General features: G+C 41.4%; 65 protein-coding genes, 1 tRNA gene, 1 other RNA gene and 1 riboswitch (1 of these 68 only partly in view). Of the genes, 43 read left to right on the top strand and 24 right to left on the bottom strand.

Features of this window, described 5'->3' with window-relative positions:
* From recO to BUA75_RS00270, 11 genes are all read left to right on the top strand, one after another.
* Window positions 1-97, top strand: partial view of a DNA repair protein RecO gene (gene recO, locus BUA75_RS00325; RefSeq protein WP_072872584.1) — the final stretch only. 764 nt of this gene lie to the left of the window's left edge; 97 of the gene's 861 nt are visible here — the last part of the coding sequence; its start codon lies beyond the left edge, outside the window; its stop codon occupies window positions 95-97.
* 110 nt (window positions 98-207) lie between these two features.
* Window positions 208-900 (top strand): transcriptional regulator CcpN, encoded by a 693-nt coding sequence (gene ccpN, locus BUA75_RS00320; protein WP_278247820.1) that lies wholly within the window; start codon window positions 208-210, stop codon window positions 898-900.
* Entirely contained in the window at window positions 900-1,721 is an 822-nt protein-coding gene (locus tag BUA75_RS00315; RefSeq protein ID WP_072872582.1) for a pyruvate, water dikinase regulatory protein, read from the top strand. Before ccpN ends, BUA75_RS00315 begins: the two co-directional genes overlap by 1 nt.
* A 633-nt stretch (window positions 1,722-2,354) precedes the next feature.
* Entirely contained in the window at window positions 2,355-4,199 is a 1,845-nt protein-coding gene (gene dnaG / locus BUA75_RS00305; RefSeq protein ID WP_072872580.1) for a DNA primase, read from the top strand.
* Window positions 4,196-5,362 (top strand): RNA polymerase sigma factor RpoD, encoded by a 1,167-nt coding sequence (gene rpoD / locus BUA75_RS00300; protein ID WP_072872579.1) that lies wholly within the window; start codon window positions 4,196-4,198, stop codon window positions 5,360-5,362. The genes dnaG and rpoD overlap by 4 nt, the downstream gene beginning before the upstream one ends.
* Before the next feature lie 265 nt (window positions 5,363-5,627).
* Window positions 5,628-6,761 (top strand): acyl-CoA dehydrogenase family protein, encoded by a 1,134-nt coding sequence (locus BUA75_RS00295; protein WP_072872578.1) that lies wholly within the window; start codon window positions 5,628-5,630, stop codon window positions 6,759-6,761.
* 146 nt (window positions 6,762-6,907) lie between these two features.
* The gene (locus BUA75_RS00290; protein ID WP_072872577.1) at window positions 6,908-7,501 is read left to right on the top strand and encodes a YdcF family protein; all 594 of its coding nucleotides are present in this window, start codon (window positions 6,908-6,910) and stop codon (window positions 7,499-7,501) included.
* 52 nt (window positions 7,502-7,553) lie between these two features.
* Window positions 7,554-8,339, top strand: coding sequence for a tRNA (adenine(22)-N(1))-methyltransferase (locus BUA75_RS00285; RefSeq protein ID WP_165611910.1), 786 nt, complete (start codon window positions 7,554-7,556; stop codon window positions 8,337-8,339).
* A 3-nt stretch (window positions 8,340-8,342) separates the two neighbouring features.
* A complete protein-coding gene (locus tag BUA75_RS00280; protein WP_083573948.1) occupies window positions 8,343-9,146 on the top strand; it encodes a Nif3-like dinuclear metal center hexameric protein in 804 nt (267 codons plus the stop codon).
* A 75-nt stretch (window positions 9,147-9,221) separates the two neighbouring features.
* Window positions 9,222-9,649, top strand: an RNA gene (gene rnpB, locus BUA75_RS00275) — RNase P RNA component class A.
* A 113-nt stretch (window positions 9,650-9,762) separates the two neighbouring features.
* Entirely contained in the window at window positions 9,763-10,263 is a 501-nt protein-coding gene (locus tag BUA75_RS00270; RefSeq protein ID WP_072872575.1) for a GNAT family N-acetyltransferase, read from the top strand.
* A 96-nt stretch (window positions 10,264-10,359) separates the two neighbouring features.
* On the opposite strand, the gene BUA75_RS00265 is transcribed toward BUA75_RS00270, so the two are convergent.
* Window positions 10,360-11,196 carry a Dam family site-specific DNA-(adenine-N6)-methyltransferase gene (locus BUA75_RS00265; RefSeq protein ID WP_242650212.1) on the bottom strand — a complete coding sequence of 279 codons (837 nt, stop codon included), beginning with the start codon at window positions 11,194-11,196 and terminating at the stop codon, window positions 10,360-10,362.
* A 244-nt stretch (window positions 11,197-11,440) separates the two neighbouring features.
* On the opposite strand from BUA75_RS00265, the gene BUA75_RS00260 reads away from it, so the two are divergent.
* The 3 genes from BUA75_RS00260 to BUA75_RS00250 all read left to right on the top strand — a co-directional run bounded on the left by BUA75_RS00260 (window position 11,441) and on the right by BUA75_RS00250 (window position 14,070).
* Window positions 11,441-12,313, top strand: a complete 873-nt coding sequence (locus BUA75_RS00260) for a DUF2268 domain-containing putative Zn-dependent protease (protein ID WP_072872573.1) — start codon at window positions 11,441-11,443, stop codon at window positions 12,311-12,313.
* Complete coding sequence (locus tag BUA75_RS00255) at window positions 12,286-12,987, top strand: hypothetical protein (RefSeq protein ID WP_072872572.1); 702 nt, start codon at window positions 12,286-12,288, stop codon at window positions 12,985-12,987. Before BUA75_RS00260 ends, BUA75_RS00255 begins: the two co-directional genes overlap by 28 nt.
* A gap of 162 nt (window positions 12,988-13,149) precedes the next feature.
* Window positions 13,150-14,070, top strand: coding sequence for a glycoside hydrolase (locus BUA75_RS00250; RefSeq protein WP_072872571.1), 921 nt, complete (start codon window positions 13,150-13,152; stop codon window positions 14,068-14,070).
* 92 nt (window positions 14,071-14,162) lie between these two features.
* Here BUA75_RS00250 and BUA75_RS00245 read toward each other — a convergent pair whose 3' ends face one another.
* Window positions 14,163-14,519, bottom strand: a complete 357-nt coding sequence (locus tag BUA75_RS00245) for a DUF488 domain-containing protein (RefSeq protein ID WP_242650211.1) — start codon at window positions 14,517-14,519, stop codon at window positions 14,163-14,165.
* Window positions 14,520-14,718: 199 nt separating this feature from the next.
* Here BUA75_RS00245 and BUA75_RS00240 point away from each other — a divergent pair, with 199 nt between their 5' ends.
* Complete coding sequence (locus tag BUA75_RS00240) at window positions 14,719-15,327, top strand: FMN-binding negative transcriptional regulator (RefSeq protein WP_072872569.1); 609 nt, start codon at window positions 14,719-14,721, stop codon at window positions 15,325-15,327.
* 116 nt (window positions 15,328-15,443) lie between these two features.
* On the opposite strand, the gene BUA75_RS00235 is transcribed toward BUA75_RS00240, so the two are convergent.
* Window positions 15,444-15,632 (bottom strand): alpha/beta-type small acid-soluble spore protein, encoded by a 189-nt coding sequence (locus BUA75_RS00235; RefSeq protein ID WP_072872568.1) that lies wholly within the window; start codon window positions 15,630-15,632, stop codon window positions 15,444-15,446.
* Window positions 15,633-15,730: 98 nt separating this feature from the next.
* On the opposite strand from BUA75_RS00235, the gene BUA75_RS00230 reads away from it, so the two are divergent.
* Window positions 15,731-16,159, top strand: coding sequence for a DUF1284 domain-containing protein (locus tag BUA75_RS00230; protein ID WP_072872567.1), 429 nt, complete (start codon window positions 15,731-15,733; stop codon window positions 16,157-16,159).
* Window positions 16,160-16,194: 35 nt separating this feature from the next.
* On the opposite strand, the gene BUA75_RS00225 is transcribed toward BUA75_RS00230, so the two are convergent.
* Window positions 16,195-16,566: a globin domain-containing protein gene (locus BUA75_RS00225; RefSeq protein WP_072872566.1), complete on the bottom strand. Its 372-nt coding sequence runs from the start codon at window positions 16,564-16,566 to the stop codon at window positions 16,195-16,197.
* Window positions 16,567-16,806: 240 nt separating this feature from the next.
* Here BUA75_RS00225 and BUA75_RS00220 point away from each other — a divergent pair, with 240 nt between their 5' ends.
* The 5 genes from BUA75_RS00220 (at window position 16,807) to BUA75_RS00200 (ending at window position 20,629) form a co-directional block, all read left to right on the top strand.
* Window positions 16,807-17,322: an anti-sigma factor family protein gene (locus tag BUA75_RS00220; protein WP_072872565.1), complete on the top strand. Its 516-nt coding sequence runs from the start codon at window positions 16,807-16,809 to the stop codon at window positions 17,320-17,322.
* 27 nt (window positions 17,323-17,349) lie between these two features.
* Window positions 17,350-17,471, top strand: a riboswitch (cyclic di-AMP (ydaO/yuaA leader).
* 1 nt (window position 17,472) lies between these two features.
* Window positions 17,473-18,069, top strand: a complete 597-nt coding sequence (locus BUA75_RS00215) for a C40 family peptidase (RefSeq protein ID WP_072872564.1) — start codon at window positions 17,473-17,475, stop codon at window positions 18,067-18,069.
* A gap of 185 nt (window positions 18,070-18,254) precedes the next feature.
* Complete coding sequence (locus BUA75_RS00210) at window positions 18,255-18,803, top strand: FMN-binding protein (RefSeq protein WP_072872563.1); 549 nt, start codon at window positions 18,255-18,257, stop codon at window positions 18,801-18,803.
* Window positions 18,804-19,787 carry an FAD:protein FMN transferase gene (locus BUA75_RS00205; RefSeq protein ID WP_072872562.1) on the top strand — a complete coding sequence of 328 codons (984 nt, stop codon included), beginning with the start codon at window positions 18,804-18,806 and terminating at the stop codon, window positions 19,785-19,787.
* The gene (locus tag BUA75_RS00200; protein WP_072872561.1) at window positions 19,745-20,629 is read left to right on the top strand and encodes an RnfABCDGE type electron transport complex subunit D; all 885 of its coding nucleotides are present in this window, start codon (window positions 19,745-19,747) and stop codon (window positions 20,627-20,629) included. Before BUA75_RS00205 ends, BUA75_RS00200 begins: the two co-directional genes overlap by 43 nt.
* 2 nt (window positions 20,630-20,631) lie before the next feature.
* Here the strand turns inward: BUA75_RS00200 and BUA75_RS00195 are convergent, their stop codons facing one another.
* From BUA75_RS00195 to zwf, 4 genes are all read right to left on the bottom strand, one after another.
* Complete coding sequence (locus BUA75_RS00195; protein ID WP_072872560.1) at window positions 20,632-21,489, bottom strand: YihY/virulence factor BrkB family protein; 858 nt, start codon at window positions 21,487-21,489, stop codon at window positions 20,632-20,634.
* Window positions 21,490-21,643: 154 nt separating this feature from the next.
* On the bottom strand, window positions 21,644-22,489 hold the full coding sequence (locus BUA75_RS00190) for a hypothetical protein (protein ID WP_072872559.1): 846 nt from the start codon (window positions 22,487-22,489) through the stop codon (window positions 21,644-21,646).
* Between the two features lie 187 nt (window positions 22,490-22,676).
* Window positions 22,677-23,306 carry a cyclase family protein gene (locus BUA75_RS00185; RefSeq protein WP_072872558.1) on the bottom strand — a complete coding sequence of 210 codons (630 nt, stop codon included), beginning with the start codon at window positions 23,304-23,306 and terminating at the stop codon, window positions 22,677-22,679.
* On the bottom strand, window positions 23,293-24,858 hold the full coding sequence (gene zwf, locus BUA75_RS00180) for a glucose-6-phosphate dehydrogenase (RefSeq protein WP_072872557.1): 1,566 nt from the start codon (window positions 24,856-24,858) through the stop codon (window positions 23,293-23,295). Before zwf ends, BUA75_RS00185 begins: the two co-directional genes overlap by 14 nt.
* A gap of 307 nt (window positions 24,859-25,165) precedes the next feature.
* On the opposite strand from zwf, the gene BUA75_RS00175 reads away from it, so the two are divergent.
* Complete coding sequence (locus tag BUA75_RS00175) at window positions 25,166-26,143, top strand: DMT family transporter (protein ID WP_083573946.1); 978 nt, start codon at window positions 25,166-25,168, stop codon at window positions 26,141-26,143.
* Window positions 26,144-26,503: 360 nt separating this feature from the next.
* On the opposite strand, the gene BUA75_RS00170 is transcribed toward BUA75_RS00175, so the two are convergent.
* Complete coding sequence (locus BUA75_RS00170) at window positions 26,504-27,214, bottom strand: polysaccharide deacetylase family protein (RefSeq protein ID WP_083573945.1); 711 nt, start codon at window positions 27,212-27,214, stop codon at window positions 26,504-26,506.
* 230 nt (window positions 27,215-27,444) lie between these two features.
* On the opposite strand from BUA75_RS00170, the gene BUA75_RS00165 reads away from it, so the two are divergent.
* A complete protein-coding gene (locus BUA75_RS00165; protein ID WP_072872556.1) occupies window positions 27,445-27,879 on the top strand; it encodes an Hsp20/alpha crystallin family protein in 435 nt (144 codons plus the stop codon).
* Window positions 27,880-27,975: 96 nt separating this feature from the next.
* Window positions 27,976-28,491 (top strand): precorrin-2 dehydrogenase/sirohydrochlorin ferrochelatase family protein, encoded by a 516-nt coding sequence (locus BUA75_RS00160; RefSeq protein WP_072872555.1) that lies wholly within the window; start codon window positions 27,976-27,978, stop codon window positions 28,489-28,491.
* On the opposite strand, the gene BUA75_RS00155 is transcribed toward BUA75_RS00160, so the two are convergent.
* Window positions 28,488-29,240, bottom strand: coding sequence for a 7-carboxy-7-deazaguanine synthase QueE (locus BUA75_RS00155; protein ID WP_072872554.1), 753 nt, complete (start codon window positions 29,238-29,240; stop codon window positions 28,488-28,490). The two genes, BUA75_RS00160 and BUA75_RS00155, sit on opposite strands and share 4 nt — an antisense overlap.
* On the bottom strand, window positions 29,233-29,706 hold the full coding sequence (queD, locus tag BUA75_RS00150) for a 6-carboxytetrahydropterin synthase QueD (RefSeq protein WP_072872553.1): 474 nt from the start codon (window positions 29,704-29,706) through the stop codon (window positions 29,233-29,235). Before queD ends, BUA75_RS00155 begins: the two co-directional genes overlap by 8 nt.
* 148 nt (window positions 29,707-29,854) lie before the next feature.
* Here queD and BUA75_RS00145 point away from each other — a divergent pair, with 148 nt between their 5' ends.
* On the top strand, window positions 29,855-31,387 hold the full coding sequence (locus BUA75_RS00145) for an HD domain-containing phosphohydrolase (RefSeq protein WP_072872552.1): 1,533 nt from the start codon (window positions 29,855-29,857) through the stop codon (window positions 31,385-31,387).
* Here BUA75_RS00145 and BUA75_RS00140 read toward each other — a convergent pair.
* The gene (locus tag BUA75_RS00140) at window positions 31,381-31,716 is read right to left on the bottom strand and encodes a winged helix-turn-helix transcriptional regulator (RefSeq protein WP_072872551.1); all 336 of its coding nucleotides are present in this window, start codon (window positions 31,714-31,716) and stop codon (window positions 31,381-31,383) included. The genes BUA75_RS00145 and BUA75_RS00140 overlap by 7 nt on opposite strands.
* Window positions 31,717-31,892: 176 nt before the next feature.
* On the opposite strand from BUA75_RS00140, the gene BUA75_RS00135 reads away from it, so the two are divergent.
* Complete coding sequence (locus BUA75_RS00135) at window positions 31,893-32,537, top strand: cob(I)yrinic acid a,c-diamide adenosyltransferase (protein WP_072872550.1); 645 nt, start codon at window positions 31,893-31,895, stop codon at window positions 32,535-32,537.
* Window positions 32,538-32,619: 82 nt separating this feature from the next.
* Window positions 32,620-33,372 (top strand): enoyl-[acyl-carrier-protein] reductase FabL, encoded by a 753-nt coding sequence (gene fabL, locus BUA75_RS00130; RefSeq protein ID WP_423219860.1) that lies wholly within the window; start codon window positions 32,620-32,622, stop codon window positions 33,370-33,372.
* Between the two features lie 107 nt (window positions 33,373-33,479).
* On the opposite strand, the gene tlp is transcribed toward fabL, so the two are convergent.
* Window positions 33,480-33,716, bottom strand: a complete 237-nt coding sequence (tlp, locus tag BUA75_RS00125; RefSeq protein ID WP_072872549.1) for a small acid-soluble spore protein Tlp — start codon at window positions 33,714-33,716, stop codon at window positions 33,480-33,482.
* A 136-nt stretch (window positions 33,717-33,852) separates the two neighbouring features.
* Between tlp and BUA75_RS00120 the strand changes: the two genes are divergently transcribed.
* A complete protein-coding gene (locus tag BUA75_RS00120) occupies window positions 33,853-34,110 on the top strand; it encodes a hypothetical protein (protein WP_072872548.1) in 258 nt (85 codons plus the stop codon).
* A gap of 18 nt (window positions 34,111-34,128) precedes the next feature.
* On the opposite strand, the gene BUA75_RS15790 is transcribed toward BUA75_RS00120, so the two are convergent.
* Window positions 34,129-34,269 carry a hypothetical protein gene (locus BUA75_RS15790; protein WP_165611909.1) on the bottom strand — a complete coding sequence of 47 codons (141 nt, stop codon included), beginning with the start codon at window positions 34,267-34,269 and terminating at the stop codon, window positions 34,129-34,131.
* A gap of 241 nt (window positions 34,270-34,510) precedes the next feature.
* Window positions 34,511-35,413: a 1,4-dihydroxy-2-naphthoate polyprenyltransferase gene (locus BUA75_RS00115; RefSeq protein ID WP_083573944.1), complete on the bottom strand. Its 903-nt coding sequence runs from the start codon at window positions 35,411-35,413 to the stop codon at window positions 34,511-34,513.
* A gap of 257 nt (window positions 35,414-35,670) precedes the next feature.
* On the opposite strand from BUA75_RS00115, the gene menB reads away from it, so the two are divergent.
* The 10 genes from menB (at window position 35,671) to BUA75_RS00065 (ending at window position 47,130) form a co-directional block, all read left to right on the top strand.
* Window positions 35,671-36,492 (top strand): 1,4-dihydroxy-2-naphthoyl-CoA synthase, encoded by an 822-nt coding sequence (gene menB / locus BUA75_RS00110; protein ID WP_072872546.1) that lies wholly within the window; start codon window positions 35,671-35,673, stop codon window positions 36,490-36,492.
* Between the two features lie 107 nt (window positions 36,493-36,599).
* Complete coding sequence (gene menE / locus BUA75_RS00105; protein WP_165611908.1) at window positions 36,600-38,072, top strand: o-succinylbenzoate--CoA ligase; 1,473 nt, start codon at window positions 36,600-36,602, stop codon at window positions 38,070-38,072.
* The gene (locus tag BUA75_RS00100; RefSeq protein ID WP_072872544.1) at window positions 38,048-39,433 is read left to right on the top strand and encodes an isochorismate synthase; all 1,386 of its coding nucleotides are present in this window, start codon (window positions 38,048-38,050) and stop codon (window positions 39,431-39,433) included. Before menE ends, BUA75_RS00100 begins: the two co-directional genes overlap by 25 nt.
* A 27-nt stretch (window positions 39,434-39,460) precedes the next feature.
* Window positions 39,461-41,194 (top strand): 2-succinyl-5-enolpyruvyl-6-hydroxy-3-cyclohexene-1-carboxylic-acid synthase, encoded by a 1,734-nt coding sequence (gene menD, locus BUA75_RS00095; RefSeq protein WP_072872543.1) that lies wholly within the window; start codon window positions 39,461-39,463, stop codon window positions 41,192-41,194.
* The gene (menH, locus tag BUA75_RS00090; RefSeq protein WP_072872542.1) at window positions 41,188-42,057 is read left to right on the top strand and encodes a 2-succinyl-6-hydroxy-2,4-cyclohexadiene-1-carboxylate synthase; all 870 of its coding nucleotides are present in this window, start codon (window positions 41,188-41,190) and stop codon (window positions 42,055-42,057) included. Before menD ends, menH begins: the two co-directional genes overlap by 7 nt.
* Window positions 42,054-43,301, top strand: a complete 1,248-nt coding sequence (locus BUA75_RS00085; RefSeq protein ID WP_072872541.1) for a cation:proton antiporter — start codon at window positions 42,054-42,056, stop codon at window positions 43,299-43,301. Before menH ends, BUA75_RS00085 begins: the two co-directional genes overlap by 4 nt.
* A gap of 89 nt (window positions 43,302-43,390) precedes the next feature.
* Window positions 43,391-44,545: an MGDG synthase family glycosyltransferase gene (locus BUA75_RS00080; protein ID WP_072872540.1), complete on the top strand. Its 1,155-nt coding sequence runs from the start codon at window positions 43,391-43,393 to the stop codon at window positions 44,543-44,545.
* A gap of 33 nt (window positions 44,546-44,578) precedes the next feature.
* The gene (locus tag BUA75_RS00075; RefSeq protein WP_072872539.1) at window positions 44,579-45,310 is read left to right on the top strand and encodes a polysaccharide deacetylase family protein; all 732 of its coding nucleotides are present in this window, start codon (window positions 44,579-44,581) and stop codon (window positions 45,308-45,310) included.
* Between the two features lie 76 nt (window positions 45,311-45,386).
* Entirely contained in the window at window positions 45,387-45,995 is a 609-nt protein-coding gene (locus BUA75_RS00070) for a YkoP family protein (protein WP_072872538.1), read from the top strand.
* Between the two features lie 22 nt (window positions 45,996-46,017).
* A complete protein-coding gene (locus BUA75_RS00065) occupies window positions 46,018-47,130 on the top strand; it encodes an MGDG synthase family glycosyltransferase (RefSeq protein ID WP_207549671.1) in 1,113 nt (370 codons plus the stop codon).
* 43 nt (window positions 47,131-47,173) lie between these two features.
* Here the strand turns inward: BUA75_RS00065 and BUA75_RS00060 are convergent, their stop codons facing one another.
* The 6 genes from BUA75_RS00060 to phoU all read right to left on the bottom strand — a co-directional run bounded on the left by BUA75_RS00060 (window position 47,174) and on the right by phoU (window position 51,416).
* On the bottom strand, window positions 47,174-48,007 hold the full coding sequence (locus BUA75_RS00060) for a DUF2268 domain-containing putative Zn-dependent protease (RefSeq protein WP_072872536.1): 834 nt from the start codon (window positions 48,005-48,007) through the stop codon (window positions 47,174-47,176).
* Between the two features lie 75 nt (window positions 48,008-48,082).
* On the bottom strand, window positions 48,083-48,565 hold the full coding sequence (locus BUA75_RS00055) for a flavin reductase family protein (protein ID WP_072872535.1): 483 nt from the start codon (window positions 48,563-48,565) through the stop codon (window positions 48,083-48,085).
* Between the two features lie 121 nt (window positions 48,566-48,686).
* Window positions 48,687-49,346, bottom strand: a complete 660-nt coding sequence (locus BUA75_RS00050) for a CoA transferase subunit B (protein ID WP_072872534.1) — start codon at window positions 49,344-49,346, stop codon at window positions 48,687-48,689.
* Between the two features lie 69 nt (window positions 49,347-49,415).
* On the bottom strand, window positions 49,416-50,111 hold the full coding sequence (locus BUA75_RS00045; protein WP_072872533.1) for a CoA transferase subunit A: 696 nt from the start codon (window positions 50,109-50,111) through the stop codon (window positions 49,416-49,418).
* Window positions 50,112-50,436: 325 nt separating this feature from the next.
* Complete coding sequence (locus BUA75_RS15785) at window positions 50,437-50,592, bottom strand: hypothetical protein (RefSeq protein WP_165611907.1); 156 nt, start codon at window positions 50,590-50,592, stop codon at window positions 50,437-50,439.
* 167 nt (window positions 50,593-50,759) lie between these two features.
* Window positions 50,760-51,416 carry a phosphate signaling complex protein PhoU gene (gene phoU / locus BUA75_RS00040; RefSeq protein ID WP_072872532.1) on the bottom strand — a complete coding sequence of 219 codons (657 nt, stop codon included), beginning with the start codon at window positions 51,414-51,416 and terminating at the stop codon, window positions 50,760-50,762.
* A gap of 217 nt (window positions 51,417-51,633) precedes the next feature.
* On the opposite strand from phoU, the gene BUA75_RS00035 reads away from it, so the two are divergent.
* Together BUA75_RS00035 and BUA75_RS00030 are read left to right on the top strand one after the other, a co-directional pair.
* Window positions 51,634-51,861: a hypothetical protein gene (locus tag BUA75_RS00035; protein WP_072872531.1), complete on the top strand. Its 228-nt coding sequence runs from the start codon at window positions 51,634-51,636 to the stop codon at window positions 51,859-51,861.
* Entirely contained in the window at window positions 51,854-52,609 is a 756-nt protein-coding gene (locus BUA75_RS00030; protein WP_072872530.1) for an NUDIX hydrolase, read from the top strand. The genes BUA75_RS00035 and BUA75_RS00030 overlap by 8 nt, the downstream gene beginning before the upstream one ends.
* Before the next feature lie 47 nt (window positions 52,610-52,656).
* On the opposite strand, the gene BUA75_RS15440 is transcribed toward BUA75_RS00030, so the two are convergent.
* Window positions 52,657-53,391: a hypothetical protein gene (locus BUA75_RS15440; protein WP_083573941.1), complete on the bottom strand. Its 735-nt coding sequence runs from the start codon at window positions 53,389-53,391 to the stop codon at window positions 52,657-52,659.
* Between the two features lie 602 nt (window positions 53,392-53,993).
* On the opposite strand from BUA75_RS15440, the gene BUA75_RS00020 reads away from it, so the two are divergent.
* The 3 genes from BUA75_RS00020 (at window position 53,994) to BUA75_RS00015 (ending at window position 55,177) form a co-directional block, all read left to right on the top strand.
* Window positions 53,994-54,206 carry a hypothetical protein gene (locus BUA75_RS00020; protein ID WP_072872529.1) on the top strand — a complete coding sequence of 71 codons (213 nt, stop codon included), beginning with the start codon at window positions 53,994-53,996 and terminating at the stop codon, window positions 54,204-54,206.
* A gap of 129 nt (window positions 54,207-54,335) precedes the next feature.
* Window positions 54,336-54,605: a hypothetical protein gene (locus BUA75_RS15560; protein ID WP_129583462.1), complete on the top strand. Its 270-nt coding sequence runs from the start codon at window positions 54,336-54,338 to the stop codon at window positions 54,603-54,605.
* A 173-nt stretch (window positions 54,606-54,778) separates the two neighbouring features.
* Window positions 54,779-55,177, top strand: a complete 399-nt coding sequence (locus BUA75_RS00015; protein ID WP_072872528.1) for a retroviral-like aspartic protease family protein — start codon at window positions 54,779-54,781, stop codon at window positions 55,175-55,177.
* Window positions 55,178-55,571: 394 nt separating this feature from the next.
* Here BUA75_RS00015 and BUA75_RS15780 read toward each other — a convergent pair whose 3' ends face one another.
* Both BUA75_RS15780 and BUA75_RS00010 read right to left on the bottom strand, forming a co-directional pair.
* Complete coding sequence (locus tag BUA75_RS15780; protein ID WP_165611906.1) at window positions 55,572-55,724, bottom strand: hypothetical protein; 153 nt, start codon at window positions 55,722-55,724, stop codon at window positions 55,572-55,574.
* A gap of 170 nt (window positions 55,725-55,894) precedes the next feature.
* Window positions 55,895-55,971, bottom strand: a tRNA-Arg gene (locus BUA75_RS00010).
* Between the last annotated feature and the right edge of the window lie 414 nt (window positions 55,972-56,385).

The following is a 56,385-nucleotide window of genomic DNA, read 5'->3' as shown; positions in this document are numbered from 1 at the left end:
AATTCTACTGCCTCTAGCTGAGGGTGATTTAGATAGATTAACTTCTAGCTTTAATTCTTCTCCATTGAGGAAAGAGGACAAGCCTTCTGGTGACTGAATTTTTTGCTGACAGTTTGCTGATTCGTCTGTAAACTTGTGAATAATTCGTTATACTTGCATTGATCAAGTAGTGTGTCAATCAAAACGGCGAGAAAAGAACGGGTTGTGATGGACTTGGAATTGACAAAGAGACAGTCTGCCATTGTTCGTTTGGTGAAGGAACGTGGACCTATTACTGGTGACCAGATTGCCGAAGCACTCTCTGTGGCCAAGGCCACTTTACGGCCTGATTTGTCTGTCTTGACCATGGCAGGCTATCTACAGGCGCGGCCCAGAGTTGGATACACATACACTGGGATGCCTGAACACAGCGAATTGGTCACGGTGCTTCACTCATTGCAGGTCAAGGATTATAAGTCGATTCCGGTTGTCCTTAGTGATAAGAATACGGTCTACGATGCAATTGTTACCATGTTTATGGAGGACGTTGGAACCTTAATAGTTGTTCGCGATGGTCTTTTGCAAGGCGTGGTCTCTCGCAAGGATTTACTGAAGGTCGCCATTAATGGTGGAGAAATGCAGAAAATTCCAATCCATTTGGTGATGACTCGAGTACCTCATGTTGTTACCATTTCACAAGAAGCGACCCTTTATGAAGCAGCCCATTTGATGGTTCATCACGAGATTGACTCGCTTCCTGTTGTCAGGACTGTGGAAGCTAACCAGTTAGAGGTTGTGGGTAGAGTTTCAAAAACCACAATTACCAAAGCGTTTGTAGAACTTGGAGAACCGTCCTCCCGTCAGAACCGTCATTCTGGCGCTCTCGCGGTAAGTCGCGTAGATGAGGAGGAGGAGTCTTAATGTCTGACAAGAATCCGGTTGTCTATCTGGTCTCAGATTCGGTTGGAGAGACGGCAGAGACAGTTGTCCGTGCGGCTGCTAGCCAATTTGACGGTGCTCATATTCAATTGAGGCGATTTGCGCATATTGATAGTGTGGGCTCTGTAGAAGAAATTGTCCGACGAGCTGAATTAGAAGGAGCGATTATTGCTTTTACGCTCATTTTGCCCGAATTGCGTACAGCGTTGAGAGAACAGGCAGCCCAGTACCGTGTTGAAGTTGTAGACATTATGGGGCCTATGGTTGAGGCGCTGGAAAAAGTATATGGATTTGCACCACATCTAAAAGCGGGTTTGGTCCATCAATTGGATGCAGATTATTTTCGTCGTGTGGATGCTATTGAGTTTGCAGTTAAGTATGACGATGGGCGAGATCCGCGCGGTCTGGAAAAAGCTGACATCATTATTGTGGGTGTTTCAAGGACTTCTAAAACGCCGTTGAGCATGTATTTAGCACATAAACGAATGCGTGTTGCCAATGTGCCGCTCGTTCCGGAAATTGCACCACCGGAAGAATTGTTTCGATTGGAAAATCCACACCGTATTGTAGGCTTGACGATACGTCCAGAGGAATTGAATCGCATACGTCAAGCACGATTACAGGCACTTGGCCTGACACCGGATGCAAGTTATGCCAGTCCAGAGAGAATTGAGTTGGAATTGAAATATGCGGACGAAGTGATGAAGAGACTGGGTTGTCCCATTATAGATGTCAGTGATCGAGCTGTAGAAGAAACGGCGCTTTTGGTTTTGGATTTGGTTCATCGTCAGGGACAATTATGATGGATTGTCCTTGCTCTTTGTTGTAATTTTGCTGATTCCGAAGGAGAAGGAATCTGAGCGGATTGACCCCCTTATGTTGGACATGGCTCCCGTTTCGACTTACCTAAAGCTGTACCTGAAATTAAGTTGTTTTGGCTCCGAATTCATCGGAATTTACAAGTATATTGGATACTTGATGAAGAACAAAGTTAAAAGGAATCCATGAGATGAGCAAAGAAAGTATACTCGCGCAGGATGAATCGGACTTATCCAAGAAGCAAACCAAACTCTTTGGGCAGAATGCTAAAAAGCGATTGCTACGAATCTCAAGATAGAATTTAGATATAAATTCACAGGACTTTCAATACACTTGTATAAGGTTTTGTCAAGAGAATTTTGAAAAAAATTTTTAAGGTTGGGCATAGTTGTTAAATATCCTGCCCATGCTAAACGATGAGTACTAAAATTGCATGTTCAGCGGAAGTTTTCGAGCGGTCGAACTCGCCAAAAACTGACAAAGTTGATTTTTATGTCGAAGGAGGAAAATTATCGTCCTTTGTAGAATAGTCTTAAATGAGTACATCGTGGTATATTGCCGCGCAAAACTCGCGCAGCGTTCGGTAAAATGGCACGCCGCGGAGTGGGTGATGGTTGATGCAAAAGTTGCCGAACGAGTTTCTTGAAGAACTGCGGCAGCGAATAGACATAGTCGACATCATCTCAGAGCATGTAGAGCTGCGTAAGACAGGACATTCTTTTACTGGTCTGTGTCCATTTCATAATGAACGCACACCTTCTTTCTCTGTTTCACCCGATAGACAAATGTTTCATTGCTTCGGATGCGGTGCCGGGGGGACTGTTATTCGTTTTGTCATGGAACATGATGGTCTGTCGTTTATGGAAGCAGTTGAAGTGTTGGCAACTCGCGCTGGCATGAGTCTGCCTGCTGGTTTTGTTGTTGAACCAACTATTAACCAACAAAAAACCCAAATTAGAGAACGCCTTCTTCAGGCTAACGAATTAGCAGCTAAATACTATACCCATATTTTAATGAATTCAGATGCCGGAGTGCAAGCCCTTAAGTATTTGAATGAGCGAATGATTCAGAGAACAACGGCTGTAGAATTCCAGCTTGGGTATTCGCCAAATCAAGCCAATATGCTGATGCGCTTTCTCAGCAGGCGCGGATATTCCCCGGAAGAATTGGAGTTAGCAGGTTTGATTGTGCGGGTTGGAGGCGAATGGATCGATCGCTTTCGACATCGTCTCATGATTCCAATTTTTGATATTCGCGGTCAAGTTGTTGGTTTTGGCGGTCGTGCGCTTGAGCCTGGTGTAAAGCCCAAGTATCTCAATACACCGGAAACGCTGATTTTTCACAAAGGTCATTTGTTATTTCAACATGGGAAAGTTCGAAAACAAATCCGCAGCAAGCGTCATGCCTATTTATTTGAAGGCTATATGGATGTCATGGCGGCTTGGCAAGCGGGAATTGATACGGGAGTCGCCAGTCTGGGAACTTCTTTGACACCAGAGCAAGCTAGATTGCTCAAGCGAGATTGTCATTTGGTAACGGTTGTCTATGACGGTGATGCTGCTGGTATCAGTGCTGCCAAAAGAGCTGTTGAAGTTTTTGAGACGGAAGGTTTGGAAGTAAGGATTGTGCAATTGCCGGATGGACGCGACCCTGATGAATTCATTCGTGAATTTGGCACAAAGGCATTTCATCACCAATTGCAGGTTAATGCTTTAACGCCATTGCAGTTTCTTACCCATTCATTGCGTACAACTGCTGATTTGCTCTCTTCCGCTGGCAGGCAGCAATATATGCGCCATGTAATGCAACTTTTGGCAGTGCGTGCTTCTCCCATCGAAAAAGAAGCAGAGTTGCGAAATTTGTCACAGGAATTCAATTTTTCTTTGGATTCTCTAAAGGAAGAAATGCGCATTATCGAGAAAAAAACGCATAGACAACATCGTAGGATTGAGAATAAGGAGACACTGCAGGTTAAACCTCTGGAAAAAGGGTTTATAGAGGCGGGACAACGAATTTTACAGTGGATGATGTTGGATAACGATGCGTTTGCGGAAATAGAATCGCATGCTGTAGATGAGCTTGCCACTCCGGAACAGACAGCTTTGTTAGCTCTTCTCTATCATTGGCGATTGACTTCTGAGACATCGATTGAGACGTTTGTCGATGAATTGGAAGAAGAAGATTTGCGCAAGTTGGCCTCTGCACTATTGATAGACAATTCGGTGCCGTTCGATAAACGTATCTTGGAGGATTATTTGCGCACCATACGAAGCCATATACTGGAACGTTCTTATAAAGAAGCAATCGCTGAAGTTGTGCAGGCGCAACTTGCTGGAAATTCGGCGTTGGCTTTAGAGATAAAGAGTCGGGTCGATGCGCTCATGCGTGAGATGGAGGCTCTAAAGTCCACCCGCTTTTCGGTTGCTGTGAAAGGCGGGGACGAGGAGGCCAGGATGAGATGAAAGGAACGGAAGGAAAACTTCGTGATGAAGAATCTACCCAACTGTTGCAGTCCACAAAAGCAACATTGGTTGATGTCGGGAAAAAACGCGGTTGGTTGACATATGACGAAATTGGCAATCGTCTGGCGGAATTTGCTCTCTCTGCAGACGACATGGATGAGTTTTTTGATCAACTGGCTGAACATGGAATTGAAGTGGTGAATGAGCGTCAGACTGATGATGCTCGTGAATTGGGAGACGAATCAGACGACGATGAAGGTCCCAATCGTTCGGAATTAGAAGAAGAAGCGGACGAATCTTTTGATTTGAATGATTTGTCCATGCCACCGGGGATTAAAATTAGCGATCCGGTTCGTATGTACTTGAAAGAAATTGGGCGTGTTCCTTTGCTCTCTGCTGCTGAAGAAATTGAATTAGCTAAACGGATCGAGCAAGGAGACGAAGAAGCCAAGAGACGTCTTGCAGAAGCTAATTTGCGTTTGGTAGTTTCTATCGCCAAACGTTACGTAGGACGTGGCATGTTATTTTTGGATTTGATACAAGAAGGTAATTTGGGCTTGATTAAGGCTGTGGAGAAATTTGACTACAGCAAGGGCTATAAATTTAGTACGTACGCAACTTGGTGGATTCGCCAAGCCATCACGCGCGCTATTGCCGATCAAGCGAGAACGATTCGCATACCTGTGCATATGGTGGAAACAATTAACAAGTTGATTCGCATTTCTCGCCAACTGCTTCAAGAACTTGGTCGGGAGCCAACTGCTGAAGAAATAGCTGCAGAGATGGATATGACACCTGAAAAGGTGCGAGAAATCCAAAAAATTGCTCAAGAACCTGTTTCGCTTGAGACACCGATAGGTGAAGAGGACGATTCCCATCTGGGAGACTTTATTCCTGATGATGAAGCGCCTGCTCCTGCGGATGCAGCGGCATATGAGTTATTAAAAGAGCAATTGGAAGATGTGCTGGATACCTTAACAGAGCGTGAGGAGAATGTATTGCGCTTGCGTTTTGGTCTCGATGATGGGCGTACTCGCACTTTGGAAGAAGTTGGTAAGGTGTTTGGTGTCACGCGCGAGCGCATTCGGCAAATTGAAGCTAAAGCGTTGCGTAAATTGCGCCATCCTAGCCGCAGCAAACGTTTGAAAGATTTTCTTGAATAAACCATGAGCATGTCAGTGGCTGTAAGAAAATGTCTCCTCAGATACTCAAGATGTCTGAGGGACTTTTTTGTTTATCATTGTGATTGTCATAAAAAGCGGTTTGCCTATAGTCAGCAGGCAGTTTTAGGGTGAACTTGTCACGCAGTTATCAAGCTATCATCCTACAAAATGCAATCTTCAGTATTCTCCGACTTTATACCAACCTATTGCAAGCGCTTTCGTTTGATCGCTATAATTTCTAAGACAGAGTTTGGGAGGGATAGGAGTGGATTTTGACTTTACGCCAGAACAGAAAATGATTCGGGAAACCGTTCGTGATTTTGCGCAGAGAGAAATCAAACCGATTGCAGCGGAATTAGATCGTACCGAACGTTTTCCGATAGAAATTTTCGAAAAGATGGGTAAACTAGGCTTACTTGGCTTGCCCATCCCTGAAGAGTATGGAGGATCGGGTGCTGATTTTATCAGTTACTGCTTGGCGCTTGAAGAACTTGGTCAAGCTTGTGCGGGAACAGCATTGAGTTATGAGGCACATATCTCTCTTGCATCGATGCCGATTTTACATTTTGGAACTGAAGAACAAAAGAAAAAATATCTTGTTCCTTTAGCGAAAGGCGAAGCACTGGGTTCCTTTGGTCTGACAGAGAATGGTGCAGGTTCCGATGCGGGTGGTACTAAAACGACAGCTCGCTTGAAAGGCGACGAATGGGTCATCAACGGTACAAAAATATATAATACCAATGGTGGATATGCCAAATATGTAGTGCTTACAGCATTGACAGACAAAGAAAATCGAGGAATTAGTGCCTTTATCGTTCCTACAGATGCTCCAGGTTTTTCTGTAAGCAAAGCTTATGAAAAAATGGGAATGCGAGCTTCTAATACGGTTGAGTTGATCTTGGAAGATGTACGAATTCCTAAAGAAAATTTATTGGGGCCCTTGCATCGTGGTTTTCGCCAATTTTTAGCCACATTGGACAACGGACGAGTTGCAATTGCCGCATTGGCCATTGGTATAGCCCAAGCCGCTTTTGATACGGCTTTGGAGTATAGTAAAAGTCGCGAACAGTTTGGTAAACCTATATCGAAATTTCAATCGGTTTCCAATAAATTGGCGGATATGGCCATGCATCTTGATTTGGCTCGCAATGCAGTATACAAAGCAGCTTGGTTGCATGATCAAAATCGTCCATACACCAAAGAAGCCGCATTTGCCAAACTTTTTGCTTCTGAAACCTGTACCCAAACTTGTCTTGATGCCATTCAAGTTCTTGGTGGTAATGGATATATGCGCGAATACCCCGTCGAGCGGCATTTGCGTGACGCCAAACTCATTGAAATTGGTGAGGGAACGTCTGAAGTACAGCGTCTTGTCATTGCACGCCAACTTGGGTGCTAATCAATTCTCTTAAAAAGTAAGATAAAGAGTGGACATTCTTTTGGACCGATTCTTTTTATTGAATCGGTCTATTTCTCGATTGTAGAGAATAACGTCTTAGCGTGTACAAAGAGATCGAAAAAAGGGGCTAAAAAGAAGGTGTAAGAATGTGGAAAACCATTCTATTCTTGTTGCTTCTATTCCTATGTGCTCCTTTACTGATTTATCGACTCCTAGCGATTATGGCAGAACAGTTATCGGCACAGGGGCGTAATATTCGGCCTGTTCCAGCAGATGTGGCTATTGTTTTAGGGGCTTTTACAGATGGTTATCGGCCATCTCCACCCTTGATTCGTCGATTGCACGCGGCTATAGACTTATATCGAATGGGGTATATGCAAGCTATTATAGTGAGCGGTGGGCGTGGTCAGGATGAAAAAGTCACAGAGTCACATTCCATGAAACGATTTCTTGTAATGAACGGCGTAGCGCCGCATGTTATTTTCGAAGAACACAAATCTTCCGATACCTGGGAAAATCTTCGCAATTCTTTGTTACTGATGAACAGCTTGGGATTTGCAGACGCCATTATTGTAACAAGTGATTATCATCTGCCACGGGCCCTTGCGGTTGCTAAAAAACTTTCTATTCCTGCCAGCGGGTATGCAGCGAAATCAGGCAAACAGGAGAGACGTTACGCTGTGCGGGAAATTTTTGCTCGTATTCAGTACACTCTCCTTCGAAAATCCTCCTGGACTTAATGTGCATTGCGGTTTTGATTGTCTTTCTTTCCTGAGTTACAATGCGCGTATGATGAATGAAGAACATAAACCTACGATTTCAATTTCTTATCGTCTTTCATGGCTATTGTCACGTATCCCATCTGAAGCAAGCTTGGTGGATGTAGGTACCGATCACGCTTTATTGCCGATTGCAGCTGTACAAATGGGTAGAATTCATACAGCTATTGCCTCTGATGTTGCGGTAGGGCCGGTCGAACGCGCTAGTAAGCAGATTTCACAGGCAGGCCTTACAGATCTCATTGACGTCCGTTTAGGAGATGGTCTCTCGACTGTACAACCTGGAGAAGTGGACACAGTGGTGATTGCCGGTATGGGAGGCTCGACAATAACAGAAATTCTCATGCAATCGCCCTCAGTTGTTGAACACACTCGAATGTTGCTGTTGCAGCCAATGAATGCATATTCTAAGCTCAGACAGTGGCTCTATCAGCATCATTTTTTTCTACAAGATGAGTCAATACTTAAAGAAGATGGCAGGTTTTATCAATGTATACAGGCTATACGCAATGAGTATGCATTTGATGTTGCTTATCAGTTATTTCCAGATGAGTGGGATAAACGGATGGCCTATCAATACGGACCTTTGAATTTACAGCGGCCAACCATAGACGTAGAACAATATTTGCAGGTTGAAATACAGAAATACCAGAACATTCTCCAACAAATGCCACACCCTAACTATAACATTTCGTATCTTCCTCGTTTCGAAACGGACAAGCGTCGTCAAGAATTGCTGGGTGATATTGAGTGGATCAAAAATTGGCAGGCAAAATTATCGAGTGAAAGAGGGGGATGATGCTTGGAAGTTCAAGATGTAATCCATGCTATGGAAGAAATCGCGCATCCAAACTGGGCATTGCCTAAAGATGTTATTGGTTTACAAATCGGCTCTCCTAAAGCAAAAGTGCAAAAAATTTGGATTGCTTTAGAAGCTCAACCATCCATCATTGTTGCTGCGGTTGAGGCTAAAGTGGATATGTTAATTACACACCACGCTCTTTTTTATCATCCGTTGCGAAAAATTTTGACTCATACGACTACTGGTCAAGCACTGGCAATTGCACTGTCAGCAAATTTGTCTATTTATGCAGCCCATACCAATTGGGATGTAGCTCCTGGTGGAGTTAATGACATTTTGGCAGAACATCTTGAACTACAGGATGTAGAGATTCTTGTTCCAACTGGCGTTACGGCTGAGGACAGAACTATCGGTCTTGGACGGATTGGTCAACTTTTGCAACCCATGACACTTCAACAGTTCGCTCAACGAGTGAAAGACAGAATGGGGCAAAGCGGCATTCGATTTAGTGGTTTGCCCGATCGAAAAATCGCTCGTGTAGCAGTACTGGGTGGTAGTGGTCGAGATTTTATGGATGTAGCTCTGGAAAAATCGGCTGACGTATTAGTGACGGCTGATATCAATCATCATGCAGCTGTAGATGCTACAGATGCTGGACTGGCGGTTGTCGACTGTACGCACGCAGCTATGGAACAGCTATCGCTTCCTGTGCTTGCCCAACGTTTGCAGGAATTAGTAAACCATATTGGCGAAGTAAAAATTGAAGTTCCTGTAATTTCGGCCGATCCGTTTTATTGGATCTAAGTGTTTCCTCTGGAGGAATATTCGATGTATTGCGGTGATCTGTTTTAATCTTTATACTTAATCATCTAGGCTGTAGAAGTAAGCTGGGCAATCGCCGATGCAGTGCCGAAAGGCCGCATGGGAGGAAAGTCCGAGCTCCATAGGGCAGGGTGCCGGATAACGTCCGGCGGGAGCGATCCTAGGGATAGTGCCACAGAAATGTAGACCGCCGATGGCTCTCTTAAGGGTACAGGCAAGGTTGCAACGGTGCGGTAAGAGCGCACCAGCAGCTTGGAGACAAGCTGGCTAGGTAAACCCCACCTGGAGCAAGACCGCATAGGAGTGCAAATGTGGCTGCCCGTCACGCACTCGGGTAGGTTGCTTGAGCTGGCTGGCAACAGTCGGCCTAGATAGATGATTGCTGCTCCACACGTGCGAGGCATTTCTTTGATTGTTTTGCACTTGACGAGAGTGCCGTTTGTAGCACCGGAGTACAGAACTCGGCTTACAGGCTTGCTTCTTGCAGTCTTCCAAACCCACAGGGCGAATGTCTTGTGGGTTTTTGGTATCTCTAAATAGAGTTTCAAATGGTTGTATGTTAATTTTTGTTTGTATGATGGGATGGGAGGATTATTGAATGAATGATCATTTGAAAATAAAGATTTTTTCACCAAACGAAGAAGAGGATCTGCGCTGGCTCAATCAACTGTGGCAAGTAGAATGGGGAGGTGAAGCCATGGTGAGTAGAGGTCATGTATTTTACCTTCATGACCTCCACTCGGTGATGGCTAAAGATGAAAACGGATATGTTGGTGCTGCTACATACCGTTTTGATATGGAGAATAATTGTGAACTTATGAGCATTAATGCTCTTTCTCCAGCAAGCGGTGTTGGCACTCGATTACTTGCTGCTGTAGAACAAGAGGCTTCGCGCAGAGGGTGTCGGAGAGTATGGCTTATTACAAGCAATGATAACCTGGATGCACTGCGTTTTTATCAAAAGCGGGGGTATAGAATAACCGCTGTGTATCCTGGAGCCATTGACGAAGCAAGGTGCATCAAACCAACCATACCTTTAAAAGGCGATCACGATATTGAGATACACGATGAGATTGAATTGGAAAAGAGATTACTTTAAGGTCTGAGAGTTACATTTTCATTTTCGACTACCTCACTAACGTAAAGGCTGGAATTTTACGTTTAATTTAATAAATTAAACCAAAATCTTTCAATCCTATATGGATTTCTTTCCTGAAAATAAAGCAAGTAGTTCTGTTACCTTTTTGCGTTTTTTTCCATCACAACTAATAAATCTTTGTACGTCAAAAATTGAAATTTCAGCTAAGGAATAGGCCTTTAGTGTAAAATCACTAAAATGGTTAGAGATGAGTACAGGAATTCCTTTTTTAGAAAGTTCTTCTGCAACTTTCGCTAAACGCAATTGCTCTTCTGGACCGAATCCATTAGCATGGTAACTGGTAAAGTTGGCTGTTTGGGAAATTGGTACATACGGTGGATCACAATAAATGACATCTCCCAATTCTGCTTGGTTCATTACTGATTCAAAGTCTTCTGAAATAAAATGAGCTGTCTGTGCTTTTTGATAAAATATGACCATTTCTTTGTATGGAAAATATGGTTTTTTATATCTTCCAAACGGGACATTATAATGACCGAATGAGTTATATCTGCACAAACCGTTATAACCGTGTCGATTTAAATAAAGAAACAATGCTGCTTTACGGATGAGGTCAGTTGTTTGATTAAATTCTTCCCTTAATTGATAATAAGCTTGGGGTGTATTATTTTCGTCGATAAATAACTGTTTGCATTCGTCGATAAAAGACAATCCATATTCTTTAAGTGTCATAAACAAGTGGATAAGGTCGGAATTCATATCATTAAGTATATTTTCTTTATAATCTGTATTAAGAAATACGGCAGCTGAACCCGCAAAAGGTTCAATTAAGCGTCGACCATGCGGTAGAAGTTCTCGAATTTTATCCATGATGCGATGTTTATTTCCAGCCCACTTCAAAAAAGGTTTCATATACTCACTCCGCTCAGCCAAGCTGAATTACTATTTTCGAAAAAACCAGTGATTCATGGCTTGTTCAACAAGTTAACCCTAAGATGAAATTTTACCATTTTAGCAATAGCGATGATCATGTAAACAATTTAAACTAAATTTTAGACGATGAAAAAGCGTGTCACAATTTTCTTAGAGAACGTCAAAACCATTTTGTGTAATACTTAAAATGAGCTTAAAAAATCTTTTGGCAACGAATTATTGAGGTTGGAGAGAAGGGGTATGGGTGAATTGGAATTGGATTTACCGTGATTTTATGGATAGTATTTCTCGTTTATCTCATAATTCTCGGATTCTAAACAATGAGGCTATCTTTTTTCAAGATTATCTTCAAAAGAACTGGGATATACTCAATAAAATTCATTTTCAGCCAAAAAATTTTATGTCTTTATCTCAAATAAAACAAAAGGTTCAACAAATTGATTGGGAAAAATATCTATCCTTATATCATTCAATGACAGATATGATGTCTTTTGAGAAAAGCATTGTGGAAATTACGGAACGTTTGTGTCAGTTACTTGAATATCCCCTAAATGAACAGGATATTTATGTGATAGTCGGGCTAGATTGTACCACTATTTATTCCACTATATACAAAAATCGCTCTATTACTGTTCTTTGTTTAGAGTCTACAGGTGGAGATTTAAGAGAGATTGAGTTGCTGCTTGCTCATGAAGCTCACCATTGGAAACGACAAACAATGCTTCAACGTGATATTTTTAATACTAACGTTTGGGATCGCTGTATGACAGAGGGGCTATCCATATGTTTTTCAGAGAGCATTCAGCCTGATCGTCCGGCCTATGAATATTGTTTTGTGCCGCCAGAAACTTTCCTTTGGACTCAGGCGAATGATGAAAAATTGCATGATATGATGCAGAGTGAGGATCAGTTGGATGATTTAAAGATGCAAATACTTTTTACCCGCCATCCCTCATTCCTCCCATTTTCGGGAATGCCTCCACGCTCTGGCTATGTATTCGCTTATCTAACTGTGAAGTCATATCTTACAAATATAAATATGGATGCAATTCATGCAGCAGCATTGGAAGCGGAATTCTATAGGAGTTTTTGTTCTTTGCTGAAGAAAATCAATTAAATGAATACGCAAGACATATTCATTCGTATCTTTTACCGATTCCAATCTATTCTATATATGAAAAATATTCTAATAATTTAGTTGATTTTTTTCTCTGGCTGTTATACAATATTTTCGAAAGCGCTTTCGAAAATGTCATCAGACATAAGTTCCACATTATAAGATTGGAGGATGTTGTTGTGCCTAAGTTAAGACAAATGTTTTTAAGTGTAGGTGCAGCTATGACTTTATGTGTAGCTATCGCACCTTCAGTCATGGCTGATAAGAATAGTGATCATTCAAGTAACAGCTCGCCTAATACAGCTGCCAACTCGAGTAATTCTGTTCTGGTTACCGTAAATACAAAAGATCCTTTAGCGACAATATCACCCTCAGCTATTGGTGTGAATACAGCTGCTTGGGATCAAAATTTACTGGATAAATCCATCCCCAAAATGCTTAAAACGATAGGTGTCGAAGCTTTACGCTTTCCGGGTGGTTCTACGGCAGATAACTATAATTGGGAAACTGGCACAACCATTGATGCAAATGCTGGAGGAGCTGATCCAAACGTTAATTTTAACGCTTTCATGAATGTTGCCAAAAAAGCAGGCGCTTCTCCTATTATTACTGTTAACTATGGTTCCAATTTTTCTGGTACTGGTGGTGGTGAACCACAGGAAGCAGCAGCTTGAGTAAAGTATGCCAATATCCTACATCACGACCATGTTGAATATTGGGAAATAGGTAATGAAGTTTATGGAAATGGATTTTACGGAGCCCAATGGGAAATTGATTTACACCATTCAAAAAGTCCTCAAACTTATGCCCAGAATGTTATTCAATTTTCTAAAGCTATGAAAGCAGTAGATCCTAAAATTCAAATTGGAGTTGTTTTAACCTGTCCATTTAATTGGCCATGGGGAGTAAAAACACCAGCAGATTGGAACAAGACAGTTTTAAATACTTTAAAGCAGGATCCGGACGCAGTAAACTTTGTGATTGTTCATTGGTATGCTCAGAATCCTGGAAATGAATCAGATAGTGGACTGCTGTCTTCTACCAGCCAGAATCCTCTCATGATGTCCGAATTGCGTCAAGAGATTTCGAATGACCTGAGTCCAGCGGCAGCAAAGCGATTAAAAGTATTCGTAACTGAAACAAATTCTGTCTCATATAATCCAGGCAAACAGACAACAAGTTTAGTTAACGCACTCTTTCTGGATGATGATATGTTAAGTTGGCTACAGTCTGGAGCAGCTAATGTAGATTGGTGGGATTTGCATAACGGGGCGTTTGCAGGAAATACCTCTCCTTCGCTCTATGGAAATACTACGTACGGCGACTATGGGCTCTTGTCTAATGGTAGTTCAGTTACAACCAGTTCTGGAAATACTGTTACTGAGCCACCCGTAAATACGCCATTTCCAACTTATTATGGTTTTGAGTTAGCTGGAGACCTTGTAAAGCCGGGGGCCACTATTGTTGGCTCTACTGCTTCTGTATCCGATATTGCTGTACATGCAACGCAATTAAGAGACGGTAAATTGGCTGTCATGATTATCAACAAGAATCCAAATAAAGTTTACCAGGTCTCGTTGGATTTAAAAGGTTTTCGGCCCAATGGAACGGGTATAGAATATACGTATGGAGAAAAAAGTAGTGGTATTACCTATCAACATTTTCATCAATTTGGTAAAACTATTTCTGTTCAACCATATTCAGTGACAGATTTCATATTCAATGGTTCTTCTCTCGGGAAAAACCAGACAAACTAGTTGCTGACTGAATTTTGAATGGTTTATCTTTAACAAATATCTGAAAGTTAACTTTTGTCTATTAAGATCGAAACCGGTTACAGAAATCAAGATTATAAATAGTCAAGTAAAAAATCATAGAGTACTACTGCATGATTGATTAACTCATTCTTGGCTCCGTAAACGAGTGTTACGGGGCTTTCTGTCACCCATTTTTTAATTTTATTTAGGGCTTCTTGGTGACTTAGACTAGTTGTTAATTCTTGATTATAGAGAATACGAAATTCAGAAAACCGTTGTTCAGGATTTTCATGAAACCATTTCCGTAATTTATCTGTTGGTGCAATTTCCTTTAGCCAAATGTCAACGTAAGCCTCCTCTTTTCGAATTCCTCGCGGCCATAATCGATCGATTAATATACGTGTACCGTCAGAAGGATCAGTTGGTATATAAATACGTTTTAAGTACAAGTTTTCATGTTTCATACCAGGGATAATCCTTTCAATTCATAGTTCATTACTGAAAAGATGATTCATAAAAAGGTAACACAACATATACAAAATTTCTGTTGTGAAGTAACCCATGGTCTCAAAGGAACTTGCGTCAACATGTTACAATTTTTTGTGAGCGGATCGTCGAAATCGGTGACGAGCGAGGGAGTGAGTGGGAGTGTATATCCCAAAATCGTTTCAATGGCAAGATGAAGATGAAATTTCAGAGTTTATAACTCGTCATTCCTTTGCCTTACTTATAACTTCAGAGGACAATCATCCTCTTTGCACACATCTACCCATGTACTATGACAAAGATAAACAAATGCTGCTTGCGCATATGGCCAAAGCCAACTCTCAATGGAGAACAATGGATGGTAGCCCTTGTTTATGTATCTTTTCTGGCCCGCATGCATTCATTTCACCGGAATGGTATGATCTTCCTCAATCGGTACCAACTTGGAACTATGTGGCTGTACATATTCAAGGAACCTGTCGGTTGGTTAAAGACGAAATCGAGTTAGAAGAAATTCTTGAAAAACTGATATATGCATATGAACCACATTCAAAACTTCCTATGGATTCTAAGCAGCATTATTATCAACAAATGATGAAAGCTATTGTAGGTTTTAAAGTTGAGATTGATTTAGTTGAAGGTTGCAAAAAATTGAGTCAGAATAAACCTTTAGCTGTTCAACAACGTGTAATTGAACAATTACAGGCGAAAAATGATTGGAATGACGTCCAAGTTGCTCGCTGGATGCAGAAAAATATTGTTCAAAAATAAAATCAATCTTCTTCAAATGACAGTGGGAAGGAATATCCTTATTATACGCGAAAGCCTATCCGTGTGTATGGATAGGCTCGCTAAGAATTATTTTCTAAACCAAAGGTTTTCCTTGCTTACTTCATTTGGCCGGATAATTGACTTTCTGCATATGCGACCAAACGCTTGGTGATTTCCCCACCTACGGAGCCGTTTTGACGTGAAGTCGTTTCTGCTCCGAGATTAACACCAAACTCATTTGCAATCTCCCATTTCATCTGATCCAGGGCACGGCTTGGTACGAGTTTTTCGTTGTTGTTTGCCATTTTCAGTTCCCCTTTCAAAAATGATTTTGGACTGCAAAGTTATTATGTGAGAAGTTTAGTTTTCTATACACAGATTAAAAAATCGAAGGGTGACAGATTTGATTCAATTGCGCGGACATCATCTTTTATGTATGCTTGGCTTTCGAGGAATGGGTTATTCAAAAGAATTCGTGGAGCATATGAAGAATGTTTATAACCAATTGAGAATAGAGCCACAAACAGAAGTACTTATTGTCACGGGACCAGATGAATTGTGTCATTATTTTCCTGATAATCAATGTTATCATTGTGAAGATAAAAATGTTGCAGATCGCGATCAACAGATTCTAGTTAAATTAGGATTACACTCTGGTCAAAAACTGGCTTGGCAGTCAGTTGAAAGTAGAATTCGTCAGCATATGCATCCTTCGGATATAGCCGTACTTTGTAGTACATGCAGTTGGCGCTCCTATGGAGTTTGTGAAGAAGGAGTTCAAAGAATTAAGGAAGGTTATTCATTATTACCACTCCCGAAAAAGTCAGTTTGAAATCTGATTTTTTCATTTTTTAAGCATTCCAATCTTCAACGATTAATCATATGTTGAGCCGTTAATCGAAGTCGTTCTAACATAAATTCCTGAACAGAATGGTCTATCCCAATTTGATTGAGTGACTCTTCCATACAACGTATCCATTCGCTCGCATGAGCTTGAGTAATAGGATGTGCAAGATGTTTGGCTCTTAACATTGGATGACCATACATATTTGTATAAAGCGAAGGCCCTCCAAAAAATTGAGTCAAAAACATCAATTGCTTATCACGCACAGGTTTTATGTCTTCTGGAAATAGAGGACGTAGGAGTTCATTTTTTTGGACTTTTGTATAAAATATGTCAACCAGATTGGCTATTGTATTTTGACCGCCAATCGCTTCATAAATAGATTTAACTTCCATACTCCAATAAGCCTCCTGCTTTTTCATTCAACCGTATATAATTTTGCTGCAGTATGCAAATTATTGGTGAAACAAGACATAAAGCAATCCATTGATGTGCGAATTTTGATCCAGTCAGTATTCCTACAAAAATGAAAAGAGAGATTGAGAAAATACTGGTCAAGTTTAGGGGTTTTTTCGTATAATGGGTCTACATGATGAGAAAGATTGGTTAAAACTGGGGGAGACGGGAGGCAATCCATGCAATTGTGTGATTTAAGCTTGAGATATGTGGCTGGATTACTTACCGAACTTGAAAATAAACGTTTTGAGCGCCATTTACAGAATTGTGAAAAATGTCGGCAAGAAGTTGAAGAATATGTATCTTACCGTAATCTCATGATTCAAGAAAACAAGAATCAGCAAATTACAGAAACAGACACGCTACTTACTCATGCTAAAGTGTATGTATTTCCTCAACGGCACTTACAAAATCAATCTCGAATGGGTAAAATATTTGGTTTAAAAGCTCGTTCCTTTTTTATAAAAGTACCCCAATCTATTGCGGCTTTAATGGTAATTGCTGTTGCTTTCTTTTCATTTTGGGCACATCTGCCAGCCCATCAAGTGGTCGTCAAAGCTGAGGGAATTGTAACTCGAGAAGTACCTCATTCCGTATCGGTGAAATTTGATTCAGTTTTGAGTAAAGCTCATGAATTAGAAAATCGTTTGGAAAACTATAGACTTCTTTCTAACTATTTTGCAATGAAATTATGACAAAGTGTTTGTTAGCATAAAGTCCGAACCAAAAAACAGCCGAATCCCATTTAGGGTACGGGGGATACAATTTGGGGTGAATGCGCCAACGCGCATGGGCGACCTCCGTCCTAACCCGTCAACTAACCTCGGAGGCAAGGGGAGGACTTTATGAAAATAAAAGCAGCCTTATTGGCTTTAACATCCATTGCAGTATTTTTGCCTGCTACCAGTCAAATTGCAATGGCAAAAACTTATCATCGTACACCCATTTATTCGTTTTCCAGCAATAGCTACGTCAAATCTCAATTGGCGTATAACGGTCAACTACCTCCAGGAGTCACTTATCAGCCATCTGTTCAACCGTTAGCTGGAATCCACGCGACACCAGAAGAGAAGTTTCAAGCTATATTGACAGTAGCAGAAAGTAAGTTAGGCACTCCCTATCGATGGGGGCATAACGAAGATAGAGGTCAGTATGGTTTTGACTGCTCTAATTTTACAGCCTATGTTTATCATCATGCGCTCGGCTATGTTATGAGTGGAGCTTCGCAAGTACAATATCACGATGTAGGTTGGCAGGTACCTATTTCGGATATGCAACCTGGTGATTTGGTTATTTTTAACCATGGTGGTCATGTTGCGATTTATATTGGAAATGGTCAGATGATTGAAGAAGGCGGCGGTTTGGGTAAAGTAGGTATTGCACCTTTACATCCTGGAACGTATTGGTACAATCACATCACTACTGTCAAACGTATGTTTTAAAAGTGAAACTTTCTATAGGGCTTGTCCCTCTCGTCATCTAAAGATGACGAGAGGGACAAGCCCTTTTTTTATTCATGACTCCACAAGTTCTTCATAACCATCGGACAAATACTTCAACACCTAGAAGGCCACTTTTATTAATCTATGACGGAGAATAGGAATCGGGTGAAAGTGGTGTTTATCGATTGCTCAAAACTACTCAATCCAAATGGTTAACATTATCTACAGCCGCTGTAGGAGCTATCTATGCTGCAGGTTTTTTCTATACGGAACCGACAGTTCAGGCATTAAATCCACAGATCTTAGATCAAAAAAATGCAAGTGAGTCCAACAAGGTGTTCCATCAAATGGGAAAAGAACATCACGAGACTAGGTCATTCCACAAAGCATTATCATCAACAACAACTTCTGCAAATCATCAAACATCAAATTCAGACAAGTCTCAACATAAGAGCGATAGTAGTTCTCTTTATAAGGACGGTATTTACCAAGGAGTGGGCACGAACACTTATGGTAGCGTCGGTGTTTCTGTAACGATACAGAATGGAAAAATCACTCAAGTGCAGATCACTCAATGTACCACTCATTATCCACAATCCGTTATTGATCCGGTTTTACCAAACGAAGTTGAAGCTAAGCAGACGTGGCAAATTGATATTGTCTCTGGAGCCACAGCAAGTACTCAAGATTTTGCTATGGCTGTCTATCAGGCTTTGCAAGCTGCAAAGGCTTAAATGGAGGAATTTATCCTGAGCAAAGAACTTCAACTCTATCATCATCAAGTGCTTGCTTTAGGTACAAAAGTTGATTTTTGGGTTTCCATAGAGGGTAATTCATCTGAAGATGTTAGAAAAAATTTGCAACAAGCAATTTCAGTTTTCAACATCGTAGAGGAAACCTGCAGTCGTTTTCTTGAACACAGTGCGTTACGACGTCTTTCACAACAAATTGGTGAGGATGTTCAAGTACCTGTTCTATTATTCGAGGTTATCCAATTCAGTTTAGAATTGGCCAAGATGACTCATGGACGATTTGACCCGACCATAGGTGGATGGCTAGAGAAGGGTGGTTTTGTCACAAATTATTTGACAGGAAACAAATTGGATTTATGCGAAAACATAGATTTTAATGCTTCCTATCGTGATGTAAAGCTTGATGTGGAGAAAAAAACCGTTCGCTTAATGAAACCGCTCCTCTTGGATGTGGGAGCTACCGCAAAAGGGCTAGCACTTGATTTGGTAGTTCATTGTTTTTCTGAATATCCAGGATTTTGTATCAATGCTGGTGGAGATGTGATCGCCAGAGGTATACAACCTAATGGTGAGCCGTGGAAGATTTCTATTCGCAATCCGTTTTCTCCAGAAAAGAAAATAGGATATTTACTTTTTTCCGATGCTATGTCTGTATGCACTTCTGGAGGCTATGAACGTCTTAGTCCCGTTATTAAGGGAGAACATCACATCATCTCTGGAGTAGATAAACAATCTCCTCACCATGTAGCAAGCGCTACAGTTATGGCTCCAAATGCTATGTTGGCAGATGGTTTTTCCACGGTGATGATGCTCCTGTCCCCTCAAGAAGGATTCCTTCGTCTGGAAGAGGCAGGTATTGAGGGATTACTTGTTTTATCTGACGGAAGTGTGCAAATGTCTAAAAAAATGGAGGACTATTGGCATTGCGAAAAAACAAACGTGTTCCAAAACGAAAACAACAAGTAAATTTGCATTCATTAAAAAAATATATGTCTACTCCTAAAGGGACTTTAATGGTCATTCTACTCCTGTTATCTGTTAGTAACTTTTTAGCGAGTGGCTCATTGACGGGAATTTTTCATATACTGATTGCTATCGTTTTTGCAGTTTTTATCGATGCCATTGTAGCCATATGGCGTGCCTATCCGCGAAAATTTTCCGATGGAGCATGTATCAGTGGGTGGATTATTGGGTTGATTTTAGGAGTTCAAGAATCGATTTGGATTATTTTTGCAACTGTGACACTGGCTATGGTGTCAAAACATCTTTTAAGCCATGGTCGAAAACCTGTTTTCAATCCAGCAGCTTTTGCTCTATTATTGGCGGTTTGGTTTTGGGGGGCTCAGGAAAGTTGGTGGGGGGCGTTTTCAGTTCAATCATCCTGGTGGATGATCATTCTTATAATTACAGGTTTTTGGATGACCAATCGTGTTCGGAAATTTCCACAGGTCCTATCTTTTCTTGCTACTTTTTTTTCAGGAATGCTCATTCTTGCTATATTTCATTGGGGTTCTGTATCATTTACGCCTGCAGATGCTTTGCGACCGCCGTTTATTAACATGACGCTCTTTTTTACTTTTTTCATGCTGACAGATCCACCGACAACTCCGGGACGCAAAAAGTTACAAATTGTTTTTGGTTGCCTTTCCGCTACGTTAAGTATTTTAAGTATGTCCTTGTGGGGCGGGCAAATTTATTTACTGCTAGCTTTGTGTTCAGCGAATACCATTAAATTTCTCTTTGATCGAATACAAAAAAGAAGAAAAAACCATGTATTGCCTACTAAGAGTTTAGGTCTTTCTGAATAAGATTATCCTACTTTCTTTGTAAAGGTGGAGGGAATCATGGATGGATAACCTTCCTTTTTGGGTTTGGAGATTGTAAACATCAAGGCACCTCCTAGCAGAAAAATAAAACTTAGGATATAGAACCAAAATGCAAGCAATTCTATAAAACTCAGTGCTCCATAAATCAATTCATATTGACCCATATGAGCTGCATAGAGTAGAAACAAATCTCTAGCTATATAGATAATCACGGTGCTGAATAAGGCTCCTGCGCTCGCAGAGAGCCAAGGAGGGGGAATCGAAGGTAAAAGTCTGTAACATAGCAATGACGTTACAAATAAGAGTATCGGGAACAGGAAGAATGAGAACCAACGTAACCAAGAAAATGGAGCGGGAAGTGTGTGACCCACGACTTGAAATATTTGTACAGCGATACCAGATAATAAGGTAAGAAATAAAAGAACAAACATCATAACAAAGCCTATCAAATATTGCTTGATAAAAGAACGACGTCTACGAATGCCAGCCATCATGTCAAACGTTTGTTGCAAGGAAAGAAAACCACCTACGGATGTCCAAAACAATCCAATTATACTAAACCAACGTACCTCTTTATTAAGACGGTAGAGACGTTCAGAATTTAAATTAATGAGTTGTCTTAAATCAGGAATATTGGGGATATAGTTGGATAAAGTAGAGCCAATATTAGAAGCCACGTGTGGATCGGGAACTAACCAGATAGCTAACATGACAAGTAGCAAGAGAATAGGAATGAGTGAAGAAAATGCAAAAAATGCAAGTACAGCTGCAAAGGCAGGTACATTACCACGATTCATTATGGATAAGAGCTGTTTTAACCATTGCCAAATAGAATGCCACATAACTTCATCTCCCCATCATAGTATGAGTGGGAAGAGTAATTTTATTCAAAAAAATGAAAGGGGCTGTCCCAAAAGTCATCGTAGATGACTGAGGGACAGCCCCTTTCATTTTTTTATGAAGAAAAAGAATAACGCATTGAGAACTGACTTGGATTTAGGATTGAACTGTACTGGAGTTCACACTGGTAATTGTTACTCCATCAGAGGAATTTCCATAAGTCGTACTAGATGTACTTTCTGATTGCATTTCAATAATCAGTTTTGTATAACTGATTTCTGTTTTTTGCAAATGAAGAATGGTAGCTTGCAGTTGTGGGATAGCATCGTTCAAGGGCTGCTTAAAATTCCCAAGATCATCATGCTTGAGTTCAGCAATCTTTTCGTCAATTTTCCATAGTTGTTTCTGTGTCTGGTTATGCTCTTGGATAGCCAATTTCAACAGATTATAAGCGCTCATATTGCCCCATCCAGTCGAAAATGTATCCGTAAATTGATTTCGAGCTTGAATGAATTGTTGGAGCGGTGCAGCAATGGGTCCATGAGGACCTTTGGGACCGCGGGGCGGCATAGGTGGATGGAAGTTTATAAAATTTCTTCCTACCACATGCATGGCCTGCCAATACGCTACAACAAGTTTCCAGGCGCTATCAGATTTGATTAGAATTTTCATGCGTTGTTCATTTAATTGTTTTAATTCTTGTTGTTGCTGAGGCAAAGAAAAATGAAAACTATCTAAAGTGGATTTGTCATTTTCTAAGTTTTGCTCGGTATTATATAAAGTATTGATTTGTGTATTTAAATCAGAAACCGTCGAAATAAGTTGGTTTACAGAAGTATTCGAGGAATTGCTTTGTACTTGACTCCATAGGGAAGCTTCTGTTTTACTGTTTGCTTCATATTGGGATTGAAAATGATTACTTCCATCAGCATAAGCGGTAATTCCAGAAAATGCAAGCGTTGCAACTGCTGCAGCCAAACCAATTGTTTTCTTTTTCATCATCTGCTAATCCTCCTAAATCATGTAATTCGATGATAAACTACTCTATCAATTCAACAGTATCTGTGTTCAATTAAAGGTTGCGTTGGTAGTCTTCTCTTTTTGAGGGTCGAGCAAAAAAAATGTCAAAAAAATCCCCGCTGTCTCCAACGAGGATTTTTTTGACATCTTAAGAAGTAAATCACTTATCTTATGTTAAACCTTCTATGAGAACAACTCTAGCGGGAGCAGCCTCAATTCCTTCAATATAAAGTGGAGCAGCAACCATAAAATATTCACCTGGTACAATGTGTGCTAGGCGCAAGCCTTCAATAATGACGATGTTGGCATCAAATAAAATTTTATGTGTTGGATGACCAGGCTGGCTTCGTTCAATCCCTAATCCATCTATTCCTACTCCAGCAATCTGTTTTTCGACCAAATATTGAGCACCCTGTTCGCTTAAGTATACAAATTCAGGATTAAATATCTCATCATTGGAATTAGCCGTATGAAACAGTAAAAAATCATCTTTTTCTGGTGAAATCGCTTGTAAATCGGAAACCTCAATCACTTTGTCCACATGTGTAAAATCTATCACACGAACTTTTCGTATTACTTGTTCTAAAGGCAAAGTGTCTATGCTATTCTGTCCAGCTAACATGTGAAGTTTAGCATCTACATGTGTACCTGTATGAGCATCCATATGTAATCTGGTTTCACGAACACCTTCACCATTGATAAAATTAGATGTAATTTCAAATTGAGGCCTTTTCTCATCTTTATTTTTGTATACAGCCATATCAGGGTAAATTCTCATAGAAATATCATGGATTTTCATGATTTTTTCCCTCCCGTAGTGTAGCCGTTTCTTTTTCTAAGCGAGCTTCCACAGATGCTGTTTCCTGTCCATAAACAGGCCACCAACGATGTCCCTCTTTTGCTAGCAAGTTATCTGCAGCTTCAGGGCCATGACTTCCCGCTGTATAATGATGAAGCGGCAAACGCTTTTCTGTGAAGGCTTCGGCAATCGGATCGACAAATTTCCAAGCAAGTGATACTTCATCCCAACGTGTAAAGAAAGTAGAATCTCCGCGCATGGCGTCATAAAAAAGACGCTCGTAAGCTTCTTGGGATGCATCAAGTGGCTGACTGAATTCCATGGCTACTGGCACGACCATTTCATCTGTACCAGGTCTTTTGGCGTTGAGTTGTATATACATACCTTCTACAGGATTGACACGAATGACAAGCAAGTTGGGGCCAAGATTGCCATCTTGATTAAAATATAAATGTTTTGGCATATCTCGAAACTGAATCACAATCTCAGTTGATTTGACAGAAAGACGCTTGCCTGTCCGAATATAAAAAGGTACGCCAGCCCAGCGAAAGTTATCTACATACAATTTGGCTGCTACGTAGGTTTCTGTCTCTGAAGAAGGATTTACATTTTTTTCTTGAACATAAGCAGGTACTTGTTGCCCATTCATGGTTCCAACGCCATATTGTCCACGTATCACATGATCTTTTACTTCTTCAGGTGAGAAACGACGTAGCGAGCGTAAAACTTTTACTTTTTCATCTCGAATGGCCTCATTTTTCAAACGGCTTGGTGGTTCCATGGCAATCATCATAACCATTTGCAACATATGGTTTTGAACCATGTCGCGTAACGCACCAGCATGTTCATAATAGGAAGCCCGGTCTTCTACGCCCACAGTCTCACTGGAAGTAATTTGGATATTGGAAATGGAACGGTTATTCCATACCGGTTCAAAAATGGAATTCGCAAAGCGAATGACTTCAATGTTTTGTACCATTTCTTTGCCTAGATAGTGGTCGATGCGGTAAATTTCGTCTTCTTCAAAAACGCTGCGCAATTCATTGTTTAGCGCTTCAGCAGAGGCGAAGTCGTGACCGAAAGGTTTTTCAATAATAAGTCTTCTCCAACCTTCAGTATGGGACAATCCACTTTCTTGTAAATTTTGTGTTACGGTTGCGAAGAAATCAGGTGCCATAGCCAGATAAAACAGACGATTTTTTGTATTCGAATGCGCTTCAATCTCCTCAACCATATTAACAAGCTTCTTATAATGGTCAAGATTGGAAGCATCTAGTTGGCAATAAAACATTTTTTTTGCAAAATCGTTCCAGGTGTCTTCCTTGGTTATGGATTTTGGAGCAAACTCACGCATAGCCTCTCTTGCTAGGGTGCGATATCCATGATCGTCGTAAGCTGAACGAGCCACATTTACAATTCTGGTGTCTGCAGGGATTTGTCCACGAAGATACATGTTGTAAAGGGCTGGAATTAATTTTCTCCTGGCTAAATCTCCTGTTGCTCCGAATAAAATAAACGTATGCGGTTCAATTTTGGATTCCTCATTCATCATTTGCAGCTTCACCTCTAGTCTTTCCATTCCTGATATACCATGCTATTGTACAGCAAGTATGGTTTTAATCCTATTCTGTAAGGTTGTAAAGGAGTTATTGTTTATTCAACGCAAGCTATAGGCAAGGTTATGGCCAGCGAACTTATATTTTCCATCCATGAACCGTGTGTAGATGTAACCATACGAACAGAATACCAACTACCAATAGCCCTCCTAAGATGGTTGCGTATAGCCATTTTAACGCAGTTTTCATCGGCAGCTCATCTCCTAAGAAAGTATTTCTATAGATAGAGGGGGATATACGCAAGTGCAAATTGAATCAGAAGCCACACAAACCATGATCGATGTAGAGCCACAAAAAAGCCAGACTTGGATAGGAACCAGTGCCGTATTGACAGCAGCTATTTTTTGGGGGCTGTCGGGAACAGCTGCGCAAGTGTTATTTCAAACTTATCATGAGTCTCCTTTTACACTTGCAGTCATTCGAATGCTCGGCTCCGGCATTGTATTGCTTATCATGACCGCTTTTCAAAAAGGGATGCGCTTTGTATTTCTGCCATTCTTTCAACGCAATACTACAGTTTCTTTATTGATATTTGCTATTGTTGGAATGTTGGGTGTGCAGTTTTCCTATCTTTCGTCCATTCGCTACGGAAATGCGCCTACAGCTACGTTTCTGCAATATTTATGTCCAGCTATGGTCAGTGCCTATCTTTGGATCAGAGGTTCTAATAAGATGAACAAGATTCAATGGGCAGCTGTTGGATTGGCTCTGCTAGGTACGTATTTTTTAGTAAGAAACGGTCATCCTTACGCGTTTGCAGTTCCTTTAGATTGTATCGTGTGGGGCGTTATCTCAGCACTGACTTTGGCTTTTTATACAATCTATCCAGTTCAGTTGCTTCATCGATTTGGTTCATTGCTTGTAACTGGTTGGTCCATGTTACTTGGTGGCTTCTGTTTGCTTATCATTCTGCCTTTTTTGTCTCTTTCTATACGCGTGGTGTGGCGACCCTTACCGCTCATGTTGCTTGGATTTGTAGTCTTTGCCGGCACTTTACTAGCTTTTTGGCTCTATATATTCAGCCTCACCCATCTGCAGCCACAAGTAGCCAGTGTTCTGGCATCTGCCGAACCGCTTTCTTCCGCATTAGCAGGTGTTTTCTTTTTGCAGTTACATTTTGCATTCACAGGTTGGTTGGGAGCATTCTGTATTTTAACTGCTGTATTCATTCTGCAAGTCTATCCATTTAGGAAAAATATGAAGAGAAAGGTAAATTTTTAAGGTTTTACTCATTTTACGCCCAAATTGTATGTCATATGGGCTTTCACCATTTCATTTAGCGGTTGTTTGTTCATAGTGTGTAATAGCTCTGTCATGAAGGGAGGCCGCATGATGTACGGCGTATTTGGTGGATATACAAGTTGGGCGGTCGTATTTCTCATCATCTTTGTGCTGTTCTTCCTGCTCATCCCTGCTTACGGCGCTGCGGCGACGTATTAAAATTGTGGTGAAACAAAGATTAGTCTATCAACAGTGCATCCCCAATTCATCAAGATGATTTCATTTGTCCCCCGGAAGGAGTTTGATACTCTATTAAATCCTGACGGGGGTTTTATAGATTCCAATCTTTTTTAACCAATCTTAGGACAAGGTCCTAAATTGATAACCATCTTTCTTCCATTCATGTATTAATTTAGGTAGTATTTCCGCCGTATAGCGGCTTCCGGATACTCCATCGTGAAACAGGATAATTGAACCAGGATAGACATGACCATGTAAGGCGTGCCAAATATCCTCTTGGCTTGTAGCTTTCCAATCTTGAGAATCCACGTTCCATAACCTTACGGGATGACCCATTTTTTGTAGAAAATGAATTTCATTTTGTTCGATGTGTCCTCCTGGTGGTCGATAAAGAATTGGACGGATTCCCGATGCTTGATAAATAATTTGATCGGTTTTATGGACATCTGATTTTAATTCATCCAACGCCAATTGTACGATATCCTGGTGTCGATAACTATGATTGCCAATGGTATGTCCATCCCTGGCCATTTGCTTGACTAATTCGGGGTAGCGTTCGCATCGATAACCGACAACAAAGAAAGTGGCGTGAATATGTTCGGCTTTTAACTCACGAAGGATGATGGGAGTATAACGTTCACTAGGACCATCATCAAAGGTTAAGTAAATGACAGGAGAAACTTTTTTTATTGAAGTTGCAGCCATTTCGGTAGGTATAGGGAACCAGCATATGGTTAGCACTGCTGCTAAACTAAAGCCGATAAGAGTATATGGCTTCTTCTTGGGAAGAAATTTTAAAATTTTTTGGATAAACGCACCCATAACCTTCATATTGCAATTTTCCTCACTTTAATTATCCATACAGATTATTTTAAAAAAGACTGTTCCTTACCATTTGTAAAAATTCAGTGATTCATGCAAAGGTCGTTATCCGTTTTGTGTTTGATTTAGTTTTTTTCTTTCTCGTGCTTTGTATGAGAAATCTTTGAATGATTCAATCTAATAAGTGTAACAAAATTCTTGTTTAGGCTCAGTTTAGTCAAGAAAAGGAGTGCATTTTAATGGAAAATCATCGAGATCGTTCATATCCTGAGATGGTTCCCAGACCCTCTTCATGGTTTCCTAATTTGTGGGATGATAATTGGTTTAGCGGCTGGTCTTTTCACCATCCACGTCTGGATGTAACGGAGACAAGCAGAGAAGTAAAAGTTACAGCAGAAATTCCCGGGCTTGCTTCTAAAGATGATATTTCAATTGTGGTCCATCCTCGTGAATTGCAGCTTTCAGGAAAAGTACAGAGAGAGAGCAGCACTGAGTCAGATCGGACTCATCGTATAGAACGTTTTTACGGGACTTTTCAGCGTACCATTCCGCTACCTGCAGAAGTAGATGAATCCAGTGCAAAAGCAACTTATAAAAATGGTCTGTTGATGGTCACCATGACGAAACGTACTCCATCTTCAGGTCAACATAAAATTGATATCGAGTTTCACTAGTTCAAAAATTTTTGTGAATCATCCCGTTTGTTGTACCCTGTGAGAAAGTACAGCTTGTCTTTTGAGGCTAAAATAAGTGAGGGAAGCACAAACGGGATGAAGGAATTGGGTAAATTATTGATGATGGCAGGAAACTTTAAAAGAGAAGATTGTCTGGTGATTGGTGGAGGACATGTCGCAACACGCAGGATTGGTAAAATTTTGGATGTTGTCCGCCATATTACTGTAATTGCCCCAAACGTTACAGATACCATTGCAAAATGGGCTCAAAATGGCAGGTTAGTCTGGTTGGAAAGAGATTATTCTCCTGGTGATGAGGAGGGTTATTCTTTTATTATAGTAGCAACGAATGAATCTTCCGTGAATCTTGAGGTCGTTCATCGATTGCGTCATCACCATGTTTTTTTAAATGTGGCCGATCATCCAGAGGAGAGCAATCTTTGGTTTGTCAGCGAAGTGGACGTTTCGCCTGTTCGTATTGGCATTTCTTCCTCTGGATGCAATCCAAGTCTCTCTAAAAAATTACGAATAGCTCTAGAAGCTGATTTAGAAGATGGTGGAAATCGTTTTGTTCAATATTTACAATCAATTTACAACAAATCGAAGGATTAGACGCCGCGTGCTTCAGGATCCCATATCCATTTGTGAAGTTGCAGACTGACGCGCACTTGCTTTAAGTTAGTTTTCAGAAGTTTTTCTACGAGTCGTTTGGCAGACATAGAAGAAAACACAGGCGAGAAGAGCACTTTTCCATCGCCGATCTCGTTTTCAACGATATCTACGGCTCTTTCAAAATCGCGATCGTCAGCAATGACAAATTTTATTTCATCTCGTTCAGTTAGATATTGAAAATTACTCGTAAGCATTCGATGTTCCTCACCAGATCCTGGCAACTTATAATCCATAATGAAACGGATTTTTTGACCCAAAGGTTGAATTTCCTGACGAAGTTGAGCAAAAGGTGAGAGATCGATAGCTCCATTGGTTTCAATGTGCACATCTGTTACATGAGGTATTTTAGCTAAAGCTTCGACCAAGGCGATAGATTTACGCCCATGCATCAATGGTTCACCACCGGTCAGGCAGAGCCAGCGGTTTTCAAAGGATGCTGCTTTATGGCAGATTTCTTTAATGGATGCAAAAAACACAGGTTTTTCAGGAGCGTAGCTATATTTGGTGTCACACCATTGGCAGCGTAAATTACAGTTATAAACACGCACAAAAGTTGTTCGTTCACCTGCTGCTGTACCTTCACCTTGAATCGTCTCGAAAATTTCTACCATCGGCAGTTGTAAATCGTTTAAGTCGCTATTTCTCAACTGTTCATCCGATTGATGATCGATTGTCAATTGATTATTCATTTATCATCCACTCTCTCCGCAGCTTTGCGCAACTTGTGGGAGTTTCATAGAGAACCAGCGATTCAAGTCTTAATCCTCTATCCCCAAACTGAACGTTCAAAGCATCTTCTAATTCTTCCCAGATCCACACAATCATATTTTCAGCTGTAGTGTTCATGGGTGGTAGTACTTCGTTAAGATATTGGTGATCAAGACGATTTTTGATGCGATTTTCAAAAAGCTCCTTTAATTCAGCAAAATCCATGACAATTCCACGCGGGTCTGGGATGCCGCTCATTTCGATTTGAAGAAGATAGGTATGTCCGTGCAGATTGTGGCATTTACCCATATACTCATGCAAATGATGAGCCGCATCAAAAGTAAAATGTTTTTCAATCGATACGCGTCGCTGATGATATCGTAATTGCTCTGGAAATATATCTTCATGCAAGGTTTGAATTTTTGGAGGTAAATGATAGTGAGTCATAAAAATTCTCTCCGTTTCGATCCGATTCAAATAGGATTCATAAAAAAGCAATGATAAAACTTATAGATCATTGAGCAGGAAACAGTCACACCATACAAGAATACAACAGATAGATGTTTTGAGCCATGCGAAGCGGGGGTTATCATCCTTGCCAATTTATCATAAATTTTTAAGAAAACTGGTTCAAAATTATTTAGCCGGCTCTTTAATTGCAGTCTTGGGCGTGGGCGGTATTTTGATTTTTAGTACGCTGCGGATCTCTCTGTATGATGCCAAATGGATTGCGCTTACTCTATTTGTCAGTTTGCCGTTTATGTTTGGTGCGGAGTTCTTTGTTTTTCGCAAACATATGCGTCCGATTCGTAACATTTATAATTCAAAAGAAACCAACACCAAAGAACAATTTGAGCTGGCATTTATGCAACTGCATAAATTGCCAGCTTTGGCGGTTCGAAGAATAGCGGGTCCTCATTGGATGGGCATGGCTATACCTTCTGTCATTCTCACATTACTAGAAATCCGTTACTTTCACCTTACCTTGCCAGTTTCCTATGTCTTGCTCGCATTTATTGGCTCTATGTTGGTAGCGAGCATGCACGCTATTATTGAATTTTTTCTGACCGCAGAAGCAATAACACCGATGCTGTCCGATTTACAAACTCGTGCTCAACATCAATTTGGGTTGAGTTTGTCTCTCGAGGGAAAAGTTCTGATAAGTGTGAAAACAAAGTATCGAAGTAGTGCTGTCTTAATTGGTGTATTTCCACTTTTTCTTTTCTCTTTAGCTACCCAGGTGCGCCTTGTCAATTCTACTTCTAATGGATCGCATGCTTACTGGCAGTGGGCTGTGGTGATTTTGGCAGTGGGAGTCGCTTTCTCCGTCTATAGTGCTTCCTTGCTTTCAAGAGTCGTACAAAATCCAATTGATGAATTACAACAGAAAATGTCTGAAGTTCAATTGGGAAATTTAAAGATTCGCGCTATGGAGGCATACTCTGATGAATTTTCTCGTTTAGTAAAAGGTTTCAATCAGATGGTAGAAGATCTAGAGGCTAGAGAAATTCAAAATACTCTTCTGACGCAAAGTCTATTAACAACTTTAGCTGCTGCATTAGATGCGAGGGATCCTTACACTGCTGGTCATTCTCTGAGGGTTGCGGAATATTCGGTTGAAATTGGTAAGCGGATTGGTTTGTCGGAAACAGCATTGAAAGATCTGCGGGAGTCCGGACTTCTTCATGATATTGGTAAAATAGGAATTCCTGATAGAATTCTCTTGAAAGATGGAAAATTAACTGATGAAGAATATGAAATCATGAAATCCCATCCGGTACTCGGCGAGACCATTTTAGCACAGGTTCAACCTCCGAATGCTATGGCCAAACTGTTGCCAGGTGTTCGATCACATCACGAACGATTTGACGGAAAAGGGTATCCAGATGGCTTAGCGGGACATGATATTCCCCAATTTGGCCGAATTATGGCTATTGCGGACGCATTTGATGCCATGACCTCCAATCGCCCTTATCGTAAAGGCATGCCCATACAAAAAGCTTTGCAGATTTTACAACAAGGATCTGGCACACAATGGGATCCTGAATATGTGTCAGTTTTTTTAGAGTGGGCAGTAGCCCAAGAAATAGAGAAAGTAAGAGAAACAGTTGCAAGCTCTGTTCAATAATCTTGGTGGGCAGGAATATTTACCCATGTTTCTCCCCAAGTTTGCACGGCTTTCATGACAGGTTCAAGCGCACGTCCTTTTTCGGTTAATTCATATTCTATTCGGACGGGAGTTTCAGGATATACATGGCGCACCAATATGCCTTCTGCTTCTAGTTCCTTGAATCTTTCCGCCAGCATACGATCACTCATGTTAGGAATCATGACGGAAATATCTTTGAAACGTTTTGGGCCGTCTAAAAGTACATTTATAATTAAACCTGTCCAACGTTTTCCGAGCAAAGAGAACGCATGTTCGAATTTTGGACACAAATTATGAGTCGTTTGCATAAATCATCATCTCCCAAGTTCTATTTTAACATATGCATTGTCTGAAATAGCAGTTCCTATGAACATAGACTCATTTGATTTTGGTTTATCGTAAAATTGAACTGTTATTCGTTTTGACTCAAAAAGATAACGTTTAGAATGGTGTTAAGCTATTTTCGAAAGTGAGGGACTCTAGCATGCGCATTTATACACGTGGTGGAGATTTAGGGAAAACAGCTTTAATAGGTGGAGAACGACGTTTTAAAGATGATGTGCGAATCGAAGCGTACGGTTCTGTCGATGAATTAGGGGCAAATTTAGCTTTTGCTGAATCTCTTTTGGATAGTCATTTATTTAGTGATATCAAATCATTGATAGCTGAAATTCAGCAACGTCTGTGGGATGTAGGTGCTGACTTGGCAGCTCCGGAGAGTGCAAAAGATTATCAATTTCGTACACCTGATGGTGCTGCAGCAGAATTGGAACCTTCCATTGACAAGTATCAACAGGAAGCTGATAAATTGAGCAAATTTGTCATTCGCGGCGGAACGACAGAAGCTTCGGCTATGCATGTGGCATGCACCGTAGCGAGGAGAGCAGAAAGAAGAATTGTGGCACTGATGCATGTTGAAGAGATTCATCCTCCTACACTCAGATACGTCAATCGACTCTCTGATTTATTATTTGTGTTGGCGCGAGCTATTAACGTAAGGTTAGGAGAAAATGACGTTCAATATAAGAATTCAAAGATTGTTTTCCGAGAACCGAATTCTCGTGGAAAGATATCCAATAACGAAAAAGAGAGTCAAAATCAAGGATTACAGGAAGACGAACGGTCTTAAATTTGTCAACATTCTGGGCAAGCAGTTAAGATAGACAAGCGTCAATGTAGTCTATTCAGTTGCATAGGGAAAGGTGATCAATTTGCATAGTAAAAAAGTGGTTATGGTTACAGGTGGAACACGGGGAGTAGGGAAAGCGATTGCGAAGAGATTTGCACAAGAAGGCTGCGATTTGGTGCTAAATTTTCTGCGTAGTCGTAGTCAAGCAGAAGTCACTAAAAAAGAAATTGAGTCTCAGTATGGAGTAAACGTTCACTTGGTGAAATGTAATGTTGGTGATATAGAGAATGTAAGAAATTTATTTTTAGAAATTGATGAAACGTATGGTAGGTTGGATGTTTTTATTAATAACGCTGCTTCTGGAGTTTTACGTCCTCTTATGGAAATTGAAGAATCTCACTGGGATTGGACTCTTGATATTAATTCCAAAGCGTACTTGTTTGCTGCTCAAGAGGCTGCTAAACGTATGTCAGCCAACAATGGTGGACATATCGTTGCTATATCGAGTCTGGGTTCCACGCGAGTTTTGCCTAATTATGTGGCAGTAGGTGTTTCAAAAGCAGCGCTTGAAGCAATCACGAGATATTTGGCTGTTGAATTAGCTCCTATGGGCATTTCAGTAAATGCCGTCTCTGGTGGCGTGATTGATACCGATGCGCTTAAACATTTCCCCAATCGTGAGGAAATGCTTGCTTCAGGCGCACAAAATCCAGCTGGTGCTATGGTTGAAACGACAGATATTGCAGAAGTTGTGTATTTTTTATGTACTCCTGCGGCTAAAATGATACGTGGGCAAACCATTGTGGTGGATGGCGGCATGTCATTGCTTGTTTAGGATTGGGGTTTGGCTGCCAATCGCATAGGGTGAGAATGCCTTCCATAAAAGGAAGGCATTCTCTGTTGAGGAATGAGTGGGTTTCTTAAATACTTCTTAGTTCATGACTATTCTTTACTGTGCGCGATTTCATCTTTAATTTCTTCTCTCATGCCATGGATGGCACGCTGACGACGGTCATTTTTAGCCTGTATGTCTTTGATGTCCTCAGTATGCATTTCCTCCTCATGAGCTTTTAAGAAGTCTTCTGCTTCCCGCATATTTTCTTGCGTGTTGCGGATAGCTTTTTGAAGGTGGAGGACATTGTCTGAGCGATTGTCAGGATGGGGATGTGTCAAATTCATTACGCTCCTTTCTTCATAAGCAGTAAAAGATTTTAAAAAGATTGCTGTCTGGTGCAATCGACTGTAGGATGGATTAAAAAAGCGGATTTATACTTCTTCTGTAAAACAGACATTCATAAAGAGGAGCGAATGATCATTGAAGCGTGATGCTGTTGAATCGGAAAGAAACAATAACGAAGAAGTTTCCTCGGTAGGTAATCGTTGGGTATTTGTGGTGATGTTTGGTGTACCGGGTTTGCTCTTTATTTTTATTGCTGTTCCAGTCATTATGGACGTATATAACATACATTCTTCACTTGCTAAGAACATCGTCGTATTTACCTTATTTGTCATTTTAATGTCTGTTTTGGTTACGGTTATCGTTAGAGGATATCGCAAAAGACGCAGTATGTAACTCAAGCATGTTCTGCATTTAATGCGGGATCCAATGAGGTTGGTGAATAAAACCAACAACTCGCCAGCCTAAAAAAAGAATAATAAATAAGCCAATAATGTAATAAAGAACACGTAAATTTCTTTGATGTTCTTTCTCTTTGTTTTTAGAAGGTTGCATGGAATTTCCTCCATTTCGCTAGCCCAATCGGTAACTATTCTCTGTAAATAAGAGTTTGTAACAAGACAAAGTGAATTATGTATGAAATTGAGATTGATAAAGAAAAACAGAGTACAATTCATCCAAATACATTTGGAAAAGTGTACTCTGTATTTTTATATTTTGATCTTTCATTTTTATTATTTGGTTCAAAAAGATTGACGTCCATACTTTTGAGAGAGATTTCTTGTATCCGTCTTTCTTATAAGTGAAGATTTGCTACCAACATTCCAGCGAACATAAGAACACCAAATCGAAATAATAGGTTTGCCGTACCTTTTACGGCGGCATGAAGTTTGGCGGGTTCGGTAAACTTAAAATATAACCTTGTTACAGCGTAAGCTGAAGGTACAGTCAGCAGAACTACAAGTGTCCAAGGTGTAAGTTGGTTTAATATGACTAACAGCAAGACCAACAAATAGGTTACCAAGAAAACACTCCCAAACAATAACCGACCGCGTTCTCGACCAAGCAAAATGGCAATGGTTTTCCGTCCGCCTACTTTGTCTTGATCCATGTCACGAATATTATTGGCCAATAAAATGGCCCCAATTAATAAACCAATGGGAATAGAAGCTACACTGGCTCTCCATGAAATACTGCTGGTTTGGATATAATAAGCAATGAGTACAATTGTGGGGCCCATGGCGATTGCAGCTGCAATTTCTCCAAACGGAGTATAGGAAAGTGGTTTAGGACCGCCTGAATAAAAATATCCTACCGCTATACACAGAATACCTACAATTGCCAGCCACCATGAGGTGCTAGCGCAAATATAGACGCCAAGCAGGAGTGCCAAAAGAATGGAACCCCATCCACAAGCCAAGACAATACGTGCGTCAATACCATCTCTTACAATCGTTCCTGCAATACCAACCATATGTTCGTCATCCAGTCCGCGCTTGTAGTCAAAATATTCATTGAACATATTGGTTGCCGACTGAATGAGCATAGAAGCAATAAGCATGGCAAAGAATAAACCCAAATGGGCTGAATGATGAGTCCAGGCTAAACCGCTGCCAACAATAACTGGAACAATAGAAGCAGTCAGTGTGAAAGGGCGAAATAATCTCCACCACACACCTAGACGCTCTCGAGTAAGCACGCTTACCCCCTCACTTTCATGTATCTTTACAACTTTTAAGTGTCTAGAAATCTTCGCGTGAAAAGATTACAGGCACTTTGTATGCGTTTCTATCCTAACAAATTCTATACCATTTCGACAGCCCTCTATATTCTTCAAGATAGATGCAACTTATTTTTTTGATTCTCCTATAGACAAGTTCTATAATAATCAATGAATATGAATAGCAGTTCGATTGATTATGAAAAAAATGGAATTCAAATGGAGGGTATTATCCAATGGTTTTGTCGAATTGGCAAACTGTACATAAATACCAGGACATTTTGTTTGAAAAAGCAGAAGGAATTGCCAAAATCACCATCAATCGTCCAGAAGTACACAATTCTTTTCGTCCTGAAACAGTATCTGAATTAATCGATGCTTTTACACGCGCTCGTGATGATGCGGAAATTGGAGTTATTTTATTTACTGGAAAAGGCGAAAAAGCGTTTTGCGCAGGTGGTGACCAAAGAGTTCGTGGGCATGGTGGTTATGTGGGCGACGATAATGTACCACGTCTAAATGTGCTTGAATTGCAGAGGCTTATTCGTTCTATTCCTAAAGCGGTAATTGCGGTTGTGGCAGGTTACGCCATTGGTGGGGGGCATGTTCTTCACTTGGTTTGCGATTTAACGATTGCTGCCGATAATGCCCGTTTTGGTCAAACCGGGCCAAAAGTAGGTTCATTTGATGCTGGTTATGGCGCCACTTTGCTTGCTAGAACGATTGGTACAAAAAAAGCTAAAGAAATCTGGTATCTATGCCGTCAATATTCCGCCCAGGAAGCTCTCGACATGGGTTTGGTCAACACGGTCGTGCCGCTCGATCAACTGGAAGAGACGGCGATACAATGGGCGAAAGAAATTTTGGAGAAGAGTCCCATAGCTATTCGCTTTTTGAAGATGGCGTTTAATGCAGATACAGATGGTTTAGCAGGATTGCAAATGTTAGCGGGTGACGCCACGATGCTGTACTATATGACTGAAGAAGCAAGAGAAGGGAAAAATGCGTTTTTAGAAAAACGCAAGCCGGATTTCTCTAAATTTCCTCGTCTACCATAAAGTTTCAAAAGTTGATTTTCTTTTGCTTTTTTCTTTGACAATGTTTAAAAAGACGTCCTGGTGAGGGCGTTTTTTTATCTAAGGAAGTGATGAGGATGTATTCTTCTATGCCAGATTGGCTGTCTAGACAAGTGCAGACGCAGCCTCACAAACAGGCGCTTATTGCCGATGATGTATCCTGGACTTATCATCAATTATTACATCATTCTTTGTCGGTTAAAACGATGCTGGTTAAAGCGGGTGTCGTTCCTCAAGATAGAGTCGCAGTGTATTGTCGCAAGGCTTCGAGCTTTGTACTCGCTGTTCATGCACTGATGCAGTCATCTGCAATTTTGGTGCCACTGAATCGCAAATTGCCATTGTCTGAACTCGCATTTCAAATTCAAGATGCCCAACCCTCGGCAATATTGGTTGATGCAGAGCAAAAGGAACAAGCAGAGCAACTGATGGAAGCAGCAGGTCTCCAACTACCAGTTCTCTTAATTGAAAACGGATTGAACGAAGAAGAGCATGTAGCTCGCCAATCCTTTCTTTTGACTGATAAACAAGCTATCATTTACACCTCAGGTACAACAGGTTTACCAAAAGGGGCAGTGCTGACATACCGTTCACAGTGGTTTAGCGCTGTTTCATCTGCGCTTCATTTTGGCTTGCAAAAAAATGATATTTGGTTGATGCCTATGCCACTATTTCATGTGGGAGGCCTTGCTTCCATCTTGCGAGCTGTTATTTATGGTAGTACGCTTTGGGCGCAAGATCGTTTTGTAGCTGCCGATGTGCTGGTTGCAATGGAGAATGAAAATGTGACCTTGCTTTCTCTTGTCCCCACTATGTTACAGGCTGTTCTTCAGGAAGCAGCAGGTCGTCCCATTGTCCATCATCTTCGCGCATTGTTGGTAGGCGGCAGTGGAGCACCGCCAGCCTTGCTTCAAAAAGCGTTGGAAGCGGGATTGCCCGTATGTCAAAGTTTTGGCATGTCAGAAGCTAATTCTACCGTAACGGTGACGCGTGACGAGCAGTCTCTGCTTTTACCTGGTTGTGCGGGACAGCCGCTCTCTTGTGTACAAGTTGCTATCTTTGATGAACAGGGAGAACAACTCCCACCCAATGCTTCAGGAGAAATCAGGCTTGCCGGTCCCACAATGTCAGAAGGTTATTGGAATCGACCGGAAGCGACTGATCAGGCGTTTCAAGACGGATTTTTTTGTACAGGCGATCTCGGTTGGATAGACGAAGAGGGACGACTTTTTGTTCTTGATCGGCGTAGCGATCTGATATTAGTGGGTGGCGAAAATGTCTATCCTGCAGAAATTGAACGCGTGCTTCGCGGGTGTGAGAAAATTGTAGACGTTGGCGTCATTGGAATCTCGGATGAAAAATATGGACAAGTACCCGCGGCTTTTATTGTTGTCAATGGACCGTGGACAGAAGCAGAATTTTATGAGTATGCAAAGCCACGATTGGCAACCTATCAATGTCCCAAAGTTGTTCGCTTTGTGGATGAGTTGCCAAGAAACGCTTCTGGGAAATTATTACGAAGGAAGTTGCGCGAACAATGGCAGATGTCAGAAGTACGTTAAATCTTTTACGGATTCTGGAACAGTTGAGCCATTTAGTTCTTCAATTACAGACGTCGTTGCCTGATGAGGCGCGTAGCAAGCGATGGTTGGCTGTATCACTTGATAGCAGCGAACCGGATTGGCGTGAGTGGATACTTCAGTTAGAACAATCCGCAATAGAGTATCGTTATTTTTACGATCCAGTATTGAAACGTCATTTTTTGTCTGTTGGTTCGTTGAAAGAGTTTGCAATATGTGGAGAGAATCGTTTTCATGCTGTAGAACAAGAGTGGCAACGTTGGTTGCGGGATATTTGGCGTCCCAGTAACTGTCCGCTTTTTGTATTACCAGGCTTCTCGTTTGCGCCTCGTCATGAAAGCAAGGGATGGGTGGGGTGGCCTGATGCGCAATTGGTGCTACCCCAATTGTTGCTCATGGGAAACGAAACATCTTTTACTGCAGTTGGCCTCTTTGAACAACAGCAACCTAATTTTGTGCTAAGCGGTTACTGGCATAAGAAACCTGTAGAAGAACAACGTCTTACTGTAGATGCTTTGTTAGAAGAATTTCGCAACTCCGTAGAAAGTAAGAATGCCTGGGAGCGTCGAGTGCTCCATGCAACAGAAATTTTAAAGTCTCATGGTGACTTGGAAAAGGTGGTATTGGCTCGACTTTCTTTGCATGCCACTGAAACATTACCATCTACAGCATGGAAACTATTGCAAAAAGAATATCCAGACAACTTTCATTTTATCTTTCAACATCAAGGTATGACTTGGCTGGGAGCTTCGCCAGAGCGATTGTTGACAGTGATGGGGAATCGTTTTTATGCGGATGCTTTAGCTGGTACGGAACGCAGGGGCAGGACTGACAAGGAAGATAAAGCCATGGGTCAAGCTTTGTTGAAAAGCCGTAAAAATCGCCAAGAACATGTAGCGGTTGTTCACTATCTGCAGGAGAAAATCCAGCATATATGCCATCATATTCAAATTCCAGATCTTCCTATATTAAAAAAACTGGCTAATGTACAGCATTTATACACTCCTGTAACAGCGGAGTTGTTAGATGGTGTTTCTCTAGCAGACGCTCTCAAAACCCTTCATCCTACTCCCGCAGTGGCGGGATTGCCCGTTTCAGATGCGCTTGCTTACATTCGTCAAGAAGAGCCATGGGCTCGAGGTTGGTATGCAGGTACTTTGGGATGGATGGATAGTGAAGGAAACGGTTCCTTCGCTGTAGCGCTACGTTCAGGGTTGTACCTTCATCGTTTTATTGCCGTGTTTGCTGGTGCCGGTATCATGTCGGATTCACTTCCTGAAGAGGAATGGAAAGAGACAGAGATGAAAATGTTGCCTATTCGTCGTGCGTTTGGCATATTTTGATGAGGTTAATGGAATGAGGAATGCTTCATGTCGACACAATATCTTGCTCTTGCCGCGTTCATTGATACATTGGCAGGACAAGGTGTAGAGCAAATAGTTATCTCTCCAGGATCACGTTCAGCTCCGTTGGCCATCCTTTTTGCAAGGAGCGGTCAATTTCGAATATGGACACATCTCGATGAACGTTCGGCAGGATTTTTTGCGCTTGGGCTAGCTCGTGCTTCTGGGAAACCGGTAGCTTTGCTCTGTACGTCAGGTACTGCTGTAGCCAATTATCATCCTGCCGTAGTCGAAGCGAAATATGGACAAGTTCCACTGCTTGTGCTTACAGCGGATCGACCTTCTGAATTGTGGCAGTCAGGAGCAAATCAAACGATTGATCAAGTAAAAATCTTTTCCTCAGATGCTAAATGGTTTGCCCAAGCTCCGCTTCCCGAAGATAGTGAATCGATGCAACTTGCTTTCCGCCATTTAGCCATGCGAGCTGTACAACATGCGAAAAGACTGCCTGAAGGGCCGGTGCATCTGAATTTTCCTTTTCGCGAACCGCTTCTGCCTCTAAAAGACGCTTTCTCTCATATCGAACCGTTTGATGCGCGTAAAGTATCCACAGGCTTTATCGTGCCTGCCGATGAGGAGATAGAATATTTTTCTCAGCTTCTTAAGCAATCTGAGCGTCCGCTGATCATCACAGGACCTATGTACAACGGGGAAGATGCCCGTGCTTTGGCAATTTTTGCCGACCAAGCTGGAATACCTGTTTTGGCCGATGTTCTTTCCCAAGTAAGAAACTATGCTCATCAGGCTCCAATTCTTACCTATGGAGATTGGTTGGCTCGTTTTTGGAATTCCTCTCATTTACCGGCACCTGATTTAATCATTCGCGTTGGAGCGCCGCCTACCAGCAAAGCGATTGGACAGACGTTTTTGGCCAATCATCGAGTGACTCAGGTGATACTTGATCCAACTGAGACCTATGCTGATCCGTTTTGGACAAGCTCGGTCTGGTTACCTGTTCGAATGTCGCAATGGATTGGCCATAGTGCTCTACAAGACGTGCAAAAGAGTGTTGTCCGTCAACATTGGCTTCATCAGTGGCTTGCTGCAGAAGAGCGGCTGGGCCGTATCTTGACAGATGTGATGTTGAATATGGCTGACGAAGCCAATAGTTTGTATGAGCCATTGATTGCTCGAACGGCGGCTGAAGTATGGAAGTCTGCCATTTTTCTGGGCAATAGCACAGTTGTACGAGATTGGAACACATTCTCTGGAATTCTTCAATCTTCTTGTGTTTATGGAAATCGAGGGGCAAGTGGAATCGATGGCTTGGTCTCGAGCGCCCTGGGGATAGCTGCTATAAAAGGGCGAACATTATTAGCCCTCGGGGATATTTCGCTTTATCACGATCTGAATGGTTTACTGATGGCAAAATTGGAAGCTTTGCCGTTAACTATACTTCTCACTCATAATAATGGCGGTGGTATATTCCATGGTTTGCCACAGGCTGCTGAAGAGGATGTTTTTCCGCTTTTTGAAACACCGCATGGTCTTGATTATCAATCCATTCTTCAAACTTATGGCGGGAGCCATCAAGTTGTCTCTAATTTGCGAGAGCTAAGACAAGTCCTGATGTCGGACCATCAGAATCATTATCTCAATCTCATCGTGACGCATTCGGATGCTTCTGCCAGTCAGAAATGGCGTAATGAGCTATTTGCGCAGGCGCAGCAATTACTAGAAGAGGTGAGAGAGAAATGGTAAATTGTCATAAGGAAAGAAAACGACTGAAAGTGCGCGGATGTACCTACAGGGTAGATGTGTTTAAAGTAGCAGAGGATTCTGATCGAGTTCCGCTTGTTTTATTACATGGTTTCTCACTTTCTGGAAGAATATTTTCCTTTTTGGCTGAAAAGTTAAGCAAGAAAGGTCAAGTAATCACCATTGATTTGTTGGGGCACGGAGATACGGAAGCGCCATTACAAATTGAACGGTATCAAATGTCGGAGCAGGTAAAAGATTTGACGGAAATTTTTTACCAATTGCAGCTTACTCATCCAGTTTTGCATGGTTACTCGATGGGAGCTCGAGTCGCACTTTGCACAGCTGTTATGTCAGAACGTCATTTAAGTGGACTGGTGTTAGAAAGCGGATCACCCGGATTGTTCAATGCGGAAGAACGGGCAACGCGAAGAGAGAGTGATGAACAATTGGCTGTGCGGATTGAGCGTGAAGGTGTGGATTCTTTTTCTGGACAGTGGATTACGTTGCCGCTTTTCGCGACACAATCAAGAGCTGACCGTCAGCAGTTGGCTATTCAGGATAGCATTCGGCGTAACCAGAATGCTCTTGGCCTGGCGCATTCGTTGCGAGGCATAGGTACAGGCGCCCAGCCATCCATGTGGGATGAAATTTCTCGAATTTCCTGTCAAACATTGCTGCTAACAGGAAATGAAGATCAGAAATTTACGCATATAGCTGGTGAAATGCTCAAAAAAATACCGCAGGCAACACACCATGTTATTGAACAGTGTGGCCATGCAGTATATCTTGAGCAGCCTGAACAATGGCTGAAACAAATTGAAAACTTTTGGGCGGCCTGTTCCCAAGAGGGTAGAAATCTATGAATTTAAATCAAGCGTCAGGCTTGCTGATTTTTTTTATGTCGATCACGCTTATTTTATTTGCGGTTGCTAAGTTATCCAGATGGACTAAAATTCCTGATATAGTTTTTTTTCTAGTAGCGGGCATATTGATGGGCCCTGTATGGCATTGGCTTCAACCCACTCAAAATTCACTTTTCGTTTCAACCCTTTTTCAATTAGGGGCGGCTATCATTCTTTTTATAGGGGGTACAGAAATTCGTCTGAAAGTACTCCAAGGCATTTGGCCAAGTATAGTTTCTTCGGCTACACTCGGTGTAGTTGTGACAATGCTGGTCCTGGGGTTTGTCATACACTGCCTATTTCACATGCCGTGGATTCTGGCTATGTTAATTTCTTCCCTGCTTGCACCAACAGATCCGGCTACCATCATCCCAGTTTTTGAACAGATACCTATTCGGGAACGTCTTCGTTCAATGTTAGAGTCTGAGTCAGCATTCAATGATGCAACTGGAGCAGTGCTCTTTAGCATCTTGTTGACTTCTGCTTTATCAAAGAGTCATTTCTCTATAGGGCTTGCGGTATTTCAATTTATATGGCAGGCTTTCCTAGGAATTGCCATAGGTTTTTTCACATCAGGATTAGGGCGGTTTTTTCAGTTTCGCTTTCTGAGAAAGTCAAATGATGGTCGATCCGGTATAGATCACACTTGGCTCTCACTTTCCGTTTTTTTAGTGTCCTATTTGCTTGGTCAATGGATCAGTGGGACTGGGTTTATGGCTGTTTTTGTATCTGGAATTATTTGGTCAGACAAAGAAGTGTTGCCTTGGCGAGCTTCTGAAGATCGCGTTCAAACCACACACTCACATCTGCGTTTTCTGAGTCAAATTTTGCGGGCTTTTATCTTTGTTTTATTGGGAAGTGAGATATCATGGAGTGCTTTTTCCAGATATTTAAACGTCTCGATTATAATTGCTGTCACCTTAATCGTACTCGCTCGACCGCTTACGGTATGGTTCACAATCAGTTGGGATCCGTTAAGTCGTTGGCAGATGAAAGAACAGTTGTTTATGATGTGGGTAAGAGAAACGGGTGTGGTTCCTGTTGTTTTGAGTGGGATTCTGACGGAACATTCCCTTTATCCTAAAGACTGGGTATCGGCTGTGGTCTCTGTGGTTGTTCTTTTGACAGTCTTGTTACAAGCAACAACTACCTCCTTGGCTGCTCGAAAATTAAACGTATTAGATGATCGCCGTTCGATGGCATGATGTCAGGTGATTTGGGAAAGTTGTATATGAAGTGACTGGAGAATTACAATACAAAGAGAAAGGTTTTTGATTGGGTGGAGGCGTCCTGCATGAAGGTTTTGCTCTTTACGGCCTCGTTTGGCGATGGACATAACCAAGCTGCTCGTGCAGTCCAGGAAGGACTTGAGCAAGAGGGTATCGCTGTTCATTGGGTGGATTATGTAGATTGGTTGCATCCTGCAGTACGCTCTTTTGCGAAATTTAGTTTGGTTCAAAGTGTACAAAAGATGCCAAGTCTTTACGGCTTATTTTATCATTCCATGTCCAGAATACCGCCATCGTCTACATTCCAACGCCGACTACATCATTTGGGTATTCGCAAGATGAGGCAGTGTTTGCGTCATGTAAAACCGGACGTAGTGGTCAGTACATTTCCGACCCCTATGGGTGTTCTTTCTGAATTGAAAGCAGCTAGAGTCGCTCAAGTCCCTTCGGTTGGCATTTTGACAGATTACACAGCGCATGGACAATGGGTCCAGGAGTATACGGACGTTTATTTTGTGCCAACAGAGGAAGTAGCGAATGAGTTGGAGCAACTCGGAGTGGATAGGGATAAAATCAAAGTATCTGGCATTCCGTTGCGCCGAAGGTTCTCCTCCGCTAATGTACAGAATTTATTAAAGCGCCGTATGGAATTAAGAGAGAAATTTGGTTTTTCACCCAATTTACCGCTGATTCTTTTATCCGGTGGTGGTGAAGGACTATTAGGTGATAGCGCGGAGTGGGAAGAAGCGATTCGCCAATCAGGATTGCAGTTTGCCATATTGTGTGCACATAATGAGCGTTTATTGCGCCGATATGGTGGTTGGCAAGATAAACGTGTTCAAGCGCTGGAATTTCGCAGTGATATAGAGGATTGGATGGCTGCTTCTGATTTGTTAATCACGAAAGCGGGTGGGCTAACCATTTCTGAAGCATTGGCCATGGAGTTACCTATGCTTATAGTTAAGCCAATTCCCGGTCAGGAGATTAAAAATACAGCATATGCTGAACAAAAAGGCGCAGCAGTTCGTGTGGACTCAGTGGCTGAGGCAGTACGCTTTATTCAACATGTCGAGTTGCATCCTGAAAAATTATCTAACATGCGGCTTGCAGCACGCTCAAGGCCTCAGTATGGGGGAGTAGAACAGATTGTCTCAGTGATTCGAGATTTAGGAGAAAGTCAGGGGAAATGGGATAAGCAAGCTTATCCTGGGATTTCTTAATTTACTCCAGTTAAGGAGAATCTGTTTCTGAACATGATAGGTTGGCTCATTTTAGGTCTTATTTTGCTCTTTCTATTTCTATATTCTGTCATGCCCAATCTAATGACACGGGTTTGGAAGATAGGGTGTATATACAGAGGATTTGCCGAACCAGTGGTCTATTTAACGTTTGACGATGGCCCACATCCTGAATATACACCGCAATTGTTAGATATTTTGCGCGAAAAGCATGTCCGGGCAACTTTTTTTGTCATAGCAGAGGCGGCCGACAGGTATCCAGATATTATTCGTCGAATGGTGTCGGAAGGGCATGATGTTGAAGTCCACGGGGACAGACATTGGTTTGTGCCTCTCTTACCGCCATCGTTGGCCAATCGGCAATGGCGTGGTGCTAGTCAAAAATTACAGCGCAAATTTTCCTTACAGACATCTTTTTATCGCCCAACATGGGGTTTGTGCAATCTTGCATCTTTCGTATCAATTCGCAAGAGTCATCATAAACTTGTCACATGGTCCATTATGGTAGGAGATTGGCGAAAGACTCCAGCTCAAACATTGGTTGAGCGAGTGGTAAGCCGCCTGCACAAGGGTGCCATTATCGTTTTGCATGACAACGATATAACGTTTGGTGCCGAGTTAGGAGCTCCTGTATCTGTCCTCGAAGCTATACCCAAAATTATTGAACAAACGGAGGACAAAGGATATCAGTTCAGGCCCATGCGGAGTTTATTGAAAGAAGAGGGCAAGCCATTGAGTTTGCTATAAATGTTATCCCATCATTCATAGATGGATTCTTGATTACGTATTGCAGAGTATGAGGTTTGGGCAAGGAGGGGTAATCATGAAGAACCGCATATACCGTTCCATTTGGTGCGGCTGGGAAAAATTATTTCATATCGCTTTTCGGCTTAAAGAAATATCTCCAGATCAAGAATATTTATTTTACTACGCGAAACGGAGATATCTGGGGCGACGCTTTGAAGTGGACGGTATTACGGTTAAACCGTTTGATAAAGTAATCGAGCTTCACATCAATAATGATCGAATCAGTGAGATTCTATCTTCTGATAAAGATATGATGCCTATTGTACTGAGGCTTTTAAAGGAAGCGCATCGGTCTTTCCCTGCTCTTGCAGAACTGGTAAGTAGACCTGAATTTGATGACGCTGTTGCTCTTTATGGAATAACCTTTATCCATCGTGGTATTTCTCGGTTGGGCTTTAGTAATTATCCTATGCGTCCAGGATTGCCAAAGTGGATCACCAAATGGCATTTACGCAACGTATTTCGTATGGTAAATCCGCATGCGGATGAAATTCTAAGCAATCATGCCCAGGTTTTTGAACCCAAAATCGTCGCAGTTTCTAGGCAACATTTCGTTGCTTTGCATGGTATACAATCTAAATCCAACTCTGCTTCTGCGCCTGTAGCAGATCAGTGTTTAACTTGAAGCATTGGCAAAAATTCTCTTGTTGTACGCATCATTTGGAGACGGTCATAGACAAGTGGCTGAATCTCTCCAGGAAGCATTTTTAGAATCTGGGCATGAAGTAGCCATGATGGATGGCTGGCGTTCAAGTAATCAGCTTTTGGCAAGCTGGAATGAACGCTTATATGAGTTTCTTACCAGCCATCTGCCATTCGTATATGGATGGTCATACGACTGGACTGAGAAATTATCCAAAGACAGTACTCTTTGGCGCTGGCTTTCCTATTTTTCTAAAGGTGCTGTTGTGGAGCTGATGCAAGAATGGCATCCGGATGCTGTAATTCAGCTGTTTTCAGATCAATCTCTCCGATATGTAAAACAATTAAATCCGCAGGTATTGGCATCCGTTTTGTTGACCGATTTTGCTTTGCATAGTCGCTGGTTTGTAAATGAAGCGGATTTCTTTTTAGTCGCTACACAAGAATTGGCGAATCTTGCTAAAAAAATTTATCGTCTACATCATGAGGTTATTCCGACGGGTATTCCAATTCGTCAGGCTTTTCAGCAGCATGCCAGCGGGTTTCCGTTTCCTGAACTTCTGGATAAACCTTATCTAGCGGTATTGACAGGTGGTCGTGGTGTCTTTCCACAGATTCTTCAGGTGGTACAAACTTTACATCGACAGTTTCCGCAGCATCGAGTGGTTGTGTGTTGTGGACGTAACGAGATCATGAGAAAAAAAATAGAAAATCACTTTTCTAACAATCCGCTTATCTTGAGCTACGGTTATTTACAAGAAATAAATAAACTCATGGAAAAAGCGGATTTTATTGTTACCAAAGCAGGTGGTGTGACGATTGCCGAATGTCTGGCTTGTGGCACTCCGATGTTATTTTATAAACCGTTACCTGGTCAAGAGCGGAAAAATGCTATTTATATTGAAAAGACTGGGGGAGGCTGGATAGCAGAAAATCTTCAGACTTTAGCTGAGTCTTGCACGCTTTTGACGGAAAAAAAATTACAAGCTGCTCGATCCGTTTTAAAGGAGCTTCAAGTATCCGATTCGGCTAAGCGGGTCGTTTACGAAGTGGAAGAACGTCTTCAAGGTAGACAAGCAGATGGAGGCTATGCTGCTAAAAATATCAAACGTGTTTAAATTGAAGTATAAATCCTGTTTTCATCTCTATATCTTACTACATCTATTCAAAGTTCTGGGAACTTGGAATGAATTTTAGACAATCTTGTACTGTGAGATCAATGATGCTTAAGGGTTGGGTGACACTTTGGCGGTACCATTTGACCAAGTAATATCCTAAAGAGTACCCAGCCCAAAGTGGTAAATGAGTATTTCCTCCGCCAAATAGAAGTGAGTCTGTATGCTCTCCAATTTCTGTGGTATGTAGTGAGTACAACGTGTGCCATAGATTTTTCGCGTTATCTTCTGCAAGAGTATTTACCCACGGTCCATGGAATTCTTTACCCAGGACTTCCTCAACAAAGTGTTCTGCTAAACCTTCACGAATTATTTTTTCTAGCAGTGTTATATGGGCATGCCCGTTTTGCATAGCAGTTATTCGATAAAGATGATTGTATTCATGAACCAGCGTTGATTTTAGAGCACGTAGAGTTTCTTTTGCTGGAAACACGACTAAATGAATGGTGTCTCCTTCCCAATTGGTCCAAGCCGAAACGCCCCCGAGTCGTTCCCGTCCAAACGTGTCATGTTCATTCATAGGAAACAATTGCACAAATATAGGTTTCCCCAAAGGATACTTATGGATGACTTCGATGAGCGTTTTTTGAATGAATGATTCGACACTATGAATCTTCATTTGGTGTAAAGCGTGACGAAAAGTTTCAAGAGAGGATTCCAACGGAATAAGGCCAAAATAGAGTAACTCGTCTACTTCTTCTTCAGTGAATTCGAAAATGGACATAAATGTGCTTTTTCGCTTTGAGATGGGTGCGATTTCACACGCATCAATCCATTGATGGATTTGCTGTAGACGAGGAACAAACTCTATGAGATCCATATTCCGTGTTCCTTCTTTCTTAACATGCAGGAATGATCATAATTTTCCGATTCACCCCTCTTGAGGGGTATGAGGTTACACTTTCGGTGTAAATGTACCGTATTGTCCAGAGTAATATAGTAATGGTCGTTTTTCTTCTTCAACGGTGGAAGACTCGATTTGTCCAAGAAAGATAACGTGATCGCCCCCGGCATATTCATGAACAACCTTACATTCCATCCGAACCAGAGCATCATTTAATAGTGGTACGCCTAGTTGCCCAGTATAATGAGAAACGTTGTTCAATTTATCAGTATGTTTGCTGGCAAAATGCGCAGATAAATAAGCTTGATCTTCAGCCAAAATATTGACACCAAATACACCGCTTGTGCGAATAAGCTGGATGTTGTGCGATGTATGGTCTAGGCAGATGAGAATATAAGGTGGATTCAATGAAACAGAACAAAAAGCTGAAACGGTCATGCCGTTTCTCTCTTGGTCAGTAGCCATGGTTACAACAGTAACACCGCTTGCAAAACGACTTAATGATTGACGAAATAGAGCCGCATCAATCGGCACTATGCATCTTCCTTCCTCTCTATAAGCCAAATGTATCTCCTAGAGAGTGTAACAGATAAAGCGGCAGGATGACCAGCAAGCATACACTTCTGGTCAACTTACCGCAAATTTGCTTTGCAGATTAAATTACGATGGTTTGGCATCCTTCGCTAGGCAGGTGTAATTTAGCACCCGTTAGTTTTTGAACTTCCTCAACTGTATGGCCAGGAGCTAATTCCCGTAAAATCAATCCTTCTGTGCCCACATCGATGACTGCGTAATCCGTAATGATACGTTCAACCACTTGTTTTCCAGTAAGTGGAAGGGTACAATTTTCAACAATTTTAAAATCACCGTTTTTGTTGACATGTTCCATAGTGACAATAACACGTTTAGCACCATGCACTAAATCCATGGCACCACCCATGCCTTTCACCATCTTGCCTGGTATCATCCAATTTGCCAGATCTCCGCGTTCAGATACTTCCATAGCACCTAAAATGGCTACGTCAATATGACCGCCGCGAATCATGGCAAAAGATTCAGCACTATCAAAAAAACATGCTCCAGGTACAGTGGTAACTGTTTCTTTGCCTGCATTAATTAATTCCGGGTCGATCTCGTTCTCCAGTGGATAGGCGCCTGTACCCAGTAAGCCGTTTTCTGAATGCAGTAGAATCTGAATGCCGGAAGGGATATAATTGGCCACCAAGGTAGGCATTCCAATGCCCAGATTCACATAATCCCCATCATGGATTTCTTTTGCTGCCCGTTGGACAATTTGATCACGAGTTAAAGCCATGTGTGAATCCTCCTATTTACAGGAACAATTTAATTTTAGATTAAAAAGAGAGTCAGTAGGATCCGTCAGTTAAGCTTGTCGAACCGTTCTCTTTTCAATTCGTTTTTGATAAGATTTTCCAAGAACAATTCGTTGTACATAAATGGAGGGAGTATGAATTTCATCCGGATCGAGCATGCCTGGTTCAACAATTTCTTCTACTTCCACAATAGTGACTTTACCGGCTGCAGCCATCATGGGATTGAAATTTCGAGCTGTTTTTCTATAGACGACATTTCCATATAAATCAGCTTTCCAGCCTTTAATGAGAGCAAAGTCTCCACGTATCGGCATTTCTAGAACATATTCTCGGCCATCGAAGACGCGAATCTCTTTACCTTCTGCTACTGTGGTACCCACGCCTGTTGGAGTATAGAAACCGCCAATTCCTGCGCCGCCTGCACGAATCCTTTCAGCGAGCGTACCTTGAGGAACCAATTCGACTTCCAATTCACCACTTAAAAATTGCTTTTCAAATGTCTTGTTTTCACCAACATAGGAAGAAATCATTTTGCGGATTTGTCGTTGCTGCAATAACAAACCAAGTCCCCAATCATCTACTCCGCAGTTATTGCTTACACAAGTCAAATGGCGTACTTGTTTCTTCCTTAAGGCTTCAATGAGGTTTTCTGGTATGCCTACGAGTCCAAATCCACCAACCAAGAGCGTTGCCCCATCGGAAATATCTGCAACCGCTTCTTCAGGGCTGGAAAAAATTTTATTCATGCAGAATGCTCCTTTCTGGAAAACAAAGCTTGTAAATCTGTCAAGCTATGTAAATTGAAAACAACGCCAATGAGAGCGCTTTCTAGATTGTAGCATAGAAATTTGTGCTTCTGGTATAGTGTTCTAGGTAGTACCAAGTTGAGGAGAAATAGAAGTACAGGAATAAAAAAGAAGATATGAATTAGGAAACGACAGCGGTATTTTGCGCTGTCGTTTCCTATTATAAATACATCTGAAACATTGCAAGGAGACACAAGTGCCACTTTTGGCGTCTATTTCGCATCTTTAGGATTCAGGATAAACTTGAAAGGTGAATCAACAAGTACTAGAGATTCATATGCAAATGGAAGGATAACCATCCTATGGTTCCAAGTACCAACATTGCACTTCCTGTCACTGCGACGCGTTCACATAATGTAAAAAATTTTTCTAAAGATGCCAATGGGTTTTTGGAAATCGGTTGATTTGAGCGTAACTTCATACGTTCCACTCCTTCTCTTACCTTGTTCCTAGTGTAACAGGTTTCTAAGTAATTTCCATTATCTATTGAATAGAAAATGTGACGGCTGTATGACGAGTTGCTTGAAAATACATTGAAATTTTCTGCTTGGAAGGTAATGGATGGGTAAGAACTTTTGAATTGTTGCTTTAGTTTAGGTCAGATCGTTCACCGTAAACAATATAGATAACCCCTTCAGCAATATTTGTAGCGTGATCGCCCACTCTCTCTAAATAACGACCACAAAATGCAAGTGTCATAGCCTGTGAAGTCAATTCCGGAGTAAGGGAGCTAACATGAAACAAGCGCTCTACAACTTGTCGATATAAGTGATCTACCCGATCATCTTCAACGGCTAAACTTTTGGCACGTTCAGGATCATTATCGACATAAGCTTGTAAGGCTTCAGAAATCATAAAGTCAACAATTTGTCCCATCTCAGCGATTTCAGATGGGGGAGACGAGAGCTGTTGACCACTGAGACGAATGGTTGATTTGGATATATCCACAGCGAGATCGCCCATACGTTCTAAGTCAGATGCGATTCGCATGCCGGCCACAATGCGACGCAAATCGGTTGCAACTGGTTGTTGAGTAGCAATCAGTCGAATGCAGAGATCTTCAATTTCATGTTCCTGTCGATTGACTCGTTTATCTTCTTGAATAATTTCTTCGGCTAATTGTAAATTTCCATTTCTTAAGCTGCGCAAGCTACGTCTCAAGGCTTCCTGTACGTCTCCGCCCATGCGCAGCAATTTAAGTTTTAATTCTTTGAGTGCAATGTCGAATGCTTGACGCTGTTGCATAAATCGTCCTCCAGTAAAAATTCGCATGCCTGGCTAATAAGATTATTCACTTCTAGAGTGTATCACATGAAGAAATGTATCTAGCCACGCCTGTAAATATTTAGAATATATAAGGCTGATAAAATTCAAATTTTCATAACGCGAATTTCGACAGCTTCCGACTTTAAATCATGATATTCTCGAAAATGTGATTTTTAAAAGAGGAGTCGAATAACGTTTGCTCGATTTTCGTCACAGTCCCCAAACCAGTCCAATATTTTGGTGCCCTCATTGTCAGGCGCTTGTACCTGCAGAGTTTTCGGTTAAAATTATGAAAACTGTATATCGAGTGGAGAGAGAAGGAATTTTTCCTTTTGGAGTTTGTTACCATCATACCAATGCAGATCAAATTCCCCTAAAACCTGCGCCAGAGGAGCGTGAAGAACGCGTGGTGGCACATGTCTGACAAAATAATGGAAGAAGATAAAGCACTTACAGCTATTCCTGCATATCGTCCGACTGGTCGATTTCGAAAAGCTGGAACATTGCTGGTTTTGCGCAATTCCTCGAGTGGACTACAAGTGTTAATGGAGAAACGTTCGCAAACCATGCGTTTTCTTCCAGGTTATCTAGCTTTTCCAGGTGGAACGGAAGATGAGCAGGATAAAATCATTGCTGAACAATATGCTATAGGCAGTCCCAGTGGTTATGAGGGTGGACGACTTTGGGCAATTACTGCCGTTCGTGAAACTTTTGAGGAAATTGGCTTGCTGACGGCTTTATCTATGAAAGGATCAACAGGTCGAATAGATTCTTGTCCAGAGCAATATGCGTCAGTCGAGAAGAATTCTTATTCATTGCTAGAATGGCTAAGATTCAATGAATATCAGTTGAATCTTACTCAATTGCGCTGTGTGGGACGTTGGATTGGACCACACGGCCAGCCGGCACAGTTTGATACCTGGTTTTTTGCCATACACCACCAAGTTGATGAAGAATCATTTTCATATAATGAAGAAGTTGCAGAAGTTGGCTGGCAGACTGTAGAGCCATTAGTGAAAGAAATACACCCTGGTTTGGTGAAGGTAGTTCCTCCCACTCGTGTTATGCTAGAGAATTTATCTCAGTTTGAAACGGCTGAATCAGCCATGTCACAATTGACAGCGCACGATCCGACTTTATCAATGCTTGATTGGCTTGAGGATATGAAATAGTAAGGCTGGAGCAATCCAGTCTTGCTTTATGGATAATCTAGATTTACTCAGGATTTTTTTATATTGGGAATTTGAATAGGATAGTGAGTACCTGGCAAACCTAAAATATATTTTGGAGGTTGAAGTCCTGAATAGCCTTTTAATTTGACAATCTGTTTTGTGTGAGTCATCAAATGACCATTCATCAAATTAATAGCCATGTATGCACCAGCTGAAGGTGACCCCAAAAGAATACTATCCCCAACAAAATGGAGTATATCAAATACTGGAGAAGGTCCCCAACCAAAATATACCGGTTGATGATTGTAACTGACTCCTACCGCTATGCCGTTCGGGATACTGTTGTAAAAATCCAAGATAAAAGTTTTGTGATGAAGTGTTCCAGTAAATGATTCAATTTTTTGGAATTTATTTCTATAGTAAGTAAGTTGAGTATGTTGATCTGTGTACCCATTCGGTATAGCGTTGGGCATGCCTGAGTTAGTTATGAATTGAACATTTTTTCCTAAAAAAATATTTGTTTTTGTTGAGTTTATTGTAGATGATGAATTTTGATTGGCGGAATGACTGCTCTTGACTTGAGAAGAAACTGTTGTAGATTTTTGAGGATTTTTCACTTCATCTGTTTGGTTTTGCTGTTGAGGATTTGTCGATTTTGTTTGTGATGTTCCTATAGAATTAGCAGAAAGTGAAGAATCGCTGTGAATTGTCCCACACCCAGTCACAGCCAAACATGTCAGCGCAAGCGTGATTGCGCTGATTCCCCTTATTGCTCTACGCAAAACAACCACTCCCTGTTTTGATTTTCACTTTTTAGACGATCCTGATCCCGATTTTGTTACAGATGTATTCCAAATATTAACTATACACCTCCTTGGCAAGAGGGTTAAACGTATCGTGATCGGGCTGTTTGTTAAGATGACTATATTGCACACTTGACGCAGTTGTTCAGGCTAAAAAACATCTAATTTACATAGCTTAGCAACAACAAATATCGGAAGTTGAAGATTTCACTTACCTCCAAGTGATCTGCAATCTGCTGTGCATCCTCCGTTGCTCTCTCCAAATCAATTGGTAACACGAATAAAACACCATCAAATTTGTTTTTGACATAGAAACAAGACAATGAACATGAATAATCTGTAATTTTTATCTAAAAAAGCTAGAATTGAGGTGGTTTCAACCTGCTTCAGGAACTATGCAGTTACTGCATGAGATTGGATTGTGAATATGATGTGGAATATTCGTAAAACCACTGATTTTTTAAAAACACCCTAACTATCTCCGATGAGGCACCTAACTGCATATCTCTCAGCGATACGGGTGTGAAGCCTGGCTCGTCTTCAGCAAGACTCGGATACGGCCCTGGCAGGCGGAGATATTCTTGCGCTTGACGATACGCACGCGCCACATCCATATGCCAAGGGAATCCCAATTCTTTATTGGCTCTACGACAGTTCAAGCAAAGTTTAGACATGGGCGCGATAAACATTGTGGCGTTGCACGTCGTGCGCAGCAACGGGATGGAATACCTATGGCCGTACGCCATCTGGACGAAGCCCAACCGGAACACGCAGCTATTCCGCAACTTGATTGAGCCTAGCCCCCGATGTGAACGCTTTGTCCCGATAACCTGATTCGGGAAGTCTATCCGCTACTTATGGCGCACTCATAAGTAATCGTCAAGCTGCTCGAACAAAAGATCCAAACTTGAGCGTGATTGTTTTTGAACAGAGGCAAGGCATTACGCATTCTCATCGACGAGTTTTGGCCAACACGATTGGAACTGGGGTGGTTTGATTCTGACAAAACTCAGTTATTGAGAGTAACTGCAAAACGTCTAAGGCTTAAATTACTATTCAAAGCGTTGAGATTGGAAGATAATGTTTCTTTTTGGGATTTAGGACTAGGCGTAGAAAATAATTTTGTTGAGATGAACAGGCAACATGAATCGTTCCACATTCCATCTTGGTCATACATATCCAAACAAGCGTAATGGTTATTCGTATTTACACGACATTACCTGTGTTTTTGAATTTATTTTCCACTTGTTTAGACAATCTCGATAGGAATTTTTTACAAATACATTCTCCATCCATGATTAGCCCTGCCGACTTGGTCATGACATGCATACGATATTCTGTGAAAAAGGAAAGGTAGGCTGATAGAATGGCAAGTTATATTGAAATCGCTGTACTTCCAGGATCTATTCAAAATGATGCGTTTTATTTTACTTTAAATGTTAACGGTATGGATGTTCCTCATATGATTATGGATACAGGAGCGTTTGAGTTAACTTTCAATCAACAAATAGCAAATCAGTTAGGACTCCCCAATTTAGGATCCCTTCAAATTGGAGGTATAGGAGGCAATGCCAGTGCATATCAGTCAGAATGTAATCTAAACATAGGAGGCCAGAGTTTTTCTAATGTTCCTTGTATTGTTGATCCTACTTTCACAGACTCTGGTCTTTTTGGTTTAAGGTTTTTTGTGGATAATCAACTCGCACTTGCTTTAGATACGGTTAATCAATTACTACTCATCTTGTCACCTGCGGCATCTTATTAGTAGTACAAGGCTTAAACTGACTGATAAATCTTTCAAGCGCAATTCAATCTTTATGCGTTATAACCATCTTGTGACTCGAAAGAGCCTCATCCTAACCCCCTAAACATGGCTTAGCCCCGCGCTTGCGGGGCGTTTTTTTGCGAGTGTAGAGTATTGAATAATTTAACATATCATATTAATTATACTAGGAGTGATATAGTGATTTGTTTTAGAAGAGATCATAATTGACCCATCGTCATGATCTCCAAAATTTACCCAAAGATAAAAAGGCTGGTGTTAAACATAAAACAAATAAACCATAACGAGCCGTAATAAGTGAAAGCAATATACTTGCTATCGGAATCCCAACAGCAAGTATTCTTCTCCAGCTCATTTTCATGCTCAATCTTCCCTTTTATTTATTCATTACAGAAATGATGACAAGCGCTATAGCAAATAGTACAACAAAGATAATAGCACCTATGACTACAGGTTTATATGCATCGCCATCTTCAATTTTTCTGGGGGGTTTATTTTCATTTTCATATGAATTTTTATCTTTCGGCATTTGATGTCCTCCTGTGTAAAACGTATACAAAGTTATCATTGTTATCTAAATATATCTTTCTAATTCAATATGGCTCTATCCTGCAGCATTTTTTTCTTCAATATTTTTTATATAGAAATTAATGAAGAAAAGGCTCCCGGATATTTACTACCGGCAGCCTATTCTTTAATTGGCGTCTCAGGAGGGATTCGAACCCCCGACCCACAGCTTAGAAGGCTGTTGCTCTATCCAACTGAGCTACTGAGACAAACATACGCTAAGCATTATACACTCAAAAGATGAAAAATAGCAAGGTTGCGCGATCACTCAGCTAAAATCTTACCGAAAGGGTATCGGCTCACTCAAACAGAAATCTTACCGAAGGGATCGATGTGCGGATGTCCATGCAGAGTCGGCAAGAGTACCTGAGTACGATGCGCGTGCGTTACCTTAAGGCACGCACTAGGCAAGAGAAATCGTAGATTTTGGATGAGTTGGAGCGGACCCTGGGATACGCGCGGAAGTACGCGATTGCCACTATGAAACCCAAACCGGAGCACGATAAACCGCCCGCTAAGCGTACTCGCTCTCTTCGGTATAGGGATGTGATGCCCATCGTTCAAATCGTTTGGGAAGCACTCGACTATCCTTGTGCAGAGCGCTTGCATCCCGTGCTGATGTG

This window comes from Alicyclobacillus tolerans (genome assembly GCF_900142255.1).
GTDB lineage: Bacteria > Bacillota > Bacilli > Alicyclobacillales > Alicyclobacillaceae > Alicyclobacillus_I > Alicyclobacillus_I tolerans.
This window is presented reverse-complemented; position numbering and strand designations above follow the sequence as displayed.

What these genes read in the sequence shown, in the direction of transcription:
- ccpN (WP_278247820.1), top strand. Translation starts at nt 208, where the DNA reads ATGGACTTGGAATTGACAAAGAGACAGTCTGCCATTGTTCGTTTGGTG.
- BUA75_RS00315 (WP_072872582.1), top strand. Translation starts at nt 900, where the DNA reads ATGTCTGACAAGAATCCGGTTGTCTATCTGGTCTCAGATTCGGTTGGA.
- dnaG (WP_072872580.1), top strand. Translation starts at nt 2,355, where the DNA reads ATGCAAAAGTTGCCGAACGAGTTTCTTGAAGAACTGCGGCAGCGAATA.
- rpoD (WP_072872579.1), top strand. Translation starts at nt 4,196, where the DNA reads ATGAAAGGAACGGAAGGAAAACTTCGTGATGAAGAATCTACCCAACTG.
- BUA75_RS00290 (WP_072872577.1), top strand. Translation starts at nt 6,908, where the DNA reads ATGTGGAAAACCATTCTATTCTTGTTGCTTCTATTCCTATGTGCTCCT.
- BUA75_RS00285 (WP_165611910.1), top strand. Translation starts at nt 7,554, where the DNA reads ATGAATGAAGAACATAAACCTACGATTTCAATTTCTTATCGTCTTTCA.
- BUA75_RS00270 (WP_072872575.1), top strand. Translation starts at nt 9,763, where the DNA reads ATGAATGATCATTTGAAAATAAAGATTTTTTCACCAAACGAAGAAGAG.
- BUA75_RS00250 (WP_072872571.1), top strand. Translation starts at nt 13,150, where the DNA reads ATGAAAGCAGTAGATCCTAAAATTCAAATTGGAGTTGTTTTAACCTGT.
- BUA75_RS00235 (WP_072872568.1), bottom strand. Translation starts at nt 15,632, where the DNA reads ATGGCAAACAACAACGAAAAACTCGTACCAAGCCGTGCCCTGGATCAG.
- BUA75_RS00225 (WP_072872566.1), bottom strand. Translation starts at nt 16,566, where the DNA reads ATGGAAGTTAAATCTATTTATGAAGCGATTGGCGGTCAAAATACAATA.
- BUA75_RS00220 (WP_072872565.1), top strand. Translation starts at nt 16,807, where the DNA reads ATGCAATTGTGTGATTTAAGCTTGAGATATGTGGCTGGATTACTTACC.
- BUA75_RS00215 (WP_072872564.1), top strand. Translation starts at nt 17,473, where the DNA reads ATGAAAATAAAAGCAGCCTTATTGGCTTTAACATCCATTGCAGTATTT.
- BUA75_RS00205 (WP_072872562.1), top strand. Translation starts at nt 18,804, where the DNA reads ATGGAGGAATTTATCCTGAGCAAAGAACTTCAACTCTATCATCATCAA.
- BUA75_RS00195 (WP_072872560.1), bottom strand. Translation starts at nt 21,489, where the DNA reads ATGTGGCATTCTATTTGGCAATGGTTAAAACAGCTCTTATCCATAATG.
- BUA75_RS00190 (WP_072872559.1), bottom strand. Translation starts at nt 22,489, where the DNA reads ATGATGAAAAAGAAAACAATTGGTTTGGCTGCAGCAGTTGCAACGCTT.
- BUA75_RS00185 (WP_072872558.1), bottom strand. Translation starts at nt 23,306, where the DNA reads ATGAAAATCCATGATATTTCTATGAGAATTTACCCTGATATGGCTGTA.
- zwf (WP_072872557.1), bottom strand. Translation starts at nt 24,858, where the DNA reads ATGATGAATGAGGAATCCAAAATTGAACCGCATACGTTTATTTTATTC.
- BUA75_RS00170 (WP_083573945.1), bottom strand. Translation starts at nt 27,214, where the DNA reads ATGAAGGTTATGGGTGCGTTTATCCAAAAAATTTTAAAATTTCTTCCC.
- BUA75_RS00165 (WP_072872556.1), top strand. Translation starts at nt 27,445, where the DNA reads ATGGAAAATCATCGAGATCGTTCATATCCTGAGATGGTTCCCAGACCC.
- BUA75_RS00160 (WP_072872555.1), top strand. Translation starts at nt 27,976, where the DNA reads ATGAAGGAATTGGGTAAATTATTGATGATGGCAGGAAACTTTAAAAGA.
- BUA75_RS00155 (WP_072872554.1), bottom strand. Translation starts at nt 29,240, where the DNA reads ATGAATAATCAATTGACAATCGATCATCAATCGGATGAACAGTTGAGA.
- queD (WP_072872553.1), bottom strand. Translation starts at nt 29,706, where the DNA reads ATGACTCACTATCATTTACCTCCAAAAATTCAAACCTTGCATGAAGAT.
- BUA75_RS00140 (WP_072872551.1), bottom strand. Translation starts at nt 31,716, where the DNA reads ATGCAAACGACTCATAATTTGTGTCCAAAATTCGAACATGCGTTCTCT.
- BUA75_RS00135 (WP_072872550.1), top strand. Translation starts at nt 31,893, where the DNA reads ATGCGCATTTATACACGTGGTGGAGATTTAGGGAAAACAGCTTTAATA.
- tlp (WP_072872549.1), bottom strand. Translation starts at nt 33,716, where the DNA reads ATGAATTTGACACATCCCCATCCTGACAATCGCTCAGACAATGTCCTC.
- BUA75_RS15790 (WP_165611909.1), bottom strand. Translation starts at nt 34,269, where the DNA reads ATGCAACCTTCTAAAAACAAAGAGAAAGAACATCAAAGAAATTTACGT.
- menB (WP_072872546.1), top strand. Translation starts at nt 35,671, where the DNA reads ATGGTTTTGTCGAATTGGCAAACTGTACATAAATACCAGGACATTTTG.
- menE (WP_165611908.1), top strand. Translation starts at nt 36,600, where the DNA reads ATGCCAGATTGGCTGTCTAGACAAGTGCAGACGCAGCCTCACAAACAG.
- BUA75_RS00100 (WP_072872544.1), top strand. Translation starts at nt 38,048, where the DNA reads ATGGCAGATGTCAGAAGTACGTTAAATCTTTTACGGATTCTGGAACAG.
- menD (WP_072872543.1), top strand. Translation starts at nt 39,461, where the DNA reads ATGTCGACACAATATCTTGCTCTTGCCGCGTTCATTGATACATTGGCA.
- menH (WP_072872542.1), top strand. Translation starts at nt 41,188, where the DNA reads ATGGTAAATTGTCATAAGGAAAGAAAACGACTGAAAGTGCGCGGATGT.
- BUA75_RS00085 (WP_072872541.1), top strand. Translation starts at nt 42,054, where the DNA reads ATGAATTTAAATCAAGCGTCAGGCTTGCTGATTTTTTTTATGTCGATC.
- BUA75_RS00080 (WP_072872540.1), top strand. Translation starts at nt 43,391, where the DNA reads ATGAAGGTTTTGCTCTTTACGGCCTCGTTTGGCGATGGACATAACCAA.
- BUA75_RS00075 (WP_072872539.1), top strand. Translation starts at nt 44,579, where the DNA reads ATGATAGGTTGGCTCATTTTAGGTCTTATTTTGCTCTTTCTATTTCTA.
- BUA75_RS00070 (WP_072872538.1), top strand. Translation starts at nt 45,387, where the DNA reads ATGAAGAACCGCATATACCGTTCCATTTGGTGCGGCTGGGAAAAATTA.
- BUA75_RS00060 (WP_072872536.1), bottom strand. Translation starts at nt 48,007, where the DNA reads ATGGATCTCATAGAGTTTGTTCCTCGTCTACAGCAAATCCATCAATGG.
- BUA75_RS00050 (WP_072872534.1), bottom strand. Translation starts at nt 49,346, where the DNA reads ATGGCTTTAACTCGTGATCAAATTGTCCAACGGGCAGCAAAAGAAATC.
- BUA75_RS00045 (WP_072872533.1), bottom strand. Translation starts at nt 50,111, where the DNA reads ATGAATAAAATTTTTTCCAGCCCTGAAGAAGCGGTTGCAGATATTTCC.
- BUA75_RS15785 (WP_165611907.1), bottom strand. Translation starts at nt 50,592, where the DNA reads ATGAAGTTACGCTCAAATCAACCGATTTCCAAAAACCCATTGGCATCT.
- phoU (WP_072872532.1), bottom strand. Translation starts at nt 51,416, where the DNA reads ATGCAACAGCGTCAAGCATTCGACATTGCACTCAAAGAATTAAAACTT.
- BUA75_RS00030 (WP_072872530.1), top strand. Translation starts at nt 51,854, where the DNA reads ATGTCTGACAAAATAATGGAAGAAGATAAAGCACTTACAGCTATTCCT.
- BUA75_RS00015 (WP_072872528.1), top strand. Translation starts at nt 54,779, where the DNA reads ATGGCAAGTTATATTGAAATCGCTGTACTTCCAGGATCTATTCAAAAT.
- BUA75_RS15780 (WP_165611906.1), bottom strand. Translation starts at nt 55,724, where the DNA reads ATGCCGAAAGATAAAAATTCATATGAAAATGAAAATAAACCCCCCAGA.